The organism is Marilutibacter maris, from assembly GCF_003233695.1.
GTDB classification, from domain to species: Bacteria; Pseudomonadota; Gammaproteobacteria; order Xanthomonadales; family Xanthomonadaceae; genus Marilutibacter; species Marilutibacter maris.
Genome location: NZ_CP029843.1, coordinates 1188958 through 1246628, shown reverse-complemented (window position 1 = coordinate 1246628; position 57671 = coordinate 1188958). Strand labels below are relative to the sequence as shown.

The following is a 57671-nucleotide window of genomic DNA, read 5'->3' as shown; positions in this document are numbered from 1 at the left end:
GGCAGGCGGTCGAGGACGGCGCCGGCCGCTGACGCGGACGGCCGGAGAACCCACGTGTCCAACAGCATCCACGATTTCCACGACGATCCGCGCAACGCCGACATCCGGATCTGGATCAACGGCCAGCTCAAGCCGCGCGCGGAGGCGACGGTATCGGTGTTCGACAGCGGCTTCGTGCTCGGCGACGGTGTCTGGGAGGGCCTGCGGGTGGTCGGCGGCCACCCCGCCTTCCTCGACGCCCACCTCGACCGGCTCTACGAGGGCGCGCGGGCGCTGGCCATGGACATCGGCCTGGACCGCGCCGCGCTGACCCGGGCGATCTACGACACTCTGGCCGCCAACGACATGCACGACGGCGTCCACATCCGGCTGATGGTCACCCGCGGAGTCAAGCGCACGCCCTACCAGGACCCGCGGGTCACGGTCGGCCCGGCCACGATCGTGATCATCCCCGAGCACAAGAACGCCAAACCCGAGACCCTGTCGACCGGGCTGAACCTGTTCACCGTGCACGTACGGCGCGGCTATCCGGACGTCCAGGACCCCAAGCTCAACAGCCACAGCAAGCTCAACTGCATCACCGCCTGCATCCAGGCCACCGCGGCCGGCGCCGACGAAGGCCTGATGCTGGACCCGCACGGCTTCGTCGCGACCTGCAATTCGACCCACTTCTTCATCGTCCGCAAGGGCGAGGTGTGGACCTCGACCGGCGACTACTGCCTGGGCGGCATCACCCGCGCCAACGTGCTGCGCGCCTGCCGCGAGGCCGACATTCCGGCGTTCGAGAAGAACTTCAGCCTGACCGAGGTCTACGGCGCCGAGGAAGCCTTCGTCACCGGTACCTTCGCCGGGGTGGTGCCGGTGCGGCAGATCGACGGACGCCTGATCGGCGATGGCAGGCCCGGGCCGATGGTGGCGCGCTTGCAACAGCTGTACAAAGCACTGGTCGCGCGCGACATCGCCTTCCGCGCCGGGGAGCGGCTGGCATGAGCGCGCTGCGGATCGCGATGTGGAGCGGCCCGCGCAACATCTCCACCGCGATGATGCGGGCCTGGGAGAACCGCCCCGACTGCGTGGTCAGCGACGAACCGCTGTACGCGGCCTACCTGGCCGCGACCGGCCTCGACCATCCGGGCCGCGACGAAGTGATCGCCGACGGCGAAAGCGACTGGCGCCGGGTCGCCGACACCCTGACCGGTCCGGTCCCGGGTGGCGCACCGCTCTGGTACCAGAAGCATATGAGCCACCATCTGTTGCCGGACATGGAGCGCGGCTGGATCCGGCAGCTGCGCAACGTGTTCCTGATCCGCGACCCCGACGAGGTGGTCGCCTCCTATATCCGCTCGCGCGCCGAGATCGCGGCGGAGGACATCGGTCTGCTGCAGCAGGCCGAGCTGTACGACGAACTGGCCGATGCCGGCGCCCCGCCGCCGGTGATCGACGCCGGCGACTTCCTGCGCGACCCGGAGGCGCATCTGCGCGCCCTGTGCGAACTGCTGGGGATAGGCTTCAGTCCGCGCATGCTGAGCTGGCCGCCCGGTCGCCGCGACAGCGACGGCATCTGGGCGCCGTACTGGTACGACGCGGTCTGGAAGTCGACCGGGTTCCAGCCGCCGCAGGCACGCGAGATCCACCTGCAGGACCGGCCGCGCGAAGTCGCCGACGCCTGCCGCCCGGCCTTCGAACGGCTGCACGCGGCAAGGTTGCGGGTGTAGCGACGCCACGCCGCGGCCACCATGCCCGCACAATCGAGTCGTCCGGAGCCGCCCTAGATCCGTGCTCCCTGGGTTGCGCCATGCCCGGTGTGGAGGTCGTACTCGCGCTCCCGCTTCCGGTACGCCTCCAGCACCGCCTCACCTTCGGCATCGACTCGTTGCCTGAGCCTGCCGCAATTCTCCGTACCGCCAAGCGCGGCAAGTCGCCGTCTGACTTCGTCCACGACCGCGACACCATGCGCGTAGTGGCCTTCCTCGTGCAGCCTGAGTGCCGCGACGTAGCGCTCCCACTGTCTGCGCAACGATGCCGGTGCATCCTTCGACCCGCTCCATCTGGGCAGGATCATCGTGGCCTCCAGACCCACCTCGAGGGAGTCCACGCGGCACCCGCCCGCACTCGACGCCAGACGATAGTTCCAGCGGACGAACCACCGTGTATAGGCGTGATACCGAACGCCGTCGTCGCCGATGGGGCCGCGCTCGGCCAGGGATCGGCGCAGCGCCTGCCGGGTCGTTCCCTCCACATCGTAGTACTGGACATCCAGCGGCGGCGCGGCCGTGCAAGCCTGGAGGCCGGCGATCAGCACAAGGCAGGCAATGGTTCGTTCCATCATCGGATTTGGCGATACCGCTCATGAGAACGCAGCCAGGATAACGGCATGGCGGCGATGACCGACCTGACGCCAGGCCGCGACATCGTTCCCTGCGCCCGTGTCCCGTCACAAGAAACCCGTCACAAGAAAAAGGCTCTCCGACGGCATGACCGCCGGAGAGCCGGAACTACAGCGTCTACGACAACAAGTGCTGCACAGGGATACCTCGGGACAGCGGTACCGGCTCGGAACCTGCTTCCCGATGCAGGCGTTGAGCCGGGTCGCGTCACCACCCGGGGCGGGCTCCGCTCCCACCCGGCCGCGCGCATGCGGGGCCAGGGGCAGGTGACTCGAGGTCCGTGAAGTCGGTGGCTTCGTCAGGTCCTGGACACCGTGTTCCGGGGCAGCACGCGAGTCACCACTGTCGGCCATGCGAGCGCCTCCAGGCAAAGCGAGCGGGACGCTCATATGTCGCCGTCGCCGTCATGCTCATGACCGTCACACCACGCGCTACCCACCACCTGTCTCGCACAGTCGCGCTTCACGTCGGAAACCGCCGGTTCCATGATCGGCGCCGCACCGGCGGTTTCCAGTTCACGCGGACAGGTATGCAGCACCGTCCACAGGACGTAGGACACCGCCATCGCCACGAAGACCAGGACCAGGCGACTGCCGATATAGGACGTCACCGATCCGACAAACCTCGCAAGCCATCGCGTGGACGCTGGAGCAGCACACGGATCCGGTCCGTCGACCACGGTCTGCGACGACGGCGTCGAAACCGAAGCCTGCTCGTCGGCCGGCTGCGAAGGGGTAACTGCGGCGCTCGACGTCGCCGCATCGGGACCCGACCCATCCGGACCGACGTCGGGGTCCTCGTTCCAGGGCAGCGTCGCCAGCGTTTCGGGCTCTGTGGGCGGCTCGAACACATAGCCCGCCCCGGCCACGGTCCGCAGCCAACTCTTGCGCTCCGGCCCGAGCGCCTTGCGAAGCAACCACACGCTTTGCGAAAGGTTGGCGTCCTCGACGATCAGCCCCGGCCACAAGGCTTCGAGAAGGTCGGCGCGATAATGCAGCCGGTTCGGTTCCTTGACCAGCAACAGCAGCAGATCGAGCGCCCGTTGCGGCGCGTTGATCTCACCTTCTTCGGAGAACATCCGGCGATAGTTCAGGTCGATGACCAGATCATCGATCTTCAGATATCTCGCATCGCTCTCCAGCCAACTGGGTCTGATCCGGGCGGACACGCTGACCTCATCCGATATCGCAGTTGCACACACTTCTGATAAACGCAGGGGCGCCGCCGCCCCCTACCCGGAAAATCACGCAACCGCGTTCTTTCACTGAAATAAACGAGATATCTCGAAAGTCACGCGGCATCAGCTGCCAAAGCTGTTCACCAGTGCGCGCTATCGCTGGCATCTGCGATGGCGCGCGCACGTCCCGGTACGCGGCGACCGTGCGCACGAGTATGTTCATTTGCAGTGCAAATGCCTGGAGGCAATGCGCCGGATATGGATCAGTATCCCGCTCGGCATGCCCTCGTCGAGCTTCTGTCCGTCCCATTCGCGCAGTTGGACATAGATTGGAAAGTCCGGATGCCCCTCATAGAGACCGGCTTCGCTCTCGCTCATCGCACTGAGGTCGCGCACGCCTTCCATCCCCTCCATCCGCGCTCTTGGCGGTTGGTCCGGCCATCGGAACCGCATGTAGCGCTCGGCGTCGACACGGGAACCCACGATCCTGCACACCCGTCCGGAGAACCCGCGCTCGAGCAGGTATCCCGCGCAAACGTCCTGGTAACGTTCCAATTCACGAACGCCCACCGCGTGGGCGGCGACGTACTCGATGTTGTAGAAGAACGCAGCCAGCACCACATCCTGATCGAATCCCTCCGATAGCGCCCGCCTCGCCATGTGGCCGGAATGCTCGACCCGCCGCCGCAGTCTGTCGACGCACGCGCGCGCGCCAAACACCTCGTACAGGGCCATGAGCTCGTCGACGATCAGGCTCGGTTTCGCCGAAACCCCTCTGACCGGCGGTCGTCGGACACCCCTGCGATCGGGCACTGGTTTGTCGCGAAGCGAAGGAGGAATACCGGGGATGCACATGGTCATTGCACGCTGCAGCTGAATTCCAGGACCGCCACATCGCCGACACCCAAATGTCCGAACGCAATGCCGCTACCGGTCAGATCGGCGATATCGAACGGCCCGCCCGCGGGAATGCCATCGCCGCTGATCGTGACCGGGCTGCCCGGTGGACAGTCCAGCCCCGCAGCCGCGGTGTCGCGCACCAGCGCGCCGGCGACCTCGTTGGGGCCGTTGTTGGTAACGCGGATCTCGTCTGTGGTGGTCGCGCCGCTGACCACCGCGTCGCCGGCCTGGTCGACCTTGCCGTTGACGCCAGGCGTGTTGGTCTTGGTGATCGCCAGATCGGTGGCCATCGTCAAGGTGACCGGATGGTCTTCGACCTCACCGCTGAAGGCATTGCCGGCCGGTACGTTGACCCGCACGTCCACCGCGCCGATGCGCAGACGCATGTAGCTGGCCCCGGGGACCAGGCCCGCCGGTCCGGGCATCGTCCACGCGAGGCTGATCGGGCCGCTGCCATCCACGGCGAAATTGAACGAGGTCGAGCCATCGAGGAAGGCGATGCCGGCGGGACCCGCATCGCCTATGGCGATGTTGCAGATGGGGCTGGCTCCGCCCAGGGTCAGACCGTTGTGGGCCGTGCTTCGCGTGGTCGTGGACCCGGATTGGCCGCAAGTACTGGCGCGCTCGATCAGCCTCCAGGTGCCCAGCGGCCAGGCCGCCCCCACCGATTCGTTCTGGCCGGCGTTGGATTGCTCCGCATCGGCGAAGACCAGGCCGTTCAACGGGTAGGCGGGATCCGCCACGCTGTTGGTCGGGCCGAAGGTCGCCGAACACGCGATGTTGCCGAACACAGTCGCGCCGTCGGTCCGGTTCGCCAGGCCCACGACAAGCTGATTGGCCGGACCGGCGCCGCCGATGTGATAGAGATCGTCGAGGATGTCGCCCGCCCACGCGCCTAGCCGGTAGGCGACGGCATCCGGGTTCGGCCCGCTCCCGCTGATCGAGGAAAGCGTGCAGGTCACGCGCAGGAACTGGCCGTCGACGGCCGTCGAATTGGTGATGGTCACCCCGGTGTTGGGGATGTTCTGCAGATGGTTCCCCCAGCGGAACCAGACGATGCTGTTGCGGTACACCCCGAAGTCGCCGGTCGCGTACTGCGCCTGAACCGGAGCCGGCATCAGGAAAAGCACGGCCAAGGCCAGATAGACCGGCGCCGGCAAAGACCATCGCCCCCATCCCATCCGGTTGCTCTGGCCTTGCCCGGTTGCAGCAGCCTTGCCCAACACCCTGCCCCCTAGAGCACCGAGCAAGTAAAGCTGAGCACGGCCGTTTGCCCACTGGCGAGCGTACCGAGCGCGATACCCGTCCCTGTCAGATTACCGATGGTGAAGCTGCCGGCGGGTACGCCATCGCCGGTGATTGTCACCGGGTTGCCGACGGGACAGTCCAAGCCGGTTGTCGGCGTATCGCGCACCAGTGCGTTGGTGGCAACGCCGGGACCCGCGTTGAAGACCCTGATCTGATAGGTCGTGGATCGGCCAGAAACAACCGTGTCGCTCACCTGATCGACATTGCCGTTGATGCCGGGCGTGTTCGTCTTGGTCAGCTGCAGATCTGCCGGCACAGTATTGGTGAACACACAGATGATATCCGCCTGCAGGCCGGCGGTTGCCGCAGCCGGGATTGTGACGCTGCCATTGGCCGATGTCGCGACCGGATTGGTATTGCCGGTATTTGCGCTGTTATTGTCGTTGCAGGTGACGCCGACCGGGTTGAAGTTCGCCGGTGCGCTCTCCGTCAGAGTGACGTTGGCCCCCGGCGTGGTGACCGGCAGCGCGTTGACGGTTGCGGTCGCCAGATCGGGGGTCGCGGTGTTGGCCGCGGTAGTGGTGATATTGGCCACTGCCCCGGTCAGATTGGTATCGGCGAAGGAGAAGGGGCCGCCCACTCCGTTGGGGGTAATCTTCTGCACGCCCACTCGCGGCGCCGCGACGACCCAATAGACTACGATCCGCCCATCGCCACCGCCGTTGACATTGGAGCTGTAAACGAGGTTCGAGCGATTGCCTGCCTGGCCGATCGGCACCGCCGGCCGCGGCTGCCCGGTCGTATTGGTCTGATCGGTATCGGCGCCATGGCGCGGTGCCACATTGACGGTGTTGTTGTTGCCGCCCGAAATTTCGGGCGTGAATTCGATCGACTGGAAGCGGTTGCCCGCGGCCACGAAGCCGGAACCGCCGCGTCCCGAATGCCCGCCGGTTATGCCGCATCGCGTGGCAACGGTGGTGCTGCCGGAACCAACGGTATAGTTGACGCGGCCTCCGCCCTCATAGCCGCCACCGCCGCTGCTTTGCCAATTTGCCGGATAGGCGATGTTCTGGCAGCCAGAGCCATTGTTTGGACTGGTGATCCCGTCATTGCTGCCTTGCATCGTACCCACGATGGTGGGGCCGGCAGAACGCCCCGTTGTGCTGCCGCTTGTGTAATTCCAGCTCAGGGTCCCCGGAACTGCGCCATAGCCCGACAAGGCGCCATTGCCATTTGTACCGCCAGCCCGGTTCCCACCGCCGCCGCCGCCATCGTTGTCTGCGCCGCCACCGCCGCCGGCCACCGCCAGTGCGCGCGCGCGGCTGGTATTGGTGACCGCAGTGCTACCGGTAAACACCCCGGACAGCCCCCCGCCCTGATCATGGTTACCGCGGCCGCCAAAGCCGTAGACTCCAACCTGGCTCGGCCCTGCGGAGGAATCGTCTGGTCTTACGGACCGACCTCCGCCACCGCCGACCACCAGCGTATATTGCGTTCCCCCGCTGGTGTTGAAGACCGCACCGGTATAGCCGCCCGCACCGGCCTTCTCGTTGGTGAGCGTGATTTCGCGCCCACCGCCGGCGCCCCAGACCTTGAAATAGACGCCGATGGCATTGGCCGGCGCGGTGATGACCTGATCGGCCCCGGTATAGTCGTACTGCACCCGCTGTACCGCAATCAAGTTGCCGTAAATGGCATTCAGATTCGGTGCTGGCGCAAAGTTCTGCTGTGCATGGGCATGCTGAAATGAAGAGCTTGAAATCATCAGAATAGCGAAACCGAAAATACCCGCCGACAATCTTGAGCTCCATGAAACCGGCGACAAGGGCCTGTCATGGCCCCCACCCCAGAAGTCAGTCATCGCTTTCATTCTTAACCCTCATCAGAAGCACCCAAAAATTCCTGAACTTCATTTCTTGCGACCATCTAGAGCACCGCGCATGTGAAACTCAGCATCGCCGTTTCGCCACTGGCGAGCGTGCCAAGCGCGATACCCGCACCTGTCAGATTGCCGATGGCGAAGCTGCCGGCGGGTACGCCATTGCCGGTGATCGTCACCGGGTTGCCGGGCTGGCAATCCAGGCCCGCCGCCGGGGTGTCGCGCACCAGCGCTCCTGTGACCTCATTGGGGCCGTTGTTGGTGACGCGGATCTCGTACGTGGTGGTCGCACCGCTGACCACCGTGTCGCCGGCCTGGTCGACCTCTCCGTTGACGCCCGGCGTATTGGTCTTGGTGATCTCCAGGTCGGACGCCGGCACCAGTTCCACGGCGTAGTCCTCGACTTCGCCGTCGGTTCCGCCAGCGGTTGCGGCGACGCCGGCCACACTCGACCAGCGGAATCGCGCGAAGGTCTGGTTGGAAGGCAGGGCTACGAGCGGTGGCGTCACGCTAAGACTGATGCTGCCGCTGGTACCGGCGGTGAACTGCTGGTCGGTGGCAATCTGCTCACCCGCGTCGTCGAAGTCGCCGTCGACGTTCCAGTCGACCCAGGCGCTGAGGAAGCCGGCGCCGGAAGCGGGCTGGTTGACCGCCACGTCTATCGTCGACGCCTGCCCCTGCGGCAAGGTCGCGGGAATGCTGACCCCGTCCTCGTCGCCGCCGTCTCCACCAGCGTCGCCGCTGGGCTGACCGTCGGGCTCGATGTCGACTGTGGCACCCAGGAATAGCGGCAGCGGCTGATCTGCAACCCCATCGCTGTTGCTATCGACCCGATTCAACCGCGTGTTCGCTGCGCCCCCCGAAGCCAGCAGGGTCCGGTAGCCGAGATCCGGCGCATCTCCGAAATCGGCGCACATCGGACCGACGAAAAGATAGTAGGGATCGTTGTAGGTCGATCCGTTCGGAGCCACGTAGTACTCGACAGCGACCCAGTTTGTCCCCTCTTGCCCGCTCGTCTGGGCTCTCCAGACCGTATCCAGCACATTGGACTGAGCGGAAGAGTGCCCGAACACGAGGTGGGTCGAGTTGTCGCCGAGAAACCGATAGCCCGAGGTCGATGCCGAGGCCGACACATCGGTGTTGTAGACGACGCCGTCGCCGCGCAGCAATCGCCCATCAAGCGACGTATCGCTGGCGACATGAACCTGCTCGTCAGCAACCAGACCAATGTTCGGGCCGCCTACATGCGTGGAACGACTGGAATTGTTCGAAGCCGAAGCGACAGCGATCCGCAGCGGCTCCGAGAAGTCGTAGCGTAGCGTGTGTCCCGCAGTCGAGCTGTTCCCGGTGCGCCCGGCGATCAGATCCCCGTTCGGATTCGCACTGATGGATAGTGCAAGGTCGATGGTTCCGGGATTGGGACTGTTTGGTGCGGGACCGGAGGTGATATCGACAGTGATGAAGCCGTCACCGGCGCTATTGAGCAGCGGCGTGACCCAAGTCACCGTGCCTCCGCCGTTGAGCGTGGACACCTGGGCCGGAGTCAGATCACCGACCGGCAGGGCGACGAAACCGTTTCGACCGTTGTTGGTCACCCTCCCCGTCGCGCAGTCGAAGACGGTGGTTTGCGCCCACGCCGTTCCCGATAGCGCCACGGTGCAGACCGACGCCAGTGCAATACGGCGCACCATGCCGCGCCGATGCCTCATCACATAGGTGCCGGGCCTTGAAGCCTTCCTACCCCAAGCCCCGGTCCTGCTGAATCTTAACGAGTGGAGAGGAACTTCCCTTTCCCTTTCCACTCCTGGCCGCCTCACGGCGGTCTCGGACCTGGCCTTCCTGGCCCAATCCGTTGTGGCGAGCCCCGGCTGGGGTGTCCAGCGGCTCGCCAGGCCCATGCGCGGAACAGGGAATCCACGCATGCCCGGGCTCCTTCGAGAGCTGCAGATCCGTCTTTCGCTGGCGCCGATCACGAATGACCTGTCGCCCATGGACGGGTTGTGAGCCCCCTTGATCCGAACATCGGTCAACGCGGACGCGTCCGGCAATGTCCGCCGTATCTCCACGAGATCTCTTCTCTTTTGTTTTGTAGCCTTGTTCACGCATTTACCCAATCAATCGCGACACCCGGAGGCCTCATCAGTAGCGGCCCACGATGTTCAGGAACCAGCCGCGGTGGTCGTAGTCGAAGTCGGTCAGGTCGTCGCTGAAGTCGGTGAAGTTGTAGCCGGCGCCGATGCGGAAGTTGCGGCCGATGTCGCGGTCGATACCGACCAGGAAGCCCTGCCGGTCGCCGCCGTCCTTCACCCCCAGCCAGCGGTACTCGGCCAGCAGGTTCCAGTCGTCGGTGATGCCGTAGCGCGCCTGCGCCGCGGCGAAGGTCGCCGCCGAATCCGCCCATGCGCCGGTCTGCCGCCCCTGTCGCACCTCGCCTTCGCGCCGCGCCAGCTTGGCCGCTAACTCCCAGTCGTGCGACGGGTGATAGACGCCCTCCAGTGCCAGCACCTGGCTACGCTGGTCGTAGAACGCCACGCTCTCGTCCTGCGGCAGGCTGGAGACGTCGTACAGGTAGGTGTAGCGGCCCAGCAGGGCATAGCGGGTACTGTTCCACGGACGCCAGGCGAAGCCAAAGTTGCCCTCGACGAACTTGGCGCCGGCCTGCGGGTTCAGCTCGTCGTCGGTATCCGACCAGTTCAGGCGCGCGGCGACGCGGAAGCTCTCGTTGAACTTGTGGGTCAGATGGTTGGTCGTCACCCACTGCTCGCGCCGCTCGGCACCGGTGTCGCGGCGCCATTCCAGCTTGCTCTGCCACTGGGTGTCGGCCGAGGTGCGGCCGCCGTTGAGGCTGACCGCGCGCCGGTCGATCGCGCCCAGCACCGACTCCAGGTCCGCCTCCTGCAGGGTGAAGCCCATGTTCCAGCCCAGCGCCGGATAGAAGTCCATCCCGAAGGTGTTGGCCAGGCCCGACTCGCGCGGTGTCTTCAGATACTGGCTCTCGTTGAACAGGTTGACTTGGTTCGACAACCGCCAGCGCTGGCCCAGCGTCCAGCCATCCTGGCTGCGGCGGCTGAACAGCGGGTCGAACGGACTGTCGTCGGTCGAGACCGCGTAGTTCGCGTACAGCGTGTGGTCCGGGTTCAGCCGGTACTCGGCACTGACCAGGGCCGCGTCGCCGCGGTCGCCATGGGTGAGCTCGGCGCCGACGCTGGAGCGGTCGCCGAACAGGTATTTCGCGCCCAGGGTGTAGGCATCGTTGTCGCGGTAGCGGCCGTCGTCGTCGTCCAGGGTGAACTGCGCGGTGCCGTAGACGTCCAGCGACGTGCCGAAGCGGTGCTTGTACTGCAAGGCCGCCAGGGTGCCGGCCGCGTCGCCGCCTACGCGCGCCTCCTGCACCCGCCGCAATTCGGCGCTGAAGGTGCTGAAATCGTTGATCCGCCATTCGCCGGTCAACTGCGACTGGGTCAGCGACTCCCGGCCCCGCTCGGCGCGACTGTAGCGGCCGTAGACGTTGAGGTTGGGCGCGAACTGGCCCAGCACCTCGGCACCGTGCTCCTCGACCTCCTGGCCGTTGTCGAAACGGGCGATCGAGTAGCCGGCATCGACCTTGCGCCACCAGGCGCCGGCCGACCAGTCCAGCTCGGTCCAGCCCAGCTCCTTGAAGTTGGCCCGCGCCTCCACCGCGCTGGCCGCGCCCTCGCGACGCTCGCCCAGGCCGTTGAGCTGGCTGAAGCCCAGACCGCCGTTGTCGGAGAAGAACACCGGTGCGCTGGTCGCCTCGGTCTGGCTGTGCTCCAGTTTGAGATAGGTGCCACGACCCGCCTGCAGGGTCAGGTCCGCCCCCATCAGGGTGTAGTCCTCGCCGGCCCGGTTCTCGTCGACATAGGTCAGGCCCAGGCCGACGTGGTCGCCGAACCAGTGCTTGCCGCGCAGGCCCGCGGTGACCTCGTCGGGGTTGAAGCCGGTCGGGATGTACTCGTAGTCGACCAGCAGCACCTGGATCAGGCCGTCCAGCGGTGTGTCGCGGGTCAGCCGGCGCAGGTTGTCGCGGGTAACGATCGACAGGGTGTCGGCCAGGATCACCCGGCCCTGCAGGTCGTCGATCTGGTAGTCGGCGCCGGGCTGCAGCTCGATCCGGTCCTCGACCCGACCGGTGGTCGGATCGCGTACCTCGATCGCCAGCCGCTCCGAACCGGGCAGGATGTCGGTGTGCTTGAGGTAGTACAGGCTGCCGCCGGTGCCGAGGAACTCGCTGTGTCCGGGCGCGGTCTGCGCCTCGGAGGCGAACGCCTTCAGCGTGCTGCCCGGGTCGCCCCAGGCGTTCGCGCGCCGGCTGCGCCAGTTCAGCGCCGCACCGTACAGCGCACGTGAGTACTGGCCGTACTCGGTGCCGGTGATGCCGGTCTGGAAGTTGCCCCACAGCGCCTGGCTCTTGTCCCAGTCGACCCGCACGTACAGCCGGCCCTGGGTGTCGACATCGCGGTAGGTGGTCGAGTCGTCGCCGTAGACCGGGTAGTAGGCATCCGGGTCCAGACGCCGGAACACGTCCTGCGGGTCGGCGTCCCAGAAGCCATCGAACAGCTCGCTGACTTCGCGCTCGCGGGTGTCGGCCTGGGCGGTGACCAGATACTTGCCCTTGATCTTGCCCTTCAGATAGAACGCCAGCCGGCCTTCGACGATCAGGCTGTCGTCGAAGCGCTCGGCGTCGTCGCCCAGCGGTTCGATCGAGCCGGACACGTTGTTGCCGGACACGGTCACATCGGCCAGCGCCACGGCGAACATGTACTTGCCGCTGACATCGACGTCGAGGCGGTGATGGACCGGCTCGGGCTGGCCGCGACCGGCAATCTCGATGTCGAAGCCGTGGCGGCCGACCGGCACCAGGTACTCGGCGACCAGCTTGCGCTCCAGATCGACCGGATGCGACTGGCCGTTGATCCTGACCTGGGTGTTCTCCGGCAGGTTGCGGCCCTGGATACGGATGCGCGAACCGTGGATCGGGATGTTCTGCTGGCGCAGGCTGTTGCGGCCGAACACGCTGTCGATCTGGCCGCGCTGCTCGGCGTCCTCGACGCTGAAGGCTTGCGAATGCTCGCGCTCGACCGCGTTGCGGACCGCCTGCGCGCCGCGCTCGGCCTCCTCCGGCGTCACCAGTTGCAGACGGCTGGGATAAGTCTCGTCGAAGCTGCCGCCCTCGCCGTAGGCGCGGACGATATAGACCAGCTCGTCGCCGGCACGCGCCTCGTAGCCGGCCGGTAGCGCACCGTCCCACTCGGCCTCGGCGATCGCCGCGACCGGCAGCTCGACCGTGGCCACCGGATCGACCAGATCGACATCGCTGGCCCGGTAGACCAGGACCTCGGCGCTGTCGATGAAGGCCGAATGGTTGGCATAGGCCCGGAACCGCACCGGCTTGGTGACGCGGTTGCCGTCGAAGGGCACCAGCGACGGCGCCGACACGCTCATCGACGCCGTACCCAGGTCTGGATCCTCGGTCGCCCAGATCACCCCGCCACCGGGCAGGTCCACCGACCACTTGCCGATCGCCACCGCCTGGCCGGGCTGGAGCTTCTCGCTCCATTCCGAACGCTGGTGTTCAGCGCGCACCTCGACCCGCCGGTCGGGCTGCAGCGTCTCGGACGACGAAGCCTCGGTGACGTTACGGGTGACCGGTTGCTTCTCGCCCCTGGAACGGATCGTGAATACCACCGGCCCTTCGGCAGGCGCGCCTTCGGCGGCCGCCTCGCCGGCGCCCCCGGACACCGGGTCCTGGGCGCTCGACGAGAGCGGATAGCCGGCGGCGAGGATGCTGAGCAGCGCGTAATCGAGCAGCTTCATCTTCATGGTCATTGCTCCCCCTGAACTTCGTTGCCGCTGACAGGGGACCGGGTGCTCCCTTCAACCTCGATGCGCAGCTTCTTCCTCACCTCCGGATCCAGCTTTCCGGCGACCTCGTCGAGCACCGCACGCGCACGACGCAGGCCCAGGTCCAGGTTGTACTCATCCGATGCGCGCAGGTCGGTGTGCCCGGTGATGGCGATCCGGGTCGTTCCGATCTCGCCGATCACCTTGGCCACCCGTTCCAGCAACGGCTTGTACTGAGGCTTGATCGTGGCCTTGTCGGTGTCGAACAGGACCGTGCCCAGCAATGGCCAATCCTGGAACCCGACCACCATCGTCTGCGAGCCGATCGCTTCGGTGTAGACACCGATGCGCACATTGCGCAGCTCCTCGGCGCTGAGCTTGGCCTCCAGCGCCTGGCGCACCGCGATCGCACGCTCCAGGGCCAACAGCTCGGTGTCGCCGTCGGCGATGATGTCCACCTCGCCCTTGCCGTACTGGTGAACCTTGTCCGCCATCTCCTCGATCGCGGGCAGGTACTGGCTGTCGATCTCGGCGCTGCCGGCGCGGAAGAACACCTCGCCGATCTTCATCTCGACCTCTTGTCGGCCACCCTCCACCACCCCGTTGGGCAGCTTGACGCCGAAGTCGAAGCGCACCGGCAGGCCCGGGGTGATCCGCCGCAACAGCGGGTTGTCGGTGGTGAAGACGCTGCCCGGCGGCAGGGTCGCCGGATCGACCTTGAGGATGAAGTTGCGTCCGCGCTCCCAGCGGCCGCCGTCGATGCCGACCACGTGATAACGGCCGAACTGGTCGGTCTCCATCAACAGGCCTTCCACCGAAGCGATGCGCACGCCCGGGATGCCGCGCTCGTCCACGCCCTCGTTGGAGATCACGTAGTCGACGCGGTAGCCGTCGGCGGCCTGGGCGACGCGGCGCTCGACCGTCGGCGCGGCCGCGGTCAGGCCCTTGCCGGCATCGCCCTGGCTGCGGTCGACGGTGGTGTTGCCGGCCGCATCCATCCGCACGCTCACGCCCTGCTTCGTGGTCAGCACGAAGTCGTCGGTGAACTCGAGCGCACTCAGGGTCTGGCTGACCACCACACGGTGCGCCTCGACCGGATCGGCGTCGGACTGGCGTCCGTCGATCCCGCCGATCGCGATGCCATGCAGCAGCGGCGCACTGGCGTCGGGCTCGGGCCGCGGGCCGTCGCCACGATCCAGCGTGGTCGAGCCGGCCACGTAGGCGCCCGGCACGAAACCGCCCTGCACCCGGACCTCGTCCATCGCGGCGCTGTCCTGCCAACCGTCTTCGTCGCGGTCGTCGAACACCGTACCCATGATCAGCGAGTCGTCGACCAGCGGATCGGAGACCATCTGCACATCGGCGGTGGCGATGTTGGAGATCCGCTCGCCGTCGTCGCGCACCTCGGCGGTGTTGGTGTGCACGCCCGGGCGCACGCCGGCACCGACCCGCAACAGGTAGCTGATGGTCGCGCGTTGGCCGACACCGATGTCGATCTGGTCGACGCTGATCGGGTAGGTCCCGACCAGGCGGCCGACGCCGTCGTCATCGGCCACCTGCAGCGAGCCATCGACATAGCTGAAGCCGGCCGGCGGAGTATCGACCAGGGTCGCGTCGACCACTGCCACCTGACCGATGTTCTCGGCCACCAGGGTGTAGCGGACCAGGTCGCCGATCTTGACGTCGCGCGGGTTGGCCTGCTTGGTCAGGCGCACCTGGGCCGGCTCCACGCGGTGCTCGGTCGAACAGGTCTCGCATTCCGGATCCGGATCGCCGCCACCGTCGCCGGTCACGTTGTTGCCGATCGAACCGCTGGCATCGGCATCCACGGTCGCGGTGTAGCTGACCGTGTAGACACCGGGCGCGGTACCGGCCGGCAGGGTGCAGACCAGCGGAGAGGCCGCGTTGCAGGCGAACGCGCCGGCGTCGGTCACCGCGCCGAAGGTCTGCCCGCCCGACAGGGTGTCGGTCAGCGTGTAGGCGGCCGTCAGCGGCGCATCCTCCACCGTCGTGGTCAGGGTGTAGGTGATCGTCTGGCCCAGGCTGACGGTCGTGCCGGTCTCCGGATCGGAGGCCTTGCTCGTGGCGATCGCCGGCAATGCCACCGGATGCGCAGTCTCGCAGTTCGCGCACTCCGGATCCGGATCGCCGCCGCCGTCTCCGACCACGACGTTGCCGACCTCGCCGGTGGCGTCCATGTCGATCGTCGCGGTGTAGCTCAGCGCATAGCTGCCCGGCGCGGTGCCGGCCGGCAGCGTGCACACCAGCGGCTGGCTGCCGCTGCAGGCGAACGCACCGGCATTGGTGACCGCACCGAAGGTCTGGTCGCCGCTGAGGGTGTCGCTCAGGACGTAGTCCATCATCAGCGCCGCGGTCTCGACCGTGGTGGTCAGGGTGTAGGTCACCGTCTGGCCGGGCTGGATCATCGATCCGGTCGCCGGGTCGGAGCTCTTCACCGTGCTGATCACCGGCAGCGCCACCGGGTGCCCGGTCGTGCAGGTCGTGCACTCCGGGTCCGGATCGCCGCCGCCGTTGCCGGCCACGCTATTGCCGACCGTACCCGAGGCATCGGCGTCCACCGTCGCCGTGTAGGTCACCTCATACGTGCCCGGCGCGGTACCGGCAGGCAGCGTGCACGCCAGCGGATTGCCCGCCGTGCAGGTGTACGCGCCCGCATCGGTCACCGACCCGAACGTCTGGTCGCCCGACAGGGTATCCGTCAGCGTGTAGTCCGCCGCCAGCGCCGCGTTGGCGACGGTGGTGGTCAGTATGTAGGTGATCGTGTCGCCCGGATTCACCGTCGTGCCGGTGGCCGGATCGGAGGCCTTGGCGGTGCTGATCACCGGCGGCGTCGCCGTCACCGTCGCGCTGTCCGGCGGACTGGTGGTCGGGGTACCGGTCGGGTCGGTGCCGTCGACGGTCGCGGTATTGCTGATCGAACCGGCATCGATATCGGCCTGGGTCACCACATAGCTGCCCGTGCAGACCGTCGTCGCGCCCGGCGCCAGCGTGGTCACCGGACAGGTGATCGCCGGCGGCGTCCCGGTACCGCTGAACGCGGTCTCGGTGATCGTCAGATTATCGATGGTGACGTTGCCGGTGTTCTCGACATCGAAGGTATAGGTCACCGTCTCACCGGCCACCGCCACCGTCGTCGGCGTCGCCGCCTTGACCAGGGTCAGGGCAGGCGTCTGCGGCACCGGGGTCACGATCGTCGTCGTGCACGCCGCGTCGGTGCTGCCGACCGGACACACCGGGCTGGTCGAGGTCGCGGTATTGCTGATGTTGCCCGCATCGGCGTCCGCCTGGATCACCACATAGGTGCCCGACAGCACGCAGGTCGCTCCCGGCGCCACCGTGGCGCAGGTGATCGTGTTCGGCGTGATCCGGCTGTCGTTCACCACCACGTCGGTCAACGTCGTGTTGCCGGTATTGGTCACCGTCACCGTGTAGGTCAGCGTGTCGTTCACGCTCACCGTCCCACTGCCGTCCTCGTCGGCATTGCCGGTCAGTTCCTTCAGCAGGGTCTGGGCCGGCTGCGCGTCCACCGTCACCGTCGCGCTGTCCGGCGGACTGGTGGTGGTGCCTCCGGTCGGGTCGGTGCCGTCCGCGGTCGCGGTGTTGGTCACCGAACCGGCATCGATGTCGGCCTGGGTCACCGTGTAGGTGCCCGTGCAGACGGTGGTCTCGCCCGGCGCCAGCGTGGTCACCGGACAGGTGACGACCGGCGCGGTCCCGGTACCGCTGAACGCGGTCTCGGTGATCGTCAGGTTGTCGATGGTGACGTTGCCGGTGTTCTCGACATCGAAGCTGTAGGTCACCGTCTCACCGGCCGCGGCCACCGTCGTCGGGCTGGCCGACTTGGCCAGCGTCAGCGCCGGAGCAGGTGTCGCCGTGACAGTCGCGCTGTCCGGCGGACTGGTGGTGGTGCCTCCGGTCGGATCGGTGCCGTCTGCGGTCGCGGTGTTGGTCACCGTGCCGGCATCGATATCGGCCTGGGTCACCACATAGCTGCCCGTGCAGACGGTGGTCTCGCCCGGTGCCAAGGTGGTCACCGGACAGGTGATCGCCGGCGGCGTCCCGGTACCGCTGAACGCGGTCTCGGTGATCGTCAGGTTGTCGATCGTCACGTTACCGCTGTTGGTGACATCGAAGCTGTAGGTCACCGTCTCGCCGGTCGCCGCCACCGTCGTCGGCGACACGGTCTTGGTCAGGGTCAGCGCCGGGGCCGAAGCGATCGGCGTGCTGGTGCTGTCCGGCGGGCTAACCACCGGGGTGCCGGTCGGATCATCGCCGGTCGCGGTGGCGGTGTTGTCCACCGTTCCCGCATCGACCTCGGCCTGGGTGATCGTATGCACGCCGATACAGGTCGCCACCGCGCCCGGGGCCAGCGTAGTCACGTCGCAGGTCGCTGCCGCATCCAGCTGGGCGTCGTCGATCGCGATGCCATCCACCGTCACATTGCCGGTGTTGGTCACCGTGAAGGTGTAGGTGATCGTGTCGCCGGCCGTGTTACCGGTCGGGGTGCCAGCGGTCTTGACGATGTCCAGCGCCGGGGTCGAAGCGATCGGCGTGCTGGTGCTGTCCGGCGGGCTCACCACCGGGGTGCCGGTCGGATCATTGCCGGTCGCGGTGGCGGTGTTGTCCACCATTCCCGCATCGACCTCGGCCTGGGTGATCGTATGCACGCCGGTACAGGTCGCCACCGCGCCCGGGGCCAGCGTGGTCACGTCGCAGGTCGCCGCCGCATCCAGCTGGGCGTCGTCGATCGCGATGCCGTCTACCGTCACATTGCCGGTGTTGGTCACCGTGAAGGTGTAGGTGATCGTGTCGCCGGCCGTGTTACCGGTCGGGGTGCCAGCGGTCTTGGCGATCGCCAGTGCTGGAGTCGGCGTCGCCGTCACCGTCGCGCTGTCCGGCGGACTGGTGGTCGGGGTACCGGTCGGGTCGGTGCCGTTGGCGGTCGCGGTATTGGTCACCGAACCGGCATCGATATCGGCCTGGGTCACCACATAGGTGCCCGTGCAGACCGTCGTCGCGCCCGGTGCCAACGTGGTCACCGGACAGGTGATCACCGGCGGCGTCCCGGTACCGCTGAACGCGGTCTCGGTGATCACCAGGTTGTCGATGGTGACGTTGCCGGTGTTCTCGACATCGAAGCTGTAGGTCACCGTCTCGCCGGCCGCGGCCACCGAGGTCGGCGACGCGGTCTTGGTCAGGGTCAACGCCGGGGTCGGCGTCGCCGTCACCGTCGCGCTGTCCGGCGGGCTGGTGGTCGGTGTGCCGCTCGGATCGGTGCCGTCCGCGGTCGCGGTGTTGGTCACCGAACCGGCATCGATATCGGCCTGGGTCACCGTGTAGGTGCCCGTGCAGACCGTCGTCTCGCCCGGCGCCAGTGTGGTCACCGGACAGGTGATCGCCGGCGGCGTCCCGGCACCGCTGAACGCGGTCTCGGTGATCGTCAGGTTGTCGATCGTCACGTTACCGCTGTTGGTGACATCGAAGCTGTAGGTCACCGTCTCGCCGGTCGCCGCCACCATCGTCGGGCTGGCCGACTTGGCCAGCGTCAGCGCCGGAGCAGGTGTCGCCGTGACAGTCGCGCTGTCCGGCGGACTGGTGGTGGTGCCTCCGGTCGGATCGGTGCCGTCTGCGGTCGCGGTGTTGGTCACCGAACCGGCGTCGATGTCGGCCTGGGTCACCACATAGGTGCCCGTGCAGACCGTCGTCGCGCCAGGTGCCAGTGTGGTCACCGGACAGGTGATCGCCGGCGGCGTCCCGGTACCGCTGAACGCGGTCTCGGTGATCGTCAGGTTGTCGATCGTCACGTTACCGCTGTTGGTGACATCAAAGCTGTAGGTCACCGTCTCGCCGGCCGCCGCTACCGTCGTCGGCGACGCGGTCTTGGTCAGGGTCAACGCCGGGGTCGGCGTGGCCGTCACCGTCGCGCTGTCCGGCGGACTGGTAGTGGTGCCTCCGGTCGGATCGGTGCCGTCGGCCGTGGCGGTATTGCTGATCGAACCGGCATCGATGTCGGCCTGGGTCACCGCATAGGTGCCCGTGCAGACCGTCGTCGCGCCCGGCGCCAGTGTGGTCACCGGACAGGTGATCGCCGGCGGTGTCCCGGTACCGCTGAATGCGGTCTCGGTGATCGTCAGGCTATCGATGGTGACGTTGCCGGTGTTCTGCACGTCGAAGCTGTAGGTCACCGTCTCGCCGGCCGCCGCCACCGAGGTCGGCGACGCGGTCTTGGTCAGGGTCAACGCCGGGGTCGGCGTGGCCGTCACCGTCGCGCTGTCCGGCGGACTGGTGGTCGGTGTGCCGCTCGGATCGGTGCCGTCCGCGGTCGCGGTGTTGGTCACCGAACCGGCATCGATGTCGGACTGGGTCACCACATAGCTGCCCGTGCAGACCGTCGTCTCGCCCGGCGCCAGTGTGGTCACCGGACAGGTGATCGCCGGCTCGGCACCCGTTCCGCTGAACGCGGTCTCGGTGATCGTCAGGTTGTCGATGGTGACGTTGCCGGTGTTCTCGACATCGAAGCTGTAGGTCACCGTCTCACCGGCCGCGGCCACCGTCGTCGGCGACACGGTCTTGGTCAGGGTCAGCGCCGGGGCCGAAACGATCGGCGTGCTGGTGCTGTCCGGCGGGCTCACCACCGGGGTGCCGGTCGGATCATCGCCGGTCGCGGTGGCGGTGTTGTCCACCGTTCCCGCATCGACCTCGGCCTGGGTGATCGTATGCACGCCGCTGCAGGTCGCCACCGCGCCCGGGGCCAGCGTGGTCACGTCGCAGGTCGCCGCCGCATCCAGCTGGGCGTCGTCGATCGCGATGCCGTCCACCGTCACATTGCCGGTGTTGGTCACCGTGAAGGTGTAGGTGATCGTGTCGCCGGCCGTGTTACCGGTCGGGGTGCCAGCGGTCTTGACGACGTCCAGCGCCGGCGCCGAAGCGATCGGCGTGCTGGTGCTGTCCGGCGGGCTGACCACCGGGGTGCCGGTCGGATCATCGCCGGTCGCGGTGGCGGTGTTGTCCACCGTTCCGGCATCGACCTCGGCCTGGGTGATCGTATGCACGCCGGTACAGGTCGCCACCGCGCCCGGAGCCAGCGTGGTCACGTCGCAGGTCGCTGCCGCATCCAGCTGGGCGTCGTCGATCGCGATGCCGTCCACCGTCACATTGCCGGTGTTGGTCACCGTGAAGGTGTAGGTGATCGTGTCACCGGCCGTGTTACCGGTCGGGGTGCCAGCGGTCTTGACGACGTCCAGCGCCGGGGTCGGCGTAGCCGTCACCGTCGCGCTGTCCGGCGGACTGGTGGTGGTGCCTCCGGTCGGATCGGTGCCGTCGGCCGTGGCGGTATTGCTGATCGAACCGGCATCGATGTCGGCCTGGGTCACCGTATAGCTGCCCGTGCAGACGGTGGTCTCACCCGGTGCCAGCGTGGTCACCGGACAGGTCACGACCGGCGCGGTGCCCGTGCCGCTGAACGCAGTCTCGGTGATCGTCAGGTTATCGATGGTGACGTTGCCGGTGTTCTCGACATCGAAGCTGTAGGTCACCGTCTCACCGGCCGCGGCCACCGTCGTCGGGCTGGCCGACTTGGCCAGCGTCAGCGCCGGAGCAGGTGTCGCCGTGACCGTCGCGCTGTCCGGCGGACTGGTGGTCGGTGTGCCGCTCGGATCGGCGCCATCCGCGGTCGCGGTGTTGGTCACCGAACCGGCATCGATGTCGGCCTGGGTCGCCACATAGGTGCCCGTGCAGACGGTGGTCTCGCCCGGTGCCAGCGTGGTCACCGGACAGGTGATCGCCGGCGGCGTCCCGGTACCGCTGAACGCGGTCTCGGTGATCGTCAGATTATCGATGGTGACGTTGCCGGTGTTCTCGACATCGAAGCTGTAGGTCACCGTCTCGCCGGCCGCCGCCACCGTCGTCGGGCTGGCCGACTTGGCCAAGGTCAGCGCCGGAGTCGGCGTCGCCGTGACAGTCGCGCTGTCCGGCGGACTGGTGGTCGGTGTGCCGCTCGGATCGGTGCCATCCGCGGTCGCGGTGTTGGTCACCGAACCCGCATCGATGTCGGCCTGGGTCACCGTGTAGGTGCCCGTGCAGACGGTCGTCTCGCCCGGCGCCAGCGTGGTCACCGGACAGGTGATCGCCGGCTCGGCACCCGTTCCGCTGAACGCGGTCTCGGTGATCGTCAGGTTGTCGATGGTGACGTTGCCGGTGTTCTCGACATCGAAGCTGTAGGTCACCGTCTCACCGGCCGCGGCCACCGTCGTCGGCGACACGGTCTTGGTCAGGGTCAGCGCCGGGGCCGAAACGATCGGCGTGCTGGTGCTGTCCGGCGGGCTAACCACCGGGGTGCCGGTCGGATCATCGCCGGTCGCGGTGGCGGTGTTGTCCACCGTTCCCGCATCGACCTCGGCCTGGGTGATCGTATGCACGCCGCTGCAGGTCGCCACCGCGCCCGGGGCCAGCGTGGTCACGTCGCAGGTCGCCGCCGCATCCAGCTGGGCGTCGTCGATCGCGATGCCGTCCACCGTCACATTGCCGGTGTTGGTCACCGTGAAGGTGTAGGTGATCGTGTCGCCGGCCGTGTTACCGGTCGGGGTGCCAGCGGTCTTGGCGACGTCCAGCGCCGGCGTCGAAGCGATCGGCGTGCTGGTGCTGTCCGGCGGGCTAACCACCGGGGTGCCGGTCGGATCATCGCCGGTCGCGGTGGCGGTGTTGTCCACCGTTCCCGCATCGACCTCGGCCTGGGTGATCGTATGCACGCCGCTGCAGGTCGCCACCGCGCCCGGGGCCAGCGTAGTCACGTCGCAGGTCGCTGCCGCATCCAGCTGGGCGTCGTCGATCGCGATGCCATCCACCGTCACATTGCCGGTGTTGGTCACCGTGAAGGTGTAGGTGATCGTGTCGCCGGCCGTGTTACCGGTCGGGGTGCCGGCGGTCTTGACGACGTCCAGCGCCGGAGCCGAAGCGATCGGCGTGCTGGTGCTGTCCGGCGGGCTCACCACCGGGGTGCCGGTCGGATCATTGCCGGTCGCGGTGGCGGTGTTGTCCACCATTCCCGCATCGACCTCGGCCTGGGTGATCGTATGCACGCCGGTACAGGTCGCCACCGCGCCCGGGGCCAGCGTGGTCGCGTCACAGGTCGCCGCCGCATCCAGCTGGGCGTCGTCGATCGCGATGCCGTCCACCGTCACATTGCCGGTGTTGGTCACCGTGAAGGTGTAGGTGATCGTGTCGCCGGCCGTGTTACCGGTCGGGGTGCCAGCGGTCTTGACGACGTCCAGCGCCGGGGTCGGCGTGGCCGTCACCGTCGCGCTGTCCGGCGGACTGGTGGTGGTGCCTCCGGTCGGATCGGTGCCGTCGGCGGTCGCGGTATTGGTCACCGAACCGGCATCGATATCGGCCTGGGTCACCACATAGCTGCCCGTGCAGATGGTGGTCTCGCCCGGTGCCAACGTGGTCACCGGACAGGTGATCGCCGGCGCGGTGCCCGTTCCGCTGAACGCGGTCTCGGTGATCGTCAGATTGTCGATGGTGACGTTGCCGGTGTTCTGCACGTCGAAGCTGTAGGTCACCGTCTCGCCGGCCGCGGCCACCGTGGTCGGGCTGGCCGACTTGGCCAGGGTCAGCGCCGGGGCCAGCGTCGCCGTCACCGTCGCGCTGTCCGGCGGACTGGTGGTCGGGGTACCGGTCGGGTCGGTGCCGTTGGCGGTCGCGGTATTGGTCACCGAACCGGCATCGATATCGGCCTGGGTCACCACATAGGTGCCCGTGCAGACCGTCGTCGCGCCCGGTGCCAACGTGGTCACCGGACAGGTGATCACCGGCGGCGTCCCGGTACCGCTGAACGCGGTCTCGGTGATCACCAGGTTGTCGATGGTGACGTTGCCGGTGTTGGTGACATCGAAGCTGTAGGTCACCGTCTCGCTGGCCGCCGCCACCGAGGTCGGCGACGCGGTCTTGGTCAGGGTCAACTCCGGGGTCTGGTCGGCGGTCACCGTCACGCTGTCCGGCGGGCTGGTGGTGGTGCCGTCGGTTGCGGTCGCGGTGTTGGTGATCGTGCCGGCGTCCAGGTCGTCCTGATCCACCGAATGCATCGCCGTGCAGGTCGTGCTGGCGCCCGGCGCCAGCGGACCGGTCGCACAGTCGGTCAGCGTCCCCAGGATGTCGTCGTTCACCGTGAACGGGCCGGCCAGGGTCACATTGCCGGCGTTGGTGATCGTGTAGGTGTAGGTGATCACGTCACCAACCGCGGTATAGGTCGCCGTATCGGCCGCCTTGTCGATGGTCAGCGCCGGGGTCTGGTCGGCAGTCACCGTCACGCTGTCCGGCGGGCTGGTGGTGGTGCCGTCGGTTGCGGTCGCGGTGTTGGTGATCGTGCCGGCGTCCAGGTCGTCCTGATCCACCAAATGCATCGCTGTGCAGGTCGTGCTGGCTCCCGGCGCCAGCGGACCGGTCGCACAGTCGGTCAGCGTCCCCAGGATGTCGTCGTTCACCGTGAACGGGCCGGCCATGGTCACGTTGCCGGCGTTGGTGATCGTGTAGGTGTAGGTGATCACGTCACCAACCGCGGCATAGGTCGCCGTATCGGCCTCCTTGGCGATGGTCAACGCCGGGGTCTGGTCGGCAGTCACCGTCACGCTGTCCGGCGGGCTGGTGGTGGTGCCGTCGGTCGCGGTCGCGGTGTTGGTGATCGTGCCGGCGTCCAGGTCATCCTGGTCCACCGAATGCATCGCCGTGCAGGTCGTCGTCTCCGTCGGCGCCAGCGGACCGGTCGCACAGTCGGTCAGCGTCCCCAGGATGTCGTCGTTCACCGTGAACGGGCCGGCCAGGGTCACATTGCCGGCGTTGGTGATCGTGTAGGTGTAGGTGATCACGTCACCAACCGCGGCATAGGTCGCCGTATCGGCTACCTTGGCGATGGTCAACGCCGGGGTCTGGTCGGCAGTCACCGTCACACTGTCCGGCGGGCTGGTGGTGGCATCGCCGTCCGGATCGGTACCGTCCGCGGTCGCGGTATTGGTCACCGAACCGGCATCGATGTCGGCCTGGGTCACCGTATAGGTGCCCGTGCAGACGGTGGTCGCGCCCGGCGCCAGTGTGGTCACCGGACAGGTGATCGCCGGCGGCGTCCCGGTACCGCTGAACGCGGTCTCGGTGATCGTCAGGTTGTCGATGGTGACGTTGCCAGTGTTCTCGACATCGAAGCTGTAGGTCACCGTCTCGCCGGCCGCCGCCACCGAGGTCGGCGACGCGGTCTTGGCCAGCAGCAGCGCCGGCGCCGGGGCGTCGATCGGCGTGGTCGTGCTGTCGGTATCCGGCGGCAGCGCATTGCCGTCCGGGTCCTCGCCGTCCAAGGTCGCGGTGTTGATCAGGTCGGCGCCTTCGTCGCCGGCCTGCACCGTATAGACCTCCGGGCCGCAGCTCTGGACATCACCAACCGGCAGGCTCGCGAACGTGCACACCAGGCCCGGCAGCAGCGGATCGGTCACCACCACGTTCTGCAGCGGCACATTGCCCGTGTTCTCCACCGTGAACGTGTAGGCGATGGTGTCGCCCTCATCGGTCAGGCCCGAACCGTTCACATCGGTCGGGGTGCCGGCCGTCTTGGTCAGCGTGAACGCCGGCGCCGCCTGGAACGTATTGGTAATGCTGCAGGTCGCGGTTTCGCCGTTGGCCAGGGTGATCTGGTTGCCACCATTGACGGTCGCGCCCGAACAGACCCACGCGGCAGCCGCCAGGTAGTCGGCGGGAGCGCCGGCCTCGCTCAGCGTGTAGGTACCGGCATCGACCGTCGCCGCGGTGACCGTGCCGTCGCCCTCGACACCGCTGATCGGGGTCGGGCCGGTGGCGCTCAGAGTCCAGTCGGTATCGACCGCGGTGCCACCACCGGTGTTGTCGACGACTTTCTCCAGGGTCAGCATGGCCGCCTGGTCGTCGTTGGTGATCGTGCAGGTCGCCGTCTCGCCATTGGCCAGGGTCAGCTGGTCGCCCGACAGCGTGCCGGCGTCGCAGCTCCAGGTGCCGGCGGTGTAGCCGGCTAGATTGGTCTCCGACAGCGTGTAGGTGCCGGCATCGACCATCGCCGCGGTGATCGTGGCATCGCCATCGACGCCACTGATCGTGGTCGGACCGGTCGCGCTCAGGGTGAAGTCGGTGTCGACCGCGGTACCGCCATCGTCATTCACCACCGTCTTGGCCAGGGTCAGCGTCGCCGCCTGGTCGTCGTTGGTGATCGTGCAGGTCGCCGTCTCGCCATTGGCCAGGGTCAGCTGGTCGCCCGACAGCGTGCCGGCGTCGCAGGTCCATGCACCGGCCGCGTAGCCGGCCAGATTGACCTCCGAAAGCGTGTAGGTGCCGGCGTCGACGGCCGCCGCGGTGATCGTGGCATCGCCATCGACGCCACTGATCGTGGTCGGACCGGTCGCGCTCAGGGTGAAGTCGGTGTCGACCGCGGTACCGCCATCGTCATTCACCACCGTCTTGGCCAGGGTCAGCGTCGCCGCCTGGTCGTCGTTGGTGATCGTGCAGGTCGCCGTCTCGCCATTGGCCAGGGTCAGCTGGTCGCCCGACAGCGTGCCGGCATCGCAGGTCCACGCGCCGGCGGTGTAGCCGGCCAGATTGGTCTCCGACAGCGTGTAGGTGCCGGCATCGACCATCGCGGCGGTGATCGACGCATCGCCCTCGACGCCACTGATCGTGGTCGGACCGGTCGCGCTCAGGGTGAAATCGGTGTCGACTGCGGTGCCGCCATCGTCGTTCACCACCGTCTTGGCCAGGGTCAGCGTCGCCGGCACCGGGGTGTTGGTGTAGGTACAGGTGGTCGCCGTGGTGCTGTCGCTGATCGTCAGCGTGCGGCCGGTCGCACCACTGGCAAGAGTGCTGCCGCCCGAACATTCCACGACCGCGGTATAGCTGGCTGCAGTGGCACCGCCACCGAACGTCTCGTCCGGCAGGGTCACCACATCACCGGCATACACCGTCACCACGGCGCCGGTCGTGTTGGTTGCTGCGGTCGAACTGAACGTGGCGTTGTTGGTGCCGCCGGTCGTCGTCGCGGTCGCGGTATGCCCAGCGGTGCTGCCTGCCGCCCAGACCTTGGCCAGGTTCAACGGCTGGGCAATGCGCGAATTGGTAAATGTACAGGTCACCCCGCTGTCGGCGGGCATGGTGATGGTGCCGCTCAGGCCGCTACCGGAAACCGTCACTGCCGTGCCGTCGGCGGTGCGGACGCATGCCAGCGTCACCGCGTAGTTGGCGGCATTGCCGACGGTATAGGCCTCTCCAAGGGTGATGGTGGCGCCGCCAGCAGCTGTAGCAGCAGCATCGGTGGTGGCACCGCCGGCCACGGACGAGCCGCCGGTCGCGCCGTTGCCTCCACCAATCGTCAGGTCCACCGCGTCGTTGGCCAGGGCGTTGACCCAGACCTTGGTCAGGGCGATGCCGTGCTCCACGACATCGGTATCGGTAGCGCTGTTGCAGGGCGGATCGGCGACATTGCAGTTCGGATCCGTCACCCCATTGGGCGGCGCCACCGTCGCGGTATTGCTTGCGGTCTGCGCAAGGGCCGCCGGGGAGAGCACAAAAGCAAGAATCAACAAGGACATGAACAGGCGAACGCGACGGCCCATGCTCACGTCGATCTTCGCCTTGGTGAGGTTCATTGATTGCACTGCTTCCCCCTGTCCTGACGTTGCGTCCCAACTTCCGGTTAAAAATTCCCGCCATTTGCCCGCTCTCCAGGATTTCCCTGGAAAGAAAAGCTCCAGTTCGCGATCAGGACACCTGTCCCCAGCCCCAGGGCGCACGTCGCGTTACTCTCGGCGCCGCATTCGGGTACCCGCGTCCTGCAAGTCATTGACCGCTGTGACGAAGACGCCGCGTTCTCTTGCTCACAGGGATACCCAAAGCAACAGGCGTTGCGGCCGAGTGGAAGGCGCGCGCCATAGCGAGTACTTCGTCACACTATCTATCGCCGTCCGAAACAAACGGCGGACATTCGCGGGGGTACGGAACCAGAGACCGCCGCTGGACAGGGGACGCGCGGGGCCCGATGCGTGCAGCGCCCGCGGACGTTGCATCTGAAATAGATTCGAAAACGTTATTTCGGCCCGTGATCGACAGGCTGCTACTTTTGGTGTATCGGTGAGGAAACGCGTATGCGTTCGCGCACCACCCGCTACCGGAAACACGCATCCCTTCTGACAGGACCGACGCTGAACAGGTGAAAGACTTCGACTCCCAAGCCGACTTCGATTTCGGTCAGGACACGATGGAATCGGTGACCCAGCTGATAGTGGCGGCCGAGAACGGCCACAGTGACGCCTGGGACCGGGTCTACTCATTGCTCTATGGGGAACTGCATCGCGCCGCCCAGATCCAGATCCGGCGGGTATGGAAGCGCGGCGATCGCTCACCCACGTCGCTGATCAACCGCACCTGGTTGCGACTGGATCAGGGAAAGCTGGGACTGAAGAACCGCCAGCACATGATCGCGGTACTCTCCAAGGCGATGCGCTATGCCCTGCTGGACGAGGCTCGCAGACTGCAGGCACTCAAGCGCGAAGACGCCGCCAGCACCAGCGAACTGGACTCGATCAGCGAACCGTCGTTCGACCCGGAACTCGAGCAACTGGTGGAAGTCGGTCGCGCGATCGAGGCCCTGGCCGCGATCGACCCACGCCTGGCGCAACTGGTGGAGATGCGCTACTTCGCCGGAATGAACGATATCGAGATCGGTGAGGTGCTCGACCTGACCGACAGGACCATCCGCCGTGACTGGCGCAAAGCACGCGCTTTTCTCGCGGCCTACATAGGCGGCGCGTCCGATGCATTCGGCGACATACCGGAACAACCTGCACTGTAGTGCCCTCCGCACGGGGGCCGCGACGGAGCAGAAATGAGCGGACTGGCCGCCCGTGCGCTCGCCCTGTTCGACGAGTATGTCGAGTGGTCGCCGGCCAGGCGCAAACGCGCGCTCGCCGAACTCGCCACCCGCGACCCGGCCCTGCACAAGGCCCTGAGCGCCCTGCTGGAATCCGATGCGTCGGACCGGCGCAGCGTGCTGGACAAACCCGCGGCCAACGTCGTTGCCAACAAACAGCAGTCGGCCACACGAGACGGCCGGGACGATGATGCTCCCGACCCGCGTATCGGCACCCGCCTCGGTGCATGGCGCGTCCGGCGTCTGATCGCCAATGGCGGCATGGGCACCGTCTACGAAGCCCATCGCGACGACGCGCAGTACCGGCAACGCGTCGCCCTCAAGTGCATCCGCGCCGAGCTGATATCTCCGGCACTCGTCGATGCACTTCGCGACGAGCGCAACCTGCTCGCACGGCTCGACCATCCCGGCATCGCCACCCTCCTGGACGGTGGAGTGGATGATGGCGGGCATCCCTGGTTCGCGATGCGCTTCGTCGACGGCATCCCGATCGATACCTGGTGCGACGAGCGCCGAATCGGCATATCCGAACGCGTCAGTCTACTGCTCCAGGCCTGCGAGGCCCTGGCCCATGCCCACGCCCAGGGCATCCTGCACCAGGACATCAAGCCGTCGAACCTGCTGGTCACCCCCGAAGGCCGCGTGCAGATGGTGGACTTCGGCATCGCCTCGACCTTCAGCCTCCACGAGACCGACCCGCAGCCCTGCCTGGCGCTGTCCGCGGACTACTGCGCACCGGAAGCCCACGATCGCGGCACCAATGGGCCGGGCTCGGACCTGTACTCGCTGGGCGTGCTCGGCTATCGCTTGCTGTGCGGACAATGGCCGACCCCGCTGCACGGCGTGCGTTCGATCGCCCCGCTCGCCCAGCTGTCGGAACCGCTGCCCATGCCGGCCCTGCTCGACGACGTGCCGGAATCGACCGCATCGGCTCGTGGCCTGCGCACGCGTGCCGCGCTGCGCCGCACGCTCTCCGGCGACCTGTCGGCGATCATGCTCAAGGCAGTGGCGAGCAAGCCACAGGAGCGCTATGCCAGCGTCAACGAATTCGCCGCCGATCTTCGCCGATGGCGCTCACGGCTGCCGATATCGATCCGGGAAGACGAAGGCCTCTACCGACTCGGGAAGTTCCTGCGCCGCAACCTGTTGGTGGTAGCGGTAACGACACTGATGCTTGGCGCGTTGACTGCCGGCGTCGGTATTGCATGGCAGCAGCACAACGCGGCGGTGCGCGAGGCCAATGCCACCATGCTGGTCAACCAGCTGTTCGCCTCGACCCTTGGCACCGCGACCCTGTCCGGACTGGGCAGCACGCCCTTCTCCTCCAGCGAGCTGCTCGAACGGACCGAGCGCGAACTGCGACAACTGCCACTGTCCGAACACCCGGCGGCGCTCGCGCGCGGGCTGGCGACGCTGGCCCGCAGCCATGCCCTGCTCGGCAAGTACCGCCATGCCGCCGAGCTGGCCGACGAAGCACACCGCACGATGGGAGACCTTCCCGACAAAGATGGCTTCATTTCGGCCACACGGATATCGATGCTCAACAATCATGGCGACAACGCGGAAGCAGCCAAGCTTGCCCGTGATAGGCTCCGCGAAATCGAAGGTGAAGACGACGAACAGGGACTGTTGATGCGACTGACCTTCGGTACCGAGCTGGCCAAGGCGCAATGGGGCCTGGGTCAGACCACGGACGCCATCGAGACCATCAACGGACTGGTGGAACAGGCTTCGGCACTGCCGCCCGGACACGATGAGCAGATCGCCGAGCTTCTGATAGCACGGTCCGACCTGTTGAGTCAGATGTGGCGCTATCCGGGGGCGGAAGCCGATGCCAGAAAGGCGATGTCACTTGCAAGGCCGCTCAACCCCGTGCTCTCGGACAATGCCCTGGAGCTTCTTGTAGCGATACTCGGCAGCCAGTACGACCCCGACACCCACAAGTACGCGATGGAACTCAAACAGCGCCGTCAGGCGAGCCTGGGAGCGTCTCACCCACAGACAGCAAAGGCCACCATCTACGCTGCCTGGACCCAGTACCCCAGAGTCGATGCGGACTCGGTGAGACAGGCCCTGGAGCAGATCCGCGTTGCCTATGGAGACGACAATCCCCAGTACGCAGACGCGCTCAGCTCGTCCGCATGGGCGGTTGCCCACGACCGCCGCGAGAGCATCGAATTGGGGCGCCAGTCGCTTTCGATCCAACAGCGCGTCCTTGGCGACAAAGCGGCATGGACGATGATCGCGAAAGCGAATCTCGCCAACTCACTGATCGCCCTCGACAGGGACGAACGCCATCCAGAGGATATCGAGGAGGCCATCCGTCTGTTGTGGGAAACCATCCAGGCAAAACAGAACGCCGGCATTCCAGCGCCTATCGAACGCCAGCTCCTGCTCAAGACGATGGTGAACGAGGGCGACACGTCGAAGCTGTCGCAGGTTGACGCCCTGATTGAGCGGGGCAGACAGGAAACACTGGAATCGACCGGCGATCAGGATGGCGAGGACAGCCTGCGACTGCAGATATTCGACCAGCTCGGCGCCCGTCTGCGATACCTGGCTGGCGAGCGCGAGAAGGCCGATGCCCTGTTCGCCGCCATCATAGAAAAGTACCGCGACCTGCTCGAGCATCCGACGCGAGCGGTTCCCAGCCAGGCGCAGACCACATCCCTCATGATTACTCAGTCGCTCCTCTACCGGGCCCTGTACGCGTTCGAAAGCTGCCACCCCGACCTCGCCAAGGGCTTCCTGCAACAAGGATATGCCTTCAGCCAGAGCACCCTGGGCGATGAGGACAACGCCACCCGGACGATCAAGAGCTATCTCGACAACATGAACGATCACGGGCTCATGGTCGACGATACCGGTGCCCTGTGGATATCCGTCTCCGAGAACCAGGCGGTCAACGAGCGTGCCGCGGCCTGCGGCAATGCCGCCTTCGCCAGCTCCGAAAGCCACTAGGACGGGACATGCCGATGCAGTGCCGATCACGTTCGGATATCGCGGAACTGGCCCGGCCACGCCCCCCTGCACACGGCCGCCCCGTCGCATATCCGTGCATGCGGGGATATCGGCAAGCGCCGGGGCGCGGATGCCGGGTGGCTGTCCCGGGCGGTTCGCCAGCTCACCCGCGGGCGCGATGGACACGATGTCCTTCGATTTCCCGGAGCCGGCGTCCGGGCTGTCGCAACCGGCCGTGCACGCTTTTCCCGCGCCCCACGTTGGCGACGTATCCAATGCATTCGACGACATGCCGGAACAACCCGCACCTTGGTCCCCGGACAGGGAAGATGGCGATACCGGGATGAGCGGACTGGCCGCCCGTGCGCTCGCCCTGTTCGACGAGTATGTCGAGTGGTCGCCAGCCAGGCGCAAACGCGCGCTCGCCGAACTCGCGACTCGCGACCCTGCGCTGCACAAGGCCCTGCATGTCCTGCTGGAATCCGATGCGTCGGACCGGCGCAGCGTGCTGGACAAGCCCGCCGCCGCCGTCGTTGCCAGCAGGCAACCGGCAACACGCGATGTCCCGGTTGACGATGATGCTCCCGACCCGCGTATCGGCACCCGCCTCGGCGCATGGCGCATCCGGCGCCGGATCGCCAATGGCGGCATGGGCACCGTCTACGAAGCCCATCGCGACGACGCGCAGTACCAGCAGCGTGTCGCCCTCAAGTGCATCCGCGCCGAGATGGTGTCTCCGGAGCTGGCCGCCGCGCTCTGCGACGAGCGCAACCTGCTCGCACAACTCGACCACCCGGGCATCGCCCCACTCCTGGACGGCGGCGTCGACGATGGTGGACATCCCTGGTTCGCGATGCGCTTCGTCGACGGCATCCCGATCGATGCCTGGTGCGACGAGCGCCGGGCCGGCCTGTCCGAACGCGTCGGCCTGCTGCTCCAGGCCTGCGAAGCGCTGGCCCATGCCCACGCCCAGGGCATTCTGCATCGGGACATCAAGCCCTCCAACCTGCTGGTCACCCCCGAGGGCCGCGTGCAGGTGGTGGACTTCGGCATCGCTTCGACCTTCAGCCTCCATGAGGCCGATCAGCCACCCTGCCTGGCGCTGTCCCCGGACTACTGCGCACCGGAAGCCCACGGCCGCGGCAGCAACGGGCCGACCTCCGATCTGTACTCGCTGGGCGTGCTCGGCTATCGCCTGCTGTGCGGACAATGGCCGACCCCGCTGCACGGCGTGCGCTCGATCGCTCCGCTTGCGCGGCTGTCGGAACCGCTGCCCATGCCGGCCCTGCTCGACGACGTGCCGGAATCGACCGCGGTGGCACGCGGCCTTCGCACGCTTGCCGCGCTGCGCGGCGCGCTCTCCGGCGACCTGTCGACGATCATGCTCAAGACGGTCGCGACCCAACCGCAGGACCGCTACGCCAGTGTCAACGAGTTCGCCACCGATCTTCGCCGCTGGCGCTCACGGCTGCCGATATCGATCCGGGAAGACGAAGGCCTCTATCGACTCGGAAAGTTCCTGCGCCGCAACCTGTTGGTGGTTGCGGTAGCGGCCCTGATGTTCGGCGCGTTGGCCGCTGGCCTGGGCATCGCATGGCAGCAGCACAACGCGGCGGTGCGCGAGGCCAATGCCACCATGCTGGTCAACCGGCTGTTCGCCTCGACCCTGGGCACCGCGACCCTGTCCGGGCTGGGCAGCACGCCCTTCTCCTCCAGCGAGCTGCTCGAACGGACCGAGCGCGAACTGCGGCAACTGCCGCTGTCCGAACACCCGGCGGCGCTCGCGCGCGGGCTGGCGACGCTGGCCCGAAGCCATGCCCTGCTCGGCAAGTACCGCCATGCCGTCGAGCTGTCCGACGAGGCGCACCGCACGATGGGAGACCTTCCCGACAAGGACGGCTTCATCGCAGCCACGCGGATATCGATGCTCAACAACCATGGGCAGAGCAACGATGCCGCGGCGCTCGCCCGCTCGAAACTCGATGAACTCGAGGCCCGCGAGGACGAGCAGGGGCAGCGGATGAAGCTGACGTTCGGCGCCGAGCTCGCCAAGGCCCAATGGAGCATGGGAGACACCGAAGACGCCGTGATCACGATCAACGACCTGCTGCAACAGGTCGGGACGCTGCCCGGCGACAACGAGGAGCTGACCGCCGAACTGCTGCTCGTACGCGCCGGGTTCCTGCAGCAGCTCTGGCGCTACGAGCCTGCCCGGGCGGACATCGAGAAGGCGATTGCGCTGGCCAGGCCGAAGAACAGGGTCCTGGCGGACGACGCACTCGCGTACCTGGTCATCAACCTCGGCAACAGCATCTCTCCCGAGACCTATGAACGCGCGGTCGAACTGCAGGAGAGTCGTGAGGCCAGCCTGGGGCCATCGCACCCCAAGACCGCATTGGCGGCCCTATACGTCGCCTGGTCCCATTACCCCAGAATCGACTCGGACAAGGTCCGCGAGGCTTTGGAGCTGATCCGCACCAGCTACGGCGCCGAGGATCCCAACTACGCATCGGCACTCGCATCGTCTGCCTGGACGATCTCCCGCAACAGCCGCGAGAGTATCGAGATGTCGCGCGAGGCGCTGCGGATCCTGCAGCGCACACTGGGCGACGATGCGGTCTGGACATTGAACGCGAAGGGGACCGTTGGCGGCGCCCTGACCCGCCTGCAAGGCGACGAGCGACGCCCCGAGGATGTCGAAGAGGCCATCGAGCTGCTTTGGCAGACGATAGAAGGGAAGCGCAAGGCCGGCATCCCCGCCCCGACCGATCGCCTTCACCTGCTCAAGACCATCGTCAACGAAGGCGACAGGAGCAAGCTCGCCTACGTGGCTCCGCTCATCGAGGAAGGCAAGCGCGAGGTCATCGCCTCGGTCGCGCCCCGAGGCGACCCCGACAACACCAGGCTGCAGATGTTCGACCAGCTCGGAGCCCGGCTGCTCTATCTGCGGGGAAGGCGCGAGGATGCGGACAAGCGTTTTGCCGAGATCATCCACGAGCATCGCGACTACATCGACCACCCTGCCCAGGCGCTGTCGAGCCACGCGCAGATGCTCTCGCGCCTGATCATCCAGTCATTCGTGTACCGCGCCCTGTACGCGTTCGAGACCTGCGACCCGGGCCGCGCCGACGCACTGCTGCGCGAAGGCATCGAGTTCGGGCATGCCACGCTCGGCGAAACCGATCCGGTGACCCTGACGATCACGAGCTATCTCAACAACCTGCGCAACCAGGGACAGATGACCGACGACACCGATTCGCTGTGGATCTCGGTATCCGAGAACCAGGCGGTCAATGAGCGGGCCCGTTCCTGCTCGCAGGACCGGCCGCCCCTGACGGCCGCATCGGGCTGAGCCCTGCGCATGCCCCGTCGCGGCCCGCATCGCATGCGGCGCAGCGCGGTTGCGGACGACACCCGGCCGGCACCGAGCGGCTCCCGGGGCGCAAGCAAATGTTGCGCCAGAAGATGGCTTGAGCATGTTCTTGTGCACGGAACGAGGCGCCACACTCCTGTCTTCCAGGAGGGTGCATGCGCAGCAAGTTGTTCGTACCGGGTGCCCGACCCGAGTTGTTCGCCAAGGCCTATGCCTCCGCGGCGGACGCGATATCGTTCGACCTCGAGGACTCGGTGCCCGCCGAGTCGAAGGCCGTGGCGCGGACGCAGGTGGCCGGATTTCTGTCCGCACGCACGCACGGCGACCGCGGCAAGCTGGCCATCGTGCGCACCAATGCACCGGATTCGACGCACTTCGATGCGGACCTGGCGGCCTGTCTGGACGCCGGCGCCGATCTGATCAACCTGCCCAAGATCGAATCGGCGCCCGCACTTCGCGACGCCGTCGCCCGACTGGAGGCGCTGGAGTCGCAGCGGGGCCTGGCCCGCACCGCCGGGTTGCTGGTGAACATCGAGTCGCCGCGCGCCCTGCGCCACGCCGCCGCCATCGCCGCCGCCCACCCGCGCGTGGCCGGACTGCAGGTCGGACTCGGAGATCTGTTCGAGGCCGCCGGCATCGCGCGCAGCGCCGCCAACGTGCATGCGGTGCTGTTCCAGGTACGGATGGCCGCCGCCGAGAACGGCGCGTTCGCCTGCGATGGCGCTTTTCCCGCGATCGCCGACGAAGCCGGGTTCCGTGCCGAAGCCCGGCTTGCACGCGAACTGGGCTATATCGGCAAGAGTTGCATTCATCCGCGCCAGATCGCATGGTGCCACGAGGTGTTCACGATCACGCCCGCCGAAATCGAGCATGCGCGGCGGGTCGTGGCCGCCGCACGGAACGCCTCCAGCGCCGGACATGGCGCCTTCCAGGTGGACGGACACATGATCGACCCACCGTTTCTCCGACGCGCCCAGGCCCTGCTGGCGGCGGCGGGCGATTCCGCGGCATGAGCCCCTCTCCGTTCCAGCATCGCCGCGCCCCCGCGAACCGACGGACACCGCTGCGCTCACGACCGCGCGGACCGGCCCTGCTCCGGGCGCTGCTGATCCTGCTGATCCTGCCATTCCTGCTGCCACCCGCCGCCGCGGACAGCCTCATGTCGATGGCAGTACGCGACCTGGAGGTCCCAGGGGAGCTCCGGGACGGCACCCTGGTGGCGGTTGCGGGCCGCCCGGTCCTGATCGACGGGGCCGGCGGCTCGGCCCAGGTCCGCGCCATCGACGGCGACCGCTGGGAACCGGTGCTCGCGGCACCGGAACTGCTGGCGCGCCTGGCCAGGCATCCGCTGGCCGGCGACATCCTGATCGGCGAGCACGGCCGCCACGTCGAGGTCCTGAGCTGGGACCAGGCCCGATTGCGAAGCCAGGCGCTTCCCCCGCTGCCCGAGCCGCTGTCGGATGCGCGCGCGGCCCGCTTCCAGGGCGGCTGGCGCATCGCCGGGATCGGCGAGGACGGCGCCCCGCGCCTGTATGCAGGCGCATTCGCCGGCACCGACGAGGGCGGCTGGCGACGCCAGCCGGCATGGGACGGCGGCGCTCCCGCCGCGCTGCTGGCGCACACCGGCCGGCTGCTGGTGGTCGAGACCACCGCCGGCGCCAATGCCACCCACCGCTGGAGCGAAGACCTCGGCTGGCAGCGGGTGCAAGCCGCGCCCGGCGCGATCGACCCGCGCCTGGTCCGCGCCCTCGGCCAGGCCCACGCACTGTTCGCGGTGAGCCGTCCGGAAGGCGGCCGACTGGCGACCCTGAACACGATCACCGGCGCCTGGACGATGCTGCCGCAGGTACTGGAATCGGACACCCTCGGATGGGCGCCGTGGGCGGATGGCGCGGCCTGGCTCGCTCGCGACGGCCTGCACCTGGCCGAACCGGTCGAGCGCCAGCCACTGCTGAAGTGGCAGGACTGGGTGGTGCTGTCGGTGTACCTGGTGCTGGTGCTCGGGGTCGGGCTGTACTTCTACCTGCGGGAAAAGAGCGCCTCGGCCGCGGACTTCTTCGTCGGCGGCCGTTCGATCCCGTTCTGGGCCGCCGGCATCAGCCTGTACGCCACCAATGTCAGTTCGATCAGCTTCATCGCGATCCCGGCCAAGTCGTTCGAGAGCAACTGGCAGTACCTGACCAACAACCTGATCGGCGTGCTCGGACTGATGTTCGTCGCGGTCTGGGTGGTGCCGCTGTTGCGCCGGCTCGACCTGATGTCGGTGTTCTCCTATCTGGAGACCCGCTTCCATCCGGCGATCCGCATGCTCGCCAGTGCGCTGTGCATCGTCATGCAGGTCGGCAGCCGGATGAGCGTGATCCTGTTCCTGCCGTCGCTGGCGATCGCCACGATCACCGGCATGGACGTGGCCTGGAGCATCCTGATCATGGGGGTGTTCACCATCGTCTATACCGCGCTGGGCGGCATGCGCGCGGTGATCTGGACCGACTTCGTGCAGGTGCTGGTGATGTTCGGCGGCGCCCTGTTCGCGATCGGCTTCATCTTCTGGCACCTCGACGGCGGGGTGTCCGAGTTCGCCCGCATCGCCATGGCCGAGCACAAGACCCGCGTGTTCGACTTCAGCTTCGACCTGACCCGGGCGACGGTCTGGGGCTTCCTGTTCCTGGTGGTGTTCGACGTCGTGCTGACCTTCCCCAAGGACCAGGTGCTGATGCAGCGGGTGTTGTCGACTCCGTCCGCGCGCGCGGCCGGGCGCTCGGTCTGGACCTTCGCCGCGATCACCATCCCCGGCGGCATCCTGTTCTACGGCATCGGCACCGCCCTGTACGTGTACTACCAGGCCCATCCGGAGCGGATGGACCCGTGGCTGCCGATCGACTCGACCTTCCCGCTGTTCATCGCCGCCGAACTGCCGACCGGGGTGACCGGCCTGATCATCGCCGGCATCTTCGCCGCGGCGATGTCGACCCTGTCGTCGATCATCAACTCGGTCTCGACCCTGCTGTCGGTCGACTTCTACCAACGGCTCTCCAGGCGCCCCAGCGAACGCGGCAGCGTGCGCCTGGCGGAATGGACCACGGTCCTGGTCGGCGCGGTCGGCATGGGCCTGGCCTGGCTGCTGGCCAGCTACGACGTGCAGTCGCTGTTCGACGTCTCGATCGAACTGGCGGGACTGCTCGGCGGCGGCTTCGCCGGCGCCTATACCCTGGGCATGTTCACCACCCGCGCCAACTGGCAGGGGGTGGCGATCGGCATCGCCTCGGCACTGGTGGTGACCTTCGGCGCCTGGTCGATGGACCTGGTCCATCCGTATTTCTACCTGGCGATCTCGATCATGACCTGCATCGTCGTCGGCTACCTCGCCAGCCTGCTGTTCCCGCCGCCGGCGCAGTCGCTGGCCGGGTTGACCGTTCACACCGGTCGCGGCGGCGGCACACCCGCGCCACTCGCGCAAGCGGCGCGGGCGAAGTAGCCTGTGCGCTGCAGCGGAGGGCGCAGGTGGATACACAGTTCCTCAGATCCTTCATCGCCATCGCCGACCACGGCTCGATGGCCGCCGCCGCGCGCACGCTGAACCTGACTCCGGCGGCGGTGGCGCAGCAGATCCGTACCCTGGAGCGCGAGTTCGGGGTGTCTTTGATCGCCCGCGCCGGACGCACCGTGGGCCTGACCGAACAGGGCTCGCGGATCCTGGAGCGCGCCCGGGCGATGCTGCGCGACGTCGCCGACATGCGCAGCGTCGCCAACGACAGCGACGCTTCCGGCGACCTGCAACTGGGCGCCTGCCCCACGGTGCTGGTCGGACTGGTGCCGGACGTGCTGGCGCGGATGGTCAGCCGCTTTCCGCAATCGAACGTGTTCATCCGCCCCGGCTACTCGGCCGACCTGTACCGCGCGGTCGAGAGCGGCGAACTGGACGCCGCGCTGGTGCTGGAGGCGCCGTTCCCGCTGCCCAAGACCTGCGGCTGGGAAGTACTTCGCGAGGAGCCGCTGGTGGTGCTCGCGCACGCGTCGCTGGCCGGGCGCGATCCGCACGAGCTGCTCGCCGAGCAACCGCTGATCCGCTACGACCGCAACCAGTGGGGCGGTCGCCAGGCCGACGAGTACCTGCATCGCCACGACATCGTCCCTCGCGAACGGGTCGAGCTCAATGCGCTCAACGCGATCGCGGCGATGGTCGACCGCCGCCTGGGCGTGTCGCTGGTGCCGGACTGGATGCGGCCGTGGCCGGAAGGCCTCGACCTGGTCCGGATCCCGCTGCCGGAGCCGAGCGAGCCGCGCCGGATCGGTCTGATCTGGTCGCGCGCGTCGGTGCGGATGCGACTGGTCGGCGCGCTGCGCGAGGAAGCCCACGAGGTCGCGCGGGCGATCGACTGACACAGCCGACCGATGTCGTCGATGTTGCGTCGCAACAAACAGTTTCGACGCTCTAACCGCAGGAATTCTTTCTTCTGAACATAAGCGGCCGGTGTACTTCCGGCCCTGCCGAGTTCCTACCCTGCCTGAGCGGTGCATGTCCATGCACCAGGTCCGGCGCCACGCGCGCACGTGCACCCATCATCATGCGCATCGAAGGTGCGCCGTACCGGGGAGGAGTTCCATGTTGTCGAAGCCGTTGACCGTCGCCATCGCCAGCGTCCTGCTGGCCACCACCGGCGCCGCACAGGCCCAGCAGGTCGAGCAGGAAAGCGACGAATCGTCCGAACTCGACGCCACCACCCTCGACCAGGTCGTGGTCACCGGCGTGCGCACGCCCAAGGCGATCGACAGGATTCCGGGTGCGATCACCCTGGTTTCGCAGGCCGAGATCCAGAACACCCTGGAGCTGACCGAGGACGCGACCGCGGTGCTGACCCGCACCGTGCCCGGCTACTCGGAATCCTCGCAGGCGATGAGCAACTCCGGCGAAACCCTGCGCGGCCGCGTCGCGCTGCGCCTGTTCGACGGCATCCCGCAGGGCTCGCCGCTGCGCGAGGGCAGCCGCAACGGCACCTTCACCGACATGGGCGTGATCGGCCGGATCGAAGTCATCAACGGCCCGTCCGCCGCCGAAGGCATCGGCGGCGCCGGCGGCGTGATCAACTACCTGTCGAAGGTGCCGACCACTCCGGGCCACGAGACCACCCTGACCACCCGCTACTCGACCCAGTTCGGCGACGACAGCTCGCAGTACAAGGTCGGCCTCAGCCACGCCTACAAGGGCGAGAACGCCGACTTCTTCGGCAGTGCCGCCTATATCGACCGCGGCATCAGCTACGACGGCGACGGCCGTCGCATCGGCATGAACACCAGCGGCTCGCTGGCCGACTCGCGGACCAAGAACCTGTTCCTCAAGGGCGGCTACAACTTCGGCGAATACGGCTACCAGCGCATCCAGGCCAGCTACAGCAACTTCCGCATCCGCGGCAAGGCCAACTACATCCAGGTCGAAGGCTGCCGCTACGACCCGGTCGACTGCCCCAAGCCGACCACCAACACCTCCGAACGCGGTTCGATCGCCGGCTCGCTGGCCGAGTTCAACGACTTCGAGCAGTTCGCCGTCAACTACAGCCACGGCAACTTCTTCGACGGCACCCTCACCGTCGACGCGTACTGGGCCGACCAGGCGATGCGCTACCTGCCCGAGAACGGCGCCGACCGCCAGCTGACCAAGCCGGCTCCGCCGGAGGATCAGCGCATCTACGACCAGTCCGAGATCACCTCGGAGAAGAAGGGCCTGCGCCTGGGCTACACCCGCGGCGACGCCTTCAACGTCGCCGGCCTGGAACTGCGCGTCGGCGTGGACCTGGTCAAGGACACCGCCGCCCAGCGCCTGGCGCTGACCGACCGTATCTGGGTACCGCCGATGGAGTACACCTCGGTCGCGCCCTACCTGCAGGCGAGCTGGGACATCGGCCCGGTCACCCTCAGCGCCGGCGTGCGCCGCGAGGACGACGAGTTGCACGTCGACAGCTACACCACCACCGCCTACCGCGACAGCGTGGCGGTCGACGGCGGCGGCCTGGAGTACACCGAGAACCTGATCAACTTCGGCGGCATCTGGCGGATCACCGACCAGTGGTCGGCGTTCGCTTCGTACTCGGAAGGCTTCGGCCTGGCCAACATCGGCATCCCGTTGCGCAACATCAACGCGTCCAGCAGCTGTCGCGACGTCGACTGCATCGCCGACCTCGACCCGCTGATCACCGAGAACAAGGAGATCGGCGTCAACTGGCGCGGCGAGCGCGCCCAGATCGGCGCCTCGGTCTACCGCTCCACCTCCGAGTTCGGTTCCAGCCTGTCGGTCGATCCGGCCACCGACGACTTCATCCTGACCCGCGCCCCGACCGAGATCGAGGGTTTCGAGTTCAGCAGCGCCTGGACCTTCAGCGAAGCCTGGAAGGGCACCCTGCTCTACTCGCGCATCCGCGGCAAGACCGAGTATTACCCCGGTTCCGGCCTCGAAAAGGAAATGGGCATCCTCGACCTGAGCCCGGACAAGGTCAGCGCTTCGCTGACCTGGACCCCGAACGACCGCTTCAACGCGACCCTGGGCGTGGTCAAGACCTTCGACCGCGACCTGCGCGAAACCCATGTCCGGGCGTCCGACGGCGCGACCTTCACCAATGACGAGAACACCTACGGCTACGCGTTGTGGGACCTCAGCGCCAACTACGACATGGGACGCTACGGCGAGATCGCGCTGGGTGTCGAGAACCTGTTCGACAAGCAGTACGTGCTGACCTGGTCGCAGCTGCCGGGCTGGCAGAACTACTGGGCCGGCCGCGGCAGGATGGTCTCGCTGACCCATACGATCAAGTTCTGAGCCGGCGGGCCGGCGGCATCCGCCGGCCCCGCGCAGCGGCCGCCAGGGAAGCGCAGAAGGAAACCATTGTTGAAGACATCGCACCGGCTGTTTTCGTACGCGATCCTGTCGTGCGCTCTGGCCGTCCCGGCGCTCGACACGTCCGCGGTGGCCGGCCCGGCACCCGTCGACGCGACGCATCAATCCGCCGCAACGCCGACGCAGCAGGCGACGGTCTGGTTGCGGGACACGGCGCTTGCCCCCGGCTATCCCGGCGCGCGCCTGCTGATCGCCACGCCCGAGCGGGTGCTGGTCGACGTCAGTGCCGGTCACCGCGATCTGGCCCGGCATGAGCCGCTGCCGGCGGATGCGATCTACCGCATCTACTCGATGACCAAGCCGGTCGTCTCCGCGGCGGTGCTGCGGCTGCTGGCCGAGGGCCACGGCGACCTCGACGATCCGGTCGGCGAACATCTGCCCGAGCTGGCCGGGCTGTACCGGGTCGACGACGACGGCACCCATCGAACGGCGGTGCCGACGATCCGCCAGTTGCTGACCCATACCGCCGGCTTCGCGGTCGAAGGGCCGGCGCTGGCGCGACGCGAGGCCGCCCGGCTGGAGGACAGCCGCGACCTCGCCGACTACGTGCGGCGGCTCGCGGAGGTCCCCCTCGGCAGCGAACCCGGCACCGCTTTCCGCTACGACAGCGCCGCGCTCGACGTGCTCGGCCGCCTGGTCGAGGTCTGGAGCGGGCAGCCGTTGGAGCGCTATCTGCGGTCCGAGTTCTTCGAGCCGCTGGGCATGCGCGACACCGGCTTCTCGGTGCCGGCGCGGCAACGCGATCGCGTGGTCGAACTGAGCACCACCGGCGATGACGGCCACCTTGTCATCGCCGACGAGCCGCACGCACGCCATCCGGGCATCCGGCTGCGTCCCTACCCCAGTGCCGCCGGCGGGCTGTATTCGACCGCGGCCGACTACCTCGCCTTCGTGCGCATGCTGATGAATGGCGGCGAACATGCCGGCCATCGCTATCTGCCGCGCAACATGGTCGAGCGGATGTTCAGCGATCAACTCGCCCCGATGGGCCTGTCCGACCCGCATACCGACGCCACCGGCGGGCAGGGCTTCGGGCTTGGCCTGGCGGTATTGCAGGACCCGGCCCTGCGCGGCCGTAGCGGCGGCCCCGGCCAGGTCGGCTGGTCGGGCGCGGCCAGCACCTATTTCGTTATCGACCCGCATCGCCGCATCGCCGGTATCCTGCTGTTGCAGCACCTGCCCCGGGACGTTCCCGCAGACCTGCCGCGACTGGCGCTGCCGTTCTACAACTTCGTGCAACAGGTCGCCGCTCCGTGAGTCCCCGCCAACGCATCCTCGTCGCCGGCTCGGCGAATCTCGACTTCGTCGTCCGCGCCGGGACCATTCCCACCCCCGGCGAAACCGTGCTTGGCCGCGACTTCCAGACCTTTCCGGGCGGCAAGGGCGCCAACCAGGCGGTCGCCAGCGCGCGCGCCGGCGGCGCGGCCACCTCGATGCTGGTCGCGCTGGGCGAGGACGACTACGCCGAGCGCCTGGAAGCCTCGCTGCGCGCGGCCGGAGTCGAACTGACGATCCGCCGCCAGCGCGGGGTCCCGACCGGCAGCGCGTTCATCTGTGTGTCCGACGACGGCGAGAACGCGATCACCGTCGCCCCCGGCGCCAACGCCTGCCTGCTCGGCAGCGACCTGCCCGCGCTGGACGACATCGGCCTCCTGCTGCTGCAACTGGAGACTCCACTGCCGGCGATCGAAGCCTGGGCGCGGCGCGCACGCGCGGCCGGTGTGCGGGTGGCGCTCAATGCGGCGCCCGCGCATGCGCTGCCGCAACGCCTGCTGGCGCTGATCGACCTGCTGGTGGTCAACGAGAGCGAGTTGGCCGCATTGACCGGCATCGGCGACGACATCGGCGCGGCGCTGGCACGGCTGCCGGTGCCGATGGTGGTGGTGACCCTCGGCGCGCTGGGCTGCTGCGCGCGCATCGACGGCGTCCTCCACCCCTGCCCCGGTTTCGCGGTCGAAGCGGTCGACACCACCGCCGCCGGCGACACCTTCTGTGGCGTACTGGTCGCGGCGCTGGCAGGCGGCGCCGACCCGGAACCCGCGCTCGCCCGGGCCTGCGCCGCATCGGCCCTGACCTGCACCGGCGACGGTGCCCAGTCCAGCATCCCGGCGCGCGACGAGGTCGAGGCCTTTCTCGCCGCCGCGCCGGCCGTGGACGCCGGACGCGTCGCCGCGCTCAGGGCGCACTGCGGCCTGGCCTGACCTCCCCTACTCCCGAGCACAGCGATGATCGACCCCTACGACAGCGACTATCCGGAAACCGGGCCCGAATCCGGGGACGCGGACGTACGCACCGAGTACAAGTTCTCCCACGTCACCACCGGGCGCTACCTGCCGACCCCGGGCAAGGCGCCGGAATGGGCGTTCGCCGACATCGGCGAATGGATGATCGACCCCGGCGCCAGCGCCGGGGACTGGTTGCGGGAGCTGCGCGACTGGCGCCGCGAACACCTGGTGCGGATCGGCTACAGCGACCACAACTATCGACATCCCGACCTGCAATGGGCGCAGCGCAATTTCGTGCACGCGCAGATGATGGTGGAGGACCGCTACTTCTACGACCCCGAGCAGGGTTGCTACACGGTCGACCGCTACCTCGACGATCTGCAGGCGCGCTTCGGCGGCATCGACTCGGTGCTGATCTGGTACGTCTACCCGAACATCGGCATCGACGACCGCAACCAGTTCGACCTCGCCGCCGACATGCCCGGCGGCCTGCAGGGGCTGCGCGAAGCGGTGGACGCCTTCCATCGCCGCGGGGTCAGGGTATTCCTGCCGGCCAAGCCCTGGGACCACGGCACCCGCGATCCCGGCGTCAGCCACTGGGATGGCCTGGCCGAGGTGGTCGAGGCGGTCGGCGCCGACGGCATCAACGGCGACACCTTCAACGGCGTACCGCGTGCGTTCTTCGACGCCTGTCAGGCCCGCGGCCGCACGGTCGTGCTGCAACCCGAATCGACGATCAGTTCGGAAGAGCAGCTGATCTGGAACGTGCAGAGCTGGGGCAAGAAGGCGCCCGACCGGACCGTGCCGCCGGTCGCCAAGTGGAAGTGGCTGGAGCCGCGCCACATGATCAACTACGAGAACCGGTGGGGCCGCAACCGCAACCACGATCTGCAGTACTGCTTCTTCAACGGCATCGGTTACAACGCCTGGGAGAACATCTGGGGCATCTGGAACCAGTTCACCCCGCGCGATGCCGAGAGCCTGCGCCGGATCGCCGCGATCTACCGCCGCTTCCCCGACACCGTGGTCAGCCGCGACTGGGCGCCCTACCAGGCCACCCGCCAGGCCGGCGTGTTCGCCAGCCGCTTCCCGACCGCGCGGCGCACGCTGTGGACCCTGGTCAATCGCAACGAGTACGAGATGGAAGGCGAACAGCTGGCGATCGCGCATGTCGACGGCACCCGCTACTACGACGTCTGGAACGGCCGCCTGCTGGCGCCGCGGATCGAGAACGGACAGGCCCTGATCGAGCTGCCGCTGGAGGCGCGCGGCTTCGGCGCACTGCTGGCGGTCCCCGGGACCGTCGATGATCCCGATCTCGACGCCTTCCTCGCCGAAACCGCGCAGCGCGCGCGGACGCCGCTGCACGCGTTCGGCAGCGGCTGGAAACCGGCGTTGCAACAACCGCTCGAGATCGCGCCGACCGCGCCCGTGGCCGAGCCGCCGGCCGGCATGGTCGCGATTCCCGGCACCGAGTTCGACTTCAAGGTCCAGGGCATCGAGATCGAGGGCTTCACCTGGGCCGGCCTCGACGTGCAGTACCCGTGGGAAAACTGCCCGCGCCGCCATCACCGGCGGCGGATGCGGATCGCCCCCTTCCACATCGACCGTCATCCGGTCACCAATGCCGCGTTCAAGGCCTTCCTCGACGCCAGTGGCTACCGGCCGCGCGACGCCCACAATTTCCTGCGCCACTGGCGCGACGGCGCGCCGCGACCGGGCTGGGAAAACCGGCCGGTGACCTGGGTGTCGCTGGAGGACGCCCGCGCCTACGCCGTCTGGGCCGGCAAGCGCCTGCCGCACGAATGGGAGTGGCAGTACGCGGCCCAGGGCGGCGACGGGCGGCTCTACCCCTGGGGCAACGACTGGGACGACAGCCGGGTCCCGGCCGCCAATCGCGGGCGCCGGCTGCGGGCGCCGGACCCGGTCGGCGCGCATCCGCAGGGCGCCAGCCCGTTCGGCGTCGAGGACCTGGTCGGCAACGTCTGGCAATGGACCGACGAATACCACGACGCGCATACCCGCGCCGCGGTCCTGCGCGGCGGCTCCAGCTACCGGCCGCAGACCTCGCACTGGTACTTTCCCCAGGCCCACCGGCTCGACCAGCACGGCAAGTACCTGCTGATGGCGCCGTGCAAGGATCGCGCCGGCACGATCGGCTTCCGCTGCGTGGTGGACGCGCAATGAGCGCGGACACGACAACGATGGAGGCATTGGCGCTGACCCCGTTGCCGGCCGCGGCGACGCGTCTGGACGGGCTGCTGGGACAGGCGCTGGAGGCGAACCGTCGCGGTCGCCTGAGCCGCTTCATCACCGGCCCCGACAGCCCCGCGATCGCGATCTTCGCGCCCGAGCGCTGCTGCGACAACGAGGAGGGCGACTGGTACGGCGAGCATGCCGGCAAATGGCTGGTCGCCGCCGCCCGCGCCGCCGCCCGCAGCGGCGATCAGGCGCTGCGGGAACGGGTGCTGGCCGTTGCCGACCATCTGCTGACACGACAGGACGAGGACGGCTACCTGGGCAACTACGCGCCGGCGCGCCGCTTCACCGTGCCGCAACCGCCGAAACCGGAGAGCTGGAACGGCGAACCCGCGCTGCGCACCTGGGACATCTGGACCCACAGCTATCTGGTGCTGGGCCTACTCGAAGTCCACCGCCAGTTCGGCGACGACCGCCACCTGCTCGCGGCACGCCGGATCGGCGACCTGTGCCACCGGACCTTCGTCGAGCGCGGCCTGGACATCACCCGCGTCGGCAATCACCACGGGATGTCGGCGACGGTGCTGATCGATCCGGTGGTCGAGCTGTATTTCGCCAGCGGCGAGCGCCGCTATCTGGAGCTGGCCGAAGCCCTGCTGGCCCAGGCCGAGGCGCAACCGCGACTGGCGCTGCTGAGCCGCCTCGCCGAGGGCGCCGACGCGTCCGAGATCGCCACCGGCAAGGCCTACCAGCTGTGCTGGAACCTGGTCGGGGTCGCCAAGCTGGCGCGCGCCAGCGGTCGCGATGAACTGCGGCAGGCGGTCGAACGGCTGTGGACCAACATCCGCGACCACCATCTGAGCCTGGGTGGCGGACCGTTCGGCGGCATCGCCCATCGCTCGCGCGAGGTGTTCAATCCCGGCTTCGTGTTCGACCCCACCGCCTATGTCGAGACCTGCTCGGTGCTGGCCTGGGTGCAACTGAGCCGCGAGCTGCTGCTGCAGACCGGCGAAGCCCGCTATGCCGCGGAGATCGAGCGCAGCGCCTACAACGACCTGCTCGGTGCGCAGGCCGAGAACGGCGAGGACTGGTGCTACTACTCCTTCGCCAACGGCCCGCGCGTGCACACCCGCTACTGGCGCTGCTGCAAGTCCAGCGGCGCGATGGCGATCGAGGAACTGCAGACGCTGGCCTGGAGCCGCGACGGCGACGCCCTGGTGCTGAACCTGCTCGGCCCCGGCCGCGCGGAGATCGCCTGCGAGGACGGCGCCCTGCGGGTCGCGGTCACCGGCGACTATCCGCTGCAGGGCCATCTGCAACTGCACATCGAAGCGGCCCCCGCGAACCCGGCGGGCCTGCGCTGGCGGATTCCCGACTGGGCCGGCGAGCGGACCGTCAGGCTCAATGGCGACATCGTCGAGACCGTGGACGCGCACGGCTATGCCGGCCTGGTCCGCCGCTGGCGCGCCGGCGACGTGATCGAGCTGGAAATGGCGATGGCGCCGACCCTGCATCGACGCCGCTATCGCAACATCCAGGAGTCGCGGGCGCCGGACGGCTCGCCGGTGCGGCAGCAGGTACTGCGCCGCGACTACGTCGCGCTGACCCGTGGACCACTGGTCTACGCGACCGGGCTGATCGACGGCTACAAGAACACCGAGAGCGTGCTGCTGCCCGAGCCGGCGCAGTCCGCGCTGTCCGAAGCCCCGGCCGGGCGCGACGGCCGCGTGTCGTTGCGACTGGCACCGTTGCATCGGGCAGCGATCGAGTTCCATCCGTACTTCGATCTGGGCGGGCGCGTCGACGGCGGCTGGCGGCTGACCTGGCTGGAGCTGGCGCCGGCGGCGCTGCCTCCCTACGAGGACGACATCGGTGCGATGTAGCGGACGCGCGCATTTTCTGATGCGAGAAGATAGGGCTTCTGGCTGGAAGGCCCCGGAACCGCCCGGCACACTGGGACCGCTCCGCAAGTCCAACGCCAGGGAGGCACGCTCCGCATGACCGACGCCGCGCCATCACCGTTCGATTTCCCGCGCCAGGGGGCGGCCGGCCCGCTGACCGGGATCAAGGTCCTGGACCTGAGCGCCTACATCGCCGGTCCCTACGGCTGCACGCTGTTGGCCGACCAGGGTGCGCGGGTGCTGAAGATCGAACCGCCCAGCGGCGACAACCTGCGTCGTTATCCGTCCACCCTGGACGCCGAGAGCCGCGCCTTCGTCGGCGTCAACCGCTCCAAGCGCGGTCTGGTGCTGGATCTGAAGGACGAGGGCGACCACGCCCGCCTGTTGCGCCTGGTGCGCGAGGCCGACGTGCTGGTCCACAACTTCCGTCCTGGCGTGCCCGAACGCCTGCGCATCGACTTTGCCCGTCTCGCGGCGCTGAATCCGCGGCTGATCTACTGCGCGGTGACCGGCTACGGCGAGACAGGGCCGATGAGGGACAAGGCCGGCTACGACCAGGTCCTGCAGACCATGACCGGCATGTGCACCGAGCAGGGCAAGCCCGGCGGCCCCCCGGAAATCCTGTACGGCTCGGTGGTCGACTACTACGCCGCGGCATTGCTGGCCGGCGGCGTGTCCTCGGCGCTGTACGAGCGCGAGCGCAGCGGCGAAGGCCAGTACGTCGGCGTCTCGCTGCTGCGCAGCGCACTGGCGATGCAGTCGGCGCGGATGGTCCTGGTCGACGGCGAGCCGCGCCGGATCAGCCGCGACATGCGCTCCGGCGGCATCACCGGCCTGCATCCGACCCGCGAGGGCCATCTCTACCTGTCCGCCAACACGCCGCATTTCTGGCGCGCGTTGTGCGAGCTGACCGGCCTGCCCGCGTTGGCCGACGACCCGCGCTACGACAGCGTGCGCAAGCGCGCCGAGCACGCCGCCGAACTGATCCCGCGATTGCACACCGCGCTGTCCGCGCGTTCCGCGCTGGAGTGGGAGGCGCTGTTCGGCGAACGCGTGCCTTGCGCGGCCTCGCGCCGGGTCGACGAGATGTTCGACCACCCGCAGGTGGAGAGCGAGCAACTGCTGGCGACGATGACCCACCCCACCCTCGGCCGCTACACCGGCGTCGCCCGCACCATCAAGTTCGGCCGCACCCCGGGCCCGGAGCCGTTCGCGGCGCCGGTACTGGGCCAGGACGACCCGACATGGCGGCGCCCGTCACGCACCGGAGATCCGGCATAGCAACACGCGTCACGCAAGCGCGAACAGACGCTTGACACACCCGCGTCATCCCTGCTCCCTAGCCTCGACCGATCCGATCGAGCCGTTGGGGAGAGATGGCGATGAAATGGCAGGCCCTCATTGTGGGAGCCGCGCTTGCGGCCTTGTCCGGAGCCGCGCCGGCCGGCTCGTACCTGCGCGTGGTGTCCTGGAACACCCTGCACGCGGGCTGGAACAACCACACCAACTGGGACGGCTATGCGGCCCAGGCATGGGAGCGGTACGGCTCCAGCGCTTCGTCCACCAACGGCGTCGATGTCATCTTCGCCCAGGAAGTCATGTACGCCGATGCCGCCGCCGGCATCGCGTCGGCACTGACCGCCCGCAGCGGCGTCGCCTGGGACTACCGGGTCACCGCGGCGATCGGCCGCAGCAGCTACAAGGAACGCTACGCGGTGTTCTTCCGCCCGGACCGCGTCCAGCTGCTGTCGGAATACGTGTGGAACGACAGCGACGACCGGTTCGCGCGCGAACCGCAGATCGTCAAGCTGCGCCATGTCCAGACCGGGGCCGACTACACCTTCATCAATTGGCACACGGTGTTCGGCACCACCGCCGAGCGGCAGGCGGAGATACAGCACATCGCCGACGTGTTCGAGGCTGTCCAGGACGGCAGCGGCAGCGACCAGGACGTGATCCTGGTCGGCGACCACAACCGCGACGCGACCTCGGCGTGGTGGGCCGGCCTGGAGGGGCTGTCGCCGGCGGTCGGCCACCAGGTCAACGAATACACCACGATCAACACCAGCTGCGCCTATGCCAGTCGCTACGATCACTTCTGGTTCCAGGCCTCGTACGTGTCCGAGTACTCGGCCTCCGGCCGCGACTACATCGCCGACATGTGCGCGTTCCGCACCGGCGTGTCCGACCACGCACCGATCTATCTGAAGCTGTATTCCAGCTCCGACACCGACTGACGGCGCGCGGATGCCGACGAAACGCGCCTGGGCCGCGGGCACGGCGGGTCTGGTCGCGGTCGCCGTGCTCACGGTGGCCGTCTGGCGTCTCGCCAGCGACGGCGGCGAGGTCGCCGTGCCCGCAGTTGCCGTGGGCGCCGTCACCAGCGGGGCGCCAGCGCGGACGGCGCCCGCGCCCACGGTGCCGCTGGAGGTGCTGCTACTGCCCGATGGCGACGTCGAGGCCATCCCCGGATCGGTGCGTATCGGGCTCGCCCAGGTGTCCGTCGACGATGCTTCCGCCGCCGCCCTCGGCGCGGAGGGAGCGGCCGAGGCCGCCGGCGCGACGCGCTATCAGGCGCTGGCCACGGTCACACGTTGGGTACCGGCCGCGGCGCAGCGACTGGCCGACGGACGGGTCCGGGTCGGACCGCTGCGACTGCCGGCGGCCGATCGCTACCTGCTTCAGGCCCGGGGCGACGACGGGCTGCGCTTCTATTCAGCGGACTTCGGCGCCGGCACGGTTCCAGCCACGCTCGCTCCCATGGTCGGCGCAGGCCTGCGGATCCAGGGCGTATCCGGGAACGCCGGGGTGCTGTTGCGACGGGTGGAAGGATCCGATCCGTCCCCGCCATGGCAACGACTCCAGGCCTGGTCCGCGCCGGAGTTGCTGGAAGCCTTCGACGAAACGCCGCTGGCGGTCGCGGACGGGCAGGTACTGGCGCCGTTCGCGCCCGGACCGGTCGATATCGTGCTCGAGGTCGACGGCATCGAGGCCGAGCGCCGCTCGCTGACCCTGCCCGCCGGCCGCGTCACCGGGCTGCGCTTCGATGCGATGAGCCAGGCGGTCGCCGCTGCGGTCTCGATCGAGCTGGAACTGGAGTTCGTCCGCCGCGGCAGCGCGACTCCGATACAAGGGTTGCGGGTGCAATGGCTCGGTGGCCGTGAGCCGCAGGAGCGGATCACCGACGCGAGCGGCCGCGTGCGCTTCACCGGTGTGGACCGTCAACGCGCCCAGCCGTTCAACCTGATCGCATCCACTCCCGCCGGAGGCCTGCCGGAGTGGCCCGAACTGCGGCCCCTGCGGATCGCGGAGGAAGCTCTGGCCGGGACCGGTGCGCACGGTGAGCGTGTGCGTCACCGGGTCGAACTGGCGCCGCTGCAATGGCTGATTGCACGCCTGCCGCCGCAACTGCATCAACGACGACCGGACCGCAACTCGCCCTACCCGATCCACGTGCTGCAGCGGCAGCACGGCGGCGGCTGGACCGACACCAGCGCCGACCATTTCATTCCGACCCCGGACGGGCTGGCGGTCTCGATCGCCGAGCCGGGCACCTACCGGCTCGCCTCGGCGCTGTCGCCCTGGCAGGTGCTGGAGTCCTCGCCCGCCGGCTTCGGCGAACAGGATCGGCAGTCGGTCGACGTTGCCGGCATCCGCGGCGCCGACGTGACGATGAGCGTGCGCCGCGATGGCAGGACGCTCGCCGGCGCGCCCGTGCAGGTCGTCGGTCCGCTCGGCGGTCTGCCGCCGGCGCGGCTGACGGCCGATGCCGGTGGCCGGGTACGCTTGCCCTCGACGACGGTGCCCTGGGTCGAGGTGGAGGTGCCGGGCAGCGACCAGATCCGGGTGCTGCTGGACGGTCCGCGCGTACTGGCCGACTTCGGGACCGGGCGTTCGCAATGAACCGCCTTCGGGCATGACCATCCACATGGGTCAGACGGGCTGTCCGCGCTCCAGAATGGAACCATCATCGATGACGGAGTGTCCCCTGTGCGATTCGTATCCACCCGCTCCACCCTTGCCCTGGCGCTGGCCCTGGGCCTGGCCGCCTGCAGCCCCCAGAACGGCGGCACGCCGGCCGCGACCGATGCCCCGGCGGCCACCGCCGAACAGATCCAGGACGAATCGCGCCGACTCAACGAATGGTTCGATGCCCAGTACGAGGAGCAGCTCCGGTTCAGCCCGATCCAGCTGACCTTCCTCGGCCGCAAGGAACTCAACGACCAGATCGACGACCTGTCCGAGGCGGGCGCGCGCAAGCGGGTGGCCTGGATGGAAGCCTCGGTCAAGGAAATGGAGTCGACCTTCGACTACGACCGGCTCGACCCGGAAACCCGGCTGTCCTGGGACCTGTGGAAGCACCAGTACGAGGACGCCCGCGACGGCCTGCCGTTCCTCGTCGACGGCTATCCGTTCGACCAGATGAACGGTGCGCAGAACATCCTGCCGATGTTCATGATCAACTTCCACAAGGTCGACGACGAGAGCGACTACCTCGCCTACGTCTCGCGCCTGCAGAAGAGCTCGACCGCGTTCGACCAGTTGCTGCAGATCGGCCGCACCGCCACCGCCCAGGGCATCCGTCCGCCGAAGTTCGCCTATGAAGGCGTGATCGACCAGTCGCGCAAGGTGATCACCGGCGCACCGTTCACCGACGGCGCCGACAGCGCGCTGTGGGCCGATGCCCAGGACAAGGCCGACGCGCTGGCCAAGGACGGCAAGGTCAGCGCCGAACGCGCCGCCGAGCTGAAGGAACAGGCGCGCCAGGCCCTGCTCGACTCGCTCAAGCCGGCCTACGAGCGGGTCATCGCCTTCGCCGAGGAGGAACTGCCCAAGGCGGCCGACGACGCCACCGGCGTCGGCACCACCCATCCCAACGGCAAGGCGTACTACGCGTACCAGCTCAGGCAGAACACCACCACCGCGATGAGCGCCGACGAGATCCACCAGCTCGGCCTGTCCGAAGTGGCGCGCCTGCGCGGCGAACTGGAAGCCCTGCAGGCGCAGATCGGCTTCGAGGGCGATCTGCAGGCCTTCTTCACGCACGTGCAGAACGACCCCAGCCGCCTGTTCCCGAACACCGATGCCGGACGCCAGGCCTATATCGACGAAGCCAGCGCCGACATCGACAACATCAAGCAGCACCTGCCCAAGTACTTCGGCCTGCTGCCCAAGGCCGACCTGGTGGTCAAGCGCGTGGAGCCCTTCCGCGAGCAGGACGGCGCCGCCCAGCACTACTACCCCGGCACGCCCGACGGCTCGCGTCCGGGCATCTACTACGCGCACCTGTCGGACATGAGCGCGATGCCCAAGACCGAGCTGGAGGTCATCGCCTACCACGAGGGCCTGCCCGGCCACCACATGCAGATCTCCATCGCCCAGGAACTGACCGGGATCCCGAAATTCCGTACCCAGTACGGCAGCACCGCCTATTCCGAAGGCTGGGGCCTGTACTCGGAATGGCTGGCCAAGGAGATGCCCGGCACCTACCAGGATCCGTACTCCGAGTACGGCCGGCTGATGTCCGAGATGTGGCGCGCGATCCGCCTGGTGGTCGACACCGGCCTGCACGCCAAGGGCTGGACCGAGCAGCAGGCGGTCGACTATTTCCGCGCCAACAGCTCGGTGCCCGACGCCGCGATCCGCTCCGAGATCCGCCGCTACCTGGTCAATCCCGGCCAGGCCACCGCCTACAAGATCGGCATGATCCGGATCCAGGAACTGCGCACCAAGGCCGAGGGCGAACTGGGCGAGGCCTTCGACATCCGCGGTTTCCACGATGCCGTGCTCGGCGGCGGCGCGCTGCCGCTGGACATGCTGGAACAGCGTGTCGACCTGTGGATCGCCGGGCAGAAGCAGAAGACGCCGGAAGCCGCATGATCCCCGGCTCCGGCTGGAAAGCACTACGCCCGGCAGCCTTGCTGTTGCCGGGCATGCTGCTGGCCGGCGGCCTCGCAGCCGAGCCCGGCAACGGCTTCGACCTGCGCGTCCCCGAGCCGCCGACGGCGGCCCGGGTCGAGGGCCGCGCCGTGCTGGGCTACGAGCTGCATCTGACCAACTACGCCTCGCACCCACTGGACCCGGTCCGGGTCGAGGTGCTGGCCGACGGTGAGGTCCTCGCCCGCTACGAGGGCGCGGCACTGGAAGCGCGGATCGACCGTTCCGGTCTGCAACGCGACGCGGAAGCCGGCGCCGCGATCGCGCCCGGCCGCCAGGGCATCGTCTTCATCGACATCGGCATCGACGCTGGCGATATGCCATCCGCCCTCGTCCACCGGGTCGCCTTCATCGGCGCGGACGCCAGCGGGCCCCTGCAGGAACGAACGGCGGAGGGCGGGCCTGCCGATGTCGCCAACGATATCGGCACGGCGCTGTCGCCGCCGCTGTCCGGCGGGCCCTGGGTCGCGATCAGCGACACCGGCTGGATGCGCGGCCACCGCCGGGTCGGCTACGCCCTGGGCGGACGCCTGCGCACGCCGGGGCGTTATGCGATCGACTGGGTGAAGCTGGATACCGAAGGCCGCCGACACCCGGCCGGCAGCATGCTGGCGAGCGATACCTACAGCCATGGCGAGGACGTCCTCGCGGTCGCCGACGGCACCGTGGTGAAACGGTTGGACGGCATCGCCGAACGGCAGCGGCTCGACGAGCGCCTGGACCGCGACCGCGCGCGCCGCGAAGGCAGCGGCAACACCCTGGTGCTCGACCTCGGCGACGGCCGTTTCGCCCACTACGCGCATCTGCGCCCGGACAGCATCGCCGTCGCCGAAGGCCAGCGCGTCGCGCGGGGCATGAAGGTCGCCGAGGTCGGTTTCAGCGGCAGCGCATCGGCCCCGCAACTGCACTTCGCCATCACCGACGGCGCCGAGGAACACGCCAGCGAAGGCCTGCCCTTCCATTTCGACCGCTTCATCCGCCTCGGCAGCTATACCGATCCGGCGCGCGCCGGCCATGCCCGCTGGGCCGATCCCGATGCGACAGCACGATCGCGAACCGGTGAGATGCCCGCACGCGGAGCGGTGGTGCGGTTCCCGTCGAAGTCCGACTGATTCGATCGTTCAAGCCCGGTCGCGCCACCGCAGCCCTCCCGGATCGCCTCCCATGGCCGCCGGCGGATCCGGCGCAGGCAGCTAGAGCTTGAACAGCGGCTGCAGACGCCGCGCCAGCCATCCCGGGAACCGCAACGGCGCATCCAGCGCGGAAACGCAGATGCAGGCGGTGCCGGGCACGGTAATCGGCTGGTGCTCGACATCGCTGTCCAGGTCGGCGACATCGCCCGGGGCAAAGTGTCCGAGTGCGTCGTGATAGGCACCGCGCAGGATCTGGGTCAGCTCGGTACCGCCATGTCCATGCACCGGCATGCTGCGCCCGGGGCCGATCTTGAGCATGAGCAGGGTACCGGTGGGCGTACCACGCGCGCGGATGCAGTGCACACCCGGCGCCATCCAGCGCCATTTGAGCGCGCGGTATGAACTGCCGAAGTAGCGATGCAACGGCGCCGGCAGGCGGTCGTCATCCTCGTACGGCCCGGCTCGCGACGGCGCTGGTGGGGACGGCGGCAGCGCCTCGTCCAGACGCTTCAGCATCGTTTCGCGCAGTACGGCCCTGTGCCGATCGGCGGCCTCCAGCGGCTGCTGGTGCTCGACCAGCTGTCCGCCGATGGCTTCGGCTTCCTCCACCCGACCGCGGCAATGCGCGCAGGTCTCCAGATGGGTGGCCGCCACGATTGCCATCTCCACCGTCAGCGCGCCGGCGGCGTAGCTGACCACGGTGGAGGGATCGAGATGATGGTGCGGATTCACGACTGGCCTCGCATCCGGTCCTGCAGGCGCAGGAAGGCGCGCCGCAGATGCGACTTCACCGTTCCCAGCGGCATTCCGAGTTCGTTGGCGATTTCCTGGTGACTCTTGGCTTCGAAGTACGACATACGCATCAAACGGGCCTGCACGGCCGAAAGCTCCTCGATACGGCGCGCGAGATGAGCATGCTCGGCGAAGTCCTCGGCCGAGGAAAACCGCTCCGCCTCCTGCTCCGCGCCGACCTCCACCCCCTCCACGACCTGGATCCAGCCCGGCTCGCGTCGCACCCGGTCGATATGGAGGTTGCGTGTGATCCGGAACACCCAGGTCGAGACCGCACCCTGGCGGGAATCGTACGAGGCCGCCCGCTGCCACAGACGCAGCAGCGCTTCCTGCGCGAGCTCCTCCGCCACCGCCTCCTGGCACCCCAGGCCTCGCAGGTACAGGCACAGGCGCGGCATGAAGTGGTCGTAGATGCGCATGAAGCTGGCCCGATCGCGCACCCGCGCGACCGCGGCCACGTCGGCGGCCCAGTCATGGGCATCGCTGGCAGTGGGTGTGGACACCGGCCGTGCCGCCCGTGGGGGCAGCGATCTCCTCGGGAAGTCAGACCGCATGGTAAGACCAGAAGCCATTGCTGCACGTGATGGCTACCCGTACGTACCTGGCCGCGATTTGGATGCACCCGGGCGAGCGAGGCTGCATCCGAACCGCCAGCCCGCCGCGTATGCGGGATCGCACCTGTCCGGAATGCCTGCGATGCCGTCACGCCGCCGCCACTGCCTCATTCTTCTTGCCACGACCCTGGCGGCCGCGGTCGTCGCCCGCGCCGAGCCGGGATTCCCGGCCAACGGGGTCCGCCACCAGGAGGCGCTGGCGTATGCCCGTCCCGACGGCGCCCTGCTCTATCGCGAGTCGCACTGGCGCTACCGGCGCGGGGGCGTCGCGCACCGGCTGGTCCTCTACCGGTGCCTTGGTGGCGACGCATTCGCGCGCAAGACGGTGATCGAACGCTCCGCGCGACAGGCTCCGGACTTCGATTTCCTGGATTCGCGCGACGGCTATCGCGAAGGTGTCCGCAGCGACTCGCGCGGCCGCACGGTGTACCTGCGCAGCGACGCACGGGCGCCACTGCGCGAGCGCCGTATCGAAGTTCCGGCCGATGCGGTGATAGACGCGGGATTCGATGCGGGCATTCGCGCCAACTGGGAACGACTCAGGGAAGAGGACGGCCTGAGCCTGCCCTTCCTGCTGCCCAGCCGGATGGCCTTCGTGCCGGTGCGGGTGAGCCCGGGCCCGACGCTGCAATGGCGAGGACTCGCCGCGCAACGGATGACGATGCGGCTCGACCGCTGGTATGGCTTCGCCGCGCCGACGATGCAACTCACTTACGCCCTGGAGGATCGCCGGCTGCTCGAGTTCGCCGGCATCGCCAGCATCCGCGACGCATCCGGGCGCCATCAGGACGTGCGCATCGCCTTTCCCGAACCGGCGCGCCCCGCCGACACCGACGCGTTGCGACGAGCTCTGGAAACACCGCTGGCGCGGCAATGCGGAGGCTGAGCCCGGGCTGCATCCGAATCGCTTCGCCGTGCGTAAGCCTCACAAACGCCGCCAGGACGTAGCCAATGCCGTCGCCGTCACCCACCCGCTCATCCTTTGCCTCGCGCCTGGTCGCCACCAGCCGCCGCTGGTTCGATACCCAGGCGGCATTCGATCAGGCCGACCGGGAGCATCCCGACGGCGCGACCGGGGGCCGGCATCGGATCGACTGGCTGCGCGCCGCACCGTTCATCGGCATGCACCTGGCGTGCCTGATGGTGCTCTGGGTCGGCGTTTCGACGACCGCCGTCGCGGTGGCCGTGGCGCTGTACGCGATCCGGATGTTCGCCCTCACCGGTTTCTATCACCGTTATTTCTCGCA

The 57671-nt window shown here is 68.1% G+C and carries 31 protein-coding genes (2 of these 31 only partly in view); 21 read left to right on the top strand and 10 right to left on the bottom strand.

The genetic code is table 11. The features are described 5' to 3' along the window. The 3 genes in view from C9I47_RS05505 to C9I47_RS05495 are tightly spaced (at most 22 nt apart) and all read left to right on the top strand, a layout consistent with a single transcriptional unit that may run on beyond the window. A protein-coding gene (locus C9I47_RS05505; protein ID WP_111265862.1) for a dipeptidase crosses the window boundary here: on the top strand, positions 1–32 show its 3' end. The gene continues 1171 nt to the left of window position 1, outside the view; 32 of the gene's 1203 nt are visible here — the last part of the coding sequence; its start codon lies beyond the left edge, outside the window; the stop codon is at positions 30–32. A 22-nt stretch (positions 33–54) separates the two neighbouring features. Further along, positions 55–990: an aminotransferase class IV gene (locus C9I47_RS05500; RefSeq protein ID WP_111265861.1), complete on the top strand. Its 936-nt coding sequence runs from the start codon at positions 55–57 to the stop codon at positions 988–990. Next, positions 987–1715, top strand: a complete 729-nt coding sequence (locus C9I47_RS05495) for a sulfotransferase-like domain-containing protein (RefSeq protein WP_111265860.1) — start codon at positions 987–989, stop codon at positions 1713–1715. The genes C9I47_RS05500 and C9I47_RS05495 overlap by 4 nt, the downstream gene beginning before the upstream one ends. A gap of 53 nt (positions 1716–1768) precedes the next feature. Here the strand turns inward: C9I47_RS05495 and C9I47_RS05490 are convergent, their stop codons facing one another. The 8 genes from C9I47_RS05490 to C9I47_RS05455 form a co-directional block, all read right to left on the bottom strand. Then, the gene (locus tag C9I47_RS05490; protein ID WP_190238615.1) at positions 1769–2326 is read right to left on the bottom strand and encodes a DUF922 domain-containing Zn-dependent protease; all 558 of its coding nucleotides are present in this window, start codon (positions 2324–2326) and stop codon (positions 1769–1771) included. 446 nt (positions 2327–2772) lie between these two features. Further along, complete coding sequence (locus C9I47_RS05485) at positions 2773–3555, bottom strand: transcriptional regulator (RefSeq protein WP_111265858.1); 783 nt, start codon at positions 3553–3555, stop codon at positions 2773–2775. Between the two features lie 228 nt (positions 3556–3783). Further along, on the bottom strand, positions 3784–4425 hold the full coding sequence (locus C9I47_RS05480; RefSeq protein ID WP_145985432.1) for a hypothetical protein: 642 nt from the start codon (positions 4423–4425) through the stop codon (positions 3784–3786). Then, the gene (locus C9I47_RS05475; protein WP_145985431.1) at positions 4422–5687 is read right to left on the bottom strand and encodes a CshA/CshB family fibrillar adhesin-related protein; all 1266 of its coding nucleotides are present in this window, start codon (positions 5685–5687) and stop codon (positions 4422–4424) included. Before C9I47_RS05475 ends, C9I47_RS05480 begins: the two co-directional genes overlap by 4 nt. An 11-nt stretch (positions 5688–5698) precedes the next feature. Beyond that, positions 5699–7573, bottom strand: coding sequence for a prealbumin-like fold domain-containing protein (locus C9I47_RS17445; protein WP_145985430.1), 1875 nt, complete (start codon positions 7571–7573; stop codon positions 5699–5701). A gap of 65 nt (positions 7574–7638) precedes the next feature. Then, positions 7639–9282, bottom strand: coding sequence for a GEVED domain-containing protein (locus C9I47_RS05465; RefSeq protein ID WP_190238614.1), 1644 nt, complete (start codon positions 9280–9282; stop codon positions 7639–7641). A 448-nt stretch (positions 9283–9730) separates the two neighbouring features. Continuing rightward, positions 9731–13432 carry a TonB-dependent receptor gene (locus tag C9I47_RS05460; protein ID WP_223250290.1) on the bottom strand — a complete coding sequence of 1234 codons (3702 nt, stop codon included), beginning with the start codon at positions 13430–13432 and terminating at the stop codon, positions 9731–9733. A 2-nt stretch (positions 13433–13434) separates the two neighbouring features. Then, positions 13435–27123, bottom strand: a complete 13689-nt coding sequence (locus C9I47_RS05455) for a DUF7507 domain-containing protein (protein ID WP_111265853.1) — start codon at positions 27121–27123, stop codon at positions 13435–13437. A gap of 560 nt (positions 27124–27683) precedes the next feature. Between C9I47_RS05455 and C9I47_RS05450 the strand changes: the two genes are divergently transcribed. The 16 genes from C9I47_RS05450 to C9I47_RS05375 all read left to right on the top strand — a co-directional run bounded on the left by C9I47_RS05450 (position 27684) and on the right by C9I47_RS05375 (position 54997). Next, entirely contained in the window at positions 27684–28325 is a 642-nt protein-coding gene (locus C9I47_RS05450) for an ECF-type sigma factor (protein WP_111265852.1), read from the top strand. 33 nt (positions 28326–28358) lie between these two features. Further along, positions 28359–31364: a serine/threonine-protein kinase gene (locus C9I47_RS05445; RefSeq protein WP_111265851.1), complete on the top strand. Its 3006-nt coding sequence runs from the start codon at positions 28359–28361 to the stop codon at positions 31362–31364. Between the two features lie 19 nt (positions 31365–31383). Further along, the gene (locus C9I47_RS05440) at positions 31384–34716 is read left to right on the top strand and encodes a serine/threonine-protein kinase (RefSeq protein ID WP_190238613.1); all 3333 of its coding nucleotides are present in this window, start codon (positions 31384–31386) and stop codon (positions 34714–34716) included. 176 nt (positions 34717–34892) lie between these two features. Next, the gene (locus C9I47_RS05435) at positions 34893–35750 is read left to right on the top strand and encodes an HpcH/HpaI aldolase/citrate lyase family protein (protein WP_111265849.1); all 858 of its coding nucleotides are present in this window, start codon (positions 34893–34895) and stop codon (positions 35748–35750) included. Between the two features lie 146 nt (positions 35751–35896). Continuing rightward, entirely contained in the window at positions 35897–38212 is a 2316-nt protein-coding gene (locus tag C9I47_RS05430) for a sodium:solute symporter (RefSeq protein ID WP_223250289.1), read from the top strand. A gap of 26 nt (positions 38213–38238) precedes the next feature. Then, positions 38239–39117, top strand: a complete 879-nt coding sequence (locus tag C9I47_RS05425; protein ID WP_111265847.1) for a LysR substrate-binding domain-containing protein — start codon at positions 38239–38241, stop codon at positions 39115–39117. Between the two features lie 226 nt (positions 39118–39343). Further along, positions 39344–41545: a TonB-dependent receptor gene (locus C9I47_RS05420; RefSeq protein ID WP_111267981.1), complete on the top strand. Its 2202-nt coding sequence runs from the start codon at positions 39344–39346 to the stop codon at positions 41543–41545. Between the two features lie 69 nt (positions 41546–41614). Then, positions 41615–42880, top strand: a complete 1266-nt coding sequence (locus C9I47_RS05415) for a serine hydrolase domain-containing protein (protein WP_190238612.1) — start codon at positions 41615–41617, stop codon at positions 42878–42880. Beyond that, positions 42877–43824: a ribokinase gene (locus C9I47_RS05410; RefSeq protein ID WP_223250288.1), complete on the top strand. Its 948-nt coding sequence runs from the start codon at positions 42877–42879 to the stop codon at positions 43822–43824. Before C9I47_RS05415 ends, C9I47_RS05410 begins: the two co-directional genes overlap by 4 nt. 24 nt (positions 43825–43848) lie before the next feature. Further along, positions 43849–46035, top strand: a complete 2187-nt coding sequence (locus tag C9I47_RS05405) for a formylglycine-generating enzyme family protein (RefSeq protein ID WP_111265845.1) — start codon at positions 43849–43851, stop codon at positions 46033–46035. Then, a complete protein-coding gene (locus tag C9I47_RS05400; protein ID WP_223250287.1) occupies positions 46032–47930 on the top strand; it encodes a glycoside hydrolase family 127 protein in 1899 nt (632 codons plus the stop codon). The genes C9I47_RS05405 and C9I47_RS05400 overlap by 4 nt, the downstream gene beginning before the upstream one ends. Before the next feature lie 114 nt (positions 47931–48044). Beyond that, positions 48045–49229 carry a CaiB/BaiF CoA transferase family protein gene (locus C9I47_RS05395; protein WP_111265843.1) on the top strand — a complete coding sequence of 395 codons (1185 nt, stop codon included), beginning with the start codon at positions 48045–48047 and terminating at the stop codon, positions 49227–49229. 143 nt (positions 49230–49372) lie between these two features. Next, positions 49373–50185 (top strand): exonuclease/endonuclease/phosphatase family protein, encoded by an 813-nt coding sequence (locus C9I47_RS05390; RefSeq protein ID WP_223250286.1) that lies wholly within the window; start codon positions 49373–49375, stop codon positions 50183–50185. Between the two features lie 10 nt (positions 50186–50195). After that, positions 50196–51851: a hypothetical protein gene (locus C9I47_RS05385; protein ID WP_111265841.1), complete on the top strand. Its 1656-nt coding sequence runs from the start codon at positions 50196–50198 to the stop codon at positions 51849–51851. An 87-nt stretch (positions 51852–51938) separates the two neighbouring features. Beyond that, positions 51939–53828 (top strand): DUF885 domain-containing protein, encoded by a 1890-nt coding sequence (locus tag C9I47_RS05380; RefSeq protein WP_223250285.1) that lies wholly within the window; start codon positions 51939–51941, stop codon positions 53826–53828. After that, positions 53825–54997 (top strand): M23 family metallopeptidase, encoded by a 1173-nt coding sequence (locus tag C9I47_RS05375; RefSeq protein WP_145985428.1) that lies wholly within the window; start codon positions 53825–53827, stop codon positions 54995–54997. Before C9I47_RS05380 ends, C9I47_RS05375 begins: the two co-directional genes overlap by 4 nt. A gap of 81 nt (positions 54998–55078) precedes the next feature. Here C9I47_RS05375 and C9I47_RS05370 read toward each other — a convergent pair whose 3' ends face one another. Together C9I47_RS05370 and C9I47_RS05365 are read right to left on the bottom strand one after the other, a co-directional pair. Further along, the gene (locus C9I47_RS05370) at positions 55079–55750 is read right to left on the bottom strand and encodes a ChrR family anti-sigma-E factor (RefSeq protein WP_111265838.1); all 672 of its coding nucleotides are present in this window, start codon (positions 55748–55750) and stop codon (positions 55079–55081) included. Further along, positions 55747–56364, bottom strand: coding sequence for a sigma-70 family RNA polymerase sigma factor (locus C9I47_RS05365; RefSeq protein ID WP_111265837.1), 618 nt, complete (start codon positions 56362–56364; stop codon positions 55747–55749). Before C9I47_RS05365 ends, C9I47_RS05370 begins: the two co-directional genes overlap by 4 nt. Here C9I47_RS05365 and C9I47_RS05360 point away from each other — a divergent pair. Together C9I47_RS05360 and C9I47_RS05355 are read left to right on the top strand one after the other, a co-directional pair. Continuing rightward, on the top strand, positions 56363–57310 hold the full coding sequence (locus C9I47_RS05360) for a hypothetical protein (RefSeq protein WP_145985427.1): 948 nt from the start codon (positions 56363–56365) through the stop codon (positions 57308–57310). The two genes, C9I47_RS05365 and C9I47_RS05360, sit on opposite strands and share 2 nt — an antisense overlap. A gap of 65 nt (positions 57311–57375) precedes the next feature. Beyond that, positions 57376–57671: the 5' portion of an acyl-CoA desaturase gene (locus tag C9I47_RS05355; RefSeq protein WP_111265835.1), read on the top strand. It continues 682 nt past the right edge of the window; 296 of the gene's 978 nt are visible here — the first part of the coding sequence; the start codon lies at positions 57376–57378; its stop codon lies off the right edge, out of view.

Coding starts and splice junctions, on each gene's coding strand:
- C9I47_RS05430 (WP_223250289.1), top strand. CDS start 35,897: ATGTCGATGGCAGTACGCGACCTGGAGGTCCCAGGGGAGCTCCGGGAC.
- C9I47_RS05480 (WP_145985432.1), bottom strand. CDS start 4,425: ATGACCATGTGCATCCCCGGTATTCCTCCTTCGCTTCGCGACAAACCA.
- C9I47_RS05385 (WP_111265841.1), top strand. CDS start 50,196: ATGCCGACGAAACGCGCCTGGGCCGCGGGCACGGCGGGTCTGGTCGCG.
- C9I47_RS05465 (WP_190238614.1), bottom strand. CDS start 9,282: ATGGTGCGCCGTATTGCACTGGCGTCGGTCTGCACCGTGGCGCTATCG.
- C9I47_RS05495 (WP_111265860.1), top strand. CDS start 987: ATGAGCGCGCTGCGGATCGCGATGTGGAGCGGCCCGCGCAACATCTCC.
- C9I47_RS05365 (WP_111265837.1), bottom strand. CDS start 56,364: ATGCGGTCTGACTTCCCGAGGAGATCGCTGCCCCCACGGGCGGCACGG.
- C9I47_RS05455 (WP_111265853.1), bottom strand. CDS start 27,123: ATGAACCTCACCAAGGCGAAGATCGACGTGAGCATGGGCCGTCGCGTT.
- C9I47_RS05490 (WP_190238615.1), bottom strand. CDS start 2,326: ATGGAACGAACCATTGCCTGCCTTGTGCTGATCGCCGGCCTCCAGGCT.
- C9I47_RS05445 (WP_111265851.1), top strand. CDS start 28,359: ATGAGCGGACTGGCCGCCCGTGCGCTCGCCCTGTTCGACGAGTATGTC.
- C9I47_RS05405 (WP_111265845.1), top strand. CDS start 43,849: ATGATCGACCCCTACGACAGCGACTATCCGGAAACCGGGCCCGAATCC.
- C9I47_RS05400 (WP_223250287.1), top strand. CDS start 46,032: ATGAGCGCGGACACGACAACGATGGAGGCATTGGCGCTGACCCCGTTG.
- C9I47_RS05395 (WP_111265843.1), top strand. CDS start 48,045: ATGACCGACGCCGCGCCATCACCGTTCGATTTCCCGCGCCAGGGGGCG.
- C9I47_RS05360 (WP_145985427.1), top strand. CDS start 56,363: ATGGTAAGACCAGAAGCCATTGCTGCACGTGATGGCTACCCGTACGTA.
- C9I47_RS05435 (WP_111265849.1), top strand. CDS start 34,893: ATGCGCAGCAAGTTGTTCGTACCGGGTGCCCGACCCGAGTTGTTCGCC.
- C9I47_RS05460 (WP_223250290.1), bottom strand. CDS start 13,432: ATGAAGATGAAGCTGCTCGATTACGCGCTGCTCAGCATCCTCGCCGCC.
- C9I47_RS17445 (WP_145985430.1), bottom strand. CDS start 7,573: ATGACTGACTTCTGGGGTGGGGGCCATGACAGGCCCTTGTCGCCGGTT.
- C9I47_RS05375 (WP_145985428.1), top strand. CDS start 53,825: ATGATCCCCGGCTCCGGCTGGAAAGCACTACGCCCGGCAGCCTTGCTG.